We start from the raw sequence: 54,046 nt of genomic DNA on the forward strand, positions 1-54,046 counted from the left end.
GTTCGGCCAGCAGCAGGTGGCCGGTCCGGTTCCAGCCGAGTACGTCGCCGCGGCGGCCGAGGATGATCGCGGGGACGCTGTCGCTCAGTGCGTGCAGCAGGGTCGCGACCCGCGGGTCCAGCGTTTCCGGCGCGGGGCGCACCAGGCGGGAGACGCCGGGGCGTTGCGCGAGGTTGTGCAGGTGGCTCGATTCGGCTTCGTCGAGGCCGAGCACCCGTGCCAGCGCGTCGAGGACTTGCGGCGACGCGGTGCCGGACTGGTCCTGCTCCAAACGCGTGTAGTAGCCGACGCTGACGCCCGCGAGTTGGGCGAGTTCCTCCCGACGCAGTCCGGGCACCCGGCGGAGCGTGCCGTACGTCCGCAGCCCGGCGGCTTCCGGCGGCACCCGGTCGCGGCGGGTTTTGAGGAAGACGCCGAGGGTTTCGGTCTGCATGACCTCGATGGTAGGCAGCCGCGCGCGGCGCTGCCTGCACCTGCGAGGGGTACTCATCGCAGGTGCTGGCCGAGGCGGTCCGCCCGTTCCCAGGATCGAGGGCATGACGGAAACTCGCCGCGCTTGGCTGGGACTGCTCGTGGTGCTCGGACCGGTCCTGCTGGTCTCGATGGACGGTTCGATCCTGTTCCTGACCATGCCGACCATCACGCGCGCCCTCGCCCCCACCCCGGACCAAGCCCTGTGGATCCTCGACAGCTACGGCTTCGCGGTCGGCTCGCTGCTCATCGCGTTCGGCAGCCTCGGCGACCGGTACGGGCGGCTCAAACTGCTGCTGATCGGCACCGCGGTGTTCGGGGCGGGCTCGGCGGGCGCCGCGTTCGCGAGCGGGCCGGGATGGCTCATCGGCTGTCGCGTGCTGATGGGGCTCGGTGGGGCGACGCTGCTGCCATCGGGGCTCGCGGTGCTCAGCGAACTGTTTCCCGAACCGCGGCGGCGGGCCCGCGCGATCGGGATTTTCGCGGCGACGTTCGCCGCTGGCTTCGCGATCGGGCCGATCCTCGGCGGGTTGTTGCTGAGCCGGTTCGGGTGGGGGTCGGTGTTTCTGGTCAACCTGCCGGTGGTCGTCGTTTTCCTCGCTGCCGCAACGGTTGTGCTCCGGGAGGTCAAGACGACCCGGCCGGGCAAGGTCGATCTGCTCAGCATCGTCTTGTCCGCGGGCGGTCTGCTGCTGACGGTCTACGCGGTCAAGAACGTCGCTGCCTACGGTCTGTCTTGGCCGGCGATCGCCGGGGTGGTCGGAGCGGCGCTGCTCACGTGGTTTGTGCGGCGGCAGCGGAAGCTGGAGTATCCGCTCCTCGACGTGACCTTGTTCCGCGAGAAGGTCTTCGCCATCGCGGTGATCACCGGCGTGCTGTCCCTGTTCGCCTGGTCGGCCGCGGCATTTCTGACCGGGATGTATCTCCAGTCGGTGCTGGGGTTGTCGGTGCTCGCCGCCGCGTTGCTCGCGCTTCCGGGTGCTGCCGCGCTTACCGCGGTCTGCGTCCTCACTCCGGCGTTCTCCCTGAAAATCGGGAACCGGGCGGCACTGGTGACATGCCATTTCGCGATGGCGCTCGGATTGGCGTTGCTGCTGGCGACCACTGCCACCGGCGGGATCGGCTGGTTCGTCGCCTCCTCAGTGGTGGCCGGGGTCGGCTATGGGATTTCGTTCTCCCTCGTCGCGGACACAGCGGTCGGTGCGGTCCCGGCTGACCGCGCGGGCTCGGCGGGAGCGATCGCGGAGACCTCCAACGAGATCGGCAACGCGCTGGGGATCGCGGTGCTCGGTTCGGTCGCGGCGTTCGTCGTCCGGTCGGAGGGCACCGCGGAGGCTCCCGTGACTGGGCTGCATGTCGCGATGGGCATCGCGGCCGTGCTCTGCGTGGGGCTGGGAGCGCTTGCGCTGCGGTGGCTTCCGAAGGATTCGTCAGCTGAGGACGTCGTAAGCGAGGGCGACCGGATCGTCGACCCTGCCTGACGGCTGGGCCTGGACGGCGGCTGCGGCGGCGGTCGCGTCGGGAAGGGCCAGGTGGGGGCCGCCGCGGAGGTGGTCCGCGGCGGCCAGCAGGTCAGCGGCGGCGACCGGGCGGTCCAGGCGGACGGCGTGGTCGGCGATGCCCACGAGGACGATCGACAGATACAGCACCTCACCGGATTCCGCGGCCAAGGCCAGTGCCTCGCGGCGGCGGTCCCGGGCTGTGGGCAGGTCGCCGGCTTGCGCGTCCAGGTAGGCGTGCGAATGCTGGATCATCGCGCGGAACAACGGATGCGGCGAGATTTCGCTCAGCAACGCTTCGGCCCGGTTCAGTTCCCTGCGGGCTTCCGCCGGATCTCCGCGCCAGCGCGCCAGATCCGCTTTCGTCTGGGCCAGAAACGCGAGCGAATCAGGGAACGGCACGGTCCGCGCGTCGCGTTCGGCGGCGGCTACCGCGGTCGCCGCGGCTGCCGCGTCGCCGAGTTGCCAGAACAGGTGCGCTTGCCGTCCTCGCGCGAAGAGAACGTCTTCGGCCGAACCGATTTCCGAGACGACCTGGATGGATTCCTCATAGCACGAAACAGCTTCCTCCAGTTCGCCTCGACGGCCGACGACCTCGGCGAGGCTGTTCAGCGCCAGCGACATGCCCCAGCGTTCCCCGCTCTGCCGGAACAGCCGGACGGCCTCGCGGGTGTCGGCTTCCTGCGCGGCCGAGTCGTGCCGGCGGTTCAGCTGCACTCGCGCGCGGTGCAGCCGGGCATGGGCGCGCAGCCAGGGGTCCTCGTCGGACAGCAGTTCGTCCAATGTGGACTCCGCGACAGTGGGGTCTCCGCTTTGCGTGAACACCGGAACAATGGAGCGCAGCAAGGAATTCTTGCTGTCGCGGCTGAGTTCGAGCGCTTTGCGGCCCAACGCGTCGGCGGTGGTTTCGGTGGACATCCCAATGGTCAGCAACAACGCAGCCATCGCGTATCCCATCGCGCGCAGCTCGCGATCCGTCTCGCCGGGCAGTGCCAGTGCCGCCTCGATCACTTCCTGTGCCTCGGTTTTGTGCCCGGTCAGCATCCAGAACCACGCGCACGACGTCGCAAGCCGCAGTGCCGTCGTAGCTTCGCCCGCGGCAATGGCGCCACGCGTGGCGGAGATCAGATTGCCGTGCTCGGCGGCAAACCGTGCCAGCCATTCGATCTGCTCGGCCCGGCGCAGGTATTTGTCGCCGGCCTCGGCGAAGGAGGCGAACCACTCGGCGTGCGCTTGGCGCAGTTCCTCGCGTTCGTCGGCCACGGTGAGCTGTTCCAGCCCGTACGCCTTGATCGTCTCGAGCATCCGGTAGCGCGGCTCGGCGTCTGTGGAGACAGTCAGTAGCGATTTGTCGACTAGTGCGCTGAGCAGCTCTGAGGTACCGCCGCAGACCGCTTCCGCGGCTTCCGCGGTCGCGCCGCCGGAGAACACCGCCAGCCGCCGCAGCAGTTGCCGCTCGTCCGGTTCCAGCAGATCCCAGCTCCAGTCGACGACCGCGCGGAGCGTGCGGTGCCGCGGCAGTGCGGTCCGGCTGCCCGCGGTGAGCAGGCGGAACCGGTCGTCGAGCCGGGCGGCCAGCTGTGCCACGGTCATCGACCGCAACCGGGCCGCGGCGAGCTCGACCGCGAGCGGCATTCCGTCGAGCGCGCGGCAGATCCGCACCACTTCGTCCACAGTGGACTCGTCAACGACGAACCCTGGCCGCGCCGCAGCGGCACGATCGGCCAGCAGCCGCACCGAAGCACACGACATCGCTTCGACGGACGTCGCGCCTTCAGCGGGCAGCGTCAGCGGTTCGACCGGCCAGAGCGCCTCGCCGGTCAGCGCCAACGGTTCCCGGCTGGTCGCGAGGATGCGCAATCGCGGGCACTCGCCGAGCAGGTGGTCGGCCAGTTCCGCGGCGGCTTCGATGACGTGCTCGCAATTGTCGAGCACCAGCACCGCGTCCCGGTCGCGCAACGCTCTCGTCGCCCGCTCGCGCGGAGTGCCGCGGGCGAGCGATCCCTTGTACATCTGCTCGCGAAGGCCCAGCGCGTCGAGCACGGCCTGCGGAACGTCCGCGCCGTCCCCGATCGGGGCGAGTTCGGCGAACCACACGCCGCCGCGTCCGGTCAGCAGCTGCCGTCCGGTTTCCATGGCCAGCCGCGTCTTTCCGGCCCCGCCGGGCCCGGTCAGCGTGGTGAGCCGGTACTCGCCGACCAGCTTGGCCACGCGCGCGACCTCGGTGTTCCGGCCGACGAAACTGGTCAACCCGGCCCGCAGGTTCGTGCGTGCGACGTCCTCGTCAGCGACTGTCTCCCGGAGGATTTTGGTGTGCGCGGCGGCCAGTTCAGCGGCCGGATCGGCACCGAGTTCGTCCGCGAGCGCCATCCGGATCCGGGCGAACACCTGTAGCGCTTCGGCTGGTCGTCCGGCAGCTTGGAGCGAGAGCATCAACGCCGCGGCCAGCCGTTCGCGCAATGGATGTTCGGCGAGCAGCCTCGACAGTTCTTCGGTCAGATCCGCACCGTGGCCCAGCCGGAGCGCGGCTTCGGCATACTCCTCGGTGGCGGACAGCCGCAGTTCGTTCAGCCGCGCGATGTGGCCTTGGAAGAACTGCGCGTCCGAGACGTCGCCGAGCACCGGGCCGCGCCACAGGTTGAGCGCCTCGCGCAGCAGCACGACGCGCTTCTCGTCAGACGCTGTCCGGGCGGCGGTGACCAGTTCCTCGAACCGGGCCGCGTCGACGGTCGCCTCGGGCAGCCGGTAGCCGGACGGGGTGGAATCGAGCCGCGTGCCGACCCGGCGCAGCCGCGAGACGAGCGCCTGCAACGCGTTGGCCGTCGCCGGCGGACGCGTCCCCCAGACGGCGTCGACCAGCTGCCCGGCCGAGACGACCCGGCCGGGCTCCAGCGCGAGGGCGCTCAGCAGCGTCCGCAATCGGGCACCGGTGATCTCGACCGCGGCACCGTCGTCGTTCCGGACCTCCAGCGGGCCCAGCAAGCCGATCCGCACCTGGTCGATGATGCCGCGCCGGCCCCCGTCCCGTCCTCCGGGATCTCCCCGATATCCGGGGGGTTCGGGCAATAAATGCAGTCGACACCAAGTTTGCAGTCTGCTTCACTTTCCGGCGTGGGACTTCGAGAGCGGAAGAAGCAGGAGACCGTGCGGCGCATCGCGGAAAGCGCGCTGCGGATGTTCGTCGACCGCGGATTCGAGGCGGTGACGATCGCCGAGGTGGCCGAGGCCGCCGACGTCGCGGTCAACACCGTCTACAACCACTTCCGCGTCAAGGAAGACCTGGTGCTGCCGCCGTCGGAGGCGTCGGCGGGACGGCTGGCCGAAATCGTGGCGGCGCGCGGGCCGGGAGTGTCCGCGGCGCGTGCGGTGCTGGACCACCTGCGCGGCGAGATCGAGCAGCGCTCGCGGACGATCGGGCTCAGCCCGGGATTCGGCCGGGTGCTGCCGATGATGCTGGCCGCGCCCACGCTCGCCGCCCGGTTGCGGGAGCTCGGCGAGCAGATGGTCGCCGAACTTGCCGACCTGCTGGTCGATGAAACCGGTGCGGTGCAGGGGGATCCGGTGCCTGGCCTGGTCGCCGCGCAGATCGGGTGGGTGCACAGCCTGCTGTACGGCGAGATCGGCAAACGCACCGTCGCCGGCGAGCGGCCGGACGACATCGCGGAGGCGGCGCTCACGCTCCTCGACGCGGTGGAAGGCCTGCTCAGCGAGCAAGTACTGACTTATGTGACCCGGAAGGACACCTGACATGGACGCGTTCCGCGTAATCATCCGCGGCAAATTCGACGCTCTCGACGAGGCCGCCCGTGCTTCGCTCGAGGACAAAACCGACGTCGCCTTCACCGAGGAAGGCACCTTCACGCACGACGTCAACGCGACGGCGTTCACCTTCCGCTGCCAGGTCCCGGCCGGTCCGGACGACGACGAACGCGCCGCCAAAGACGGCGCGACCGCCGCGTTGGCCGCGCACGGCCTGCCGTACCGGGACCTGAACTACGCGGTCACCGACCTGCGGACGATCAAGATCCGGCGCAAGAACCGCCAGTGACCTCCGCCAGCGCGGTCGCCGCGCGCCAGCAGTCGTGGAAAGTGGAGTACATCGGCACCGGCGCGAGGCGGATGACGTCCGGACGGCGTGCGTCCGCGACAACACCGTGCTGGGTCCGCAGCGCGGCGCTGACGTCGTCGGCGTCCAACCCGTGCAGGCGGACGGAAAGCTGCGCACCCCGACGGTCCGGATCGCGGGGCGTGAGCACCTCCAGCGGACGTGCCGCGCAGACCTCGTCGAGCAGCGTTTCGAGGTAGCCGGTCAGCCGGATGCTCTTGGCGCGCAACGCAGCCATGCCCACCGCGTCGAACATCTCCAGCGAGGCGCGCACCGGGGCCATCGCGAGGATCGGCGGGTTCGACAGCTGCCACGAGTCGGCGGTGTCGACCGGCGTGACGGTCGGCTGCATCCGGAACCGCACGTCCGGGTCGGTGCTCCACCAGCCGGCCAGCTTCGGCAGCGAACGGTCCGCGAGATGCCGCTCGTGCACGAACGCGCCAGCGATCGCACCTGGTCCGCTGTTGAGGTATTTGTAGGTGCACCAAGCGGCCCAGTCGACGTCCCAGTCGTGCAGCCGCAGCGGCACATTGCCCGCCGCGTGCGCGAGATCCCATCCGACGATCGCTCCGGCGGCGTGCCCGGCGCGCGTGATCGCCGGGATGTCGAGCAGTTCCCCGCTGTAGTAATTGACCCCGCCGAGCAGGACGAGCGCGACCCGATGTCCGTGCTCGGCGAGCCAGCCGGCGACGTCCTCGCTGCGCAACGTCGATTCCCCGGGGCGCGGCGAAAGCCGGATGACGGCTTCGTCCGGGTCGTAGCCGTGGAACGCGACCTGGCTGCGCACCGCGTAGCTGTCGGAGGGAAAGGCGGTGTCCTCGATGACGATCGCGTGCCGCTCCGGAGTCGGCCGGTAGAAGCTGACCATCATCAGGTGCAGATTGACCGTCAGCGAGTTCATCATCACGACCTCGGCCGGACGCGCGCCGACGAGCCGCGCGGCCGGATCGCGCAGCTGCTGGTGGTAGGAGACCCACGGACGCGCTGCCTCGACGTGGCCCTCGACGCCCAGCCGGGCCCAGTCGGCGAGTTCCGCGTCCAGTGCGGCGCGGGTCGCGGTCGGTTGCAGGCCGAGGGAATTCCCGGCGAAGTAGGCCGTCTCGGGGTAGCCGCCGCCGGTCGCGGGCGGAACGTGGAACTGCACCCGCGACGTCGGCAACGGGTCCTGGGCGTCGAGGTCGCGGGCGGCCGCTTCGGCGAGGGCCACGGTCATGGGAACTCCACAAAGTCGGCGAAGGAACGCTTCTCATCGTTCTTGCCGGATGCCATGCCCGTCCAATGCCTGATTCGCTCGTTCCCATGCCTGCCGGGCTATCCCGAGGTATTCCCGAACGGCTATGCCCGGGCGGGCATTCGGTATTTCCGAAGCGCCGCGGATTGGGTCACGCTGTGCCGACCGACAACGGCCAGCAGGAGGCAGTGATCACGATGCCGACCGAAGCAGAAGCGAACCTCAAGCGAAGCATCTCCCTCTTCCAAGCCGTCGGAGTCTCGTTCCACCAGGTAGTGGGCGGCGGGGTCGTCGCGTTGATGGGCACCGCCATCGCGCTGACCGGGGCCGGCGCGCCGATCGCCTTCGCCATCGCGGCGCTCGCGGTGATCGTCTATTCGCTGCCGATCGCGTCGCTCGGCAGCGCGATGCCGGTCACCGGCGGCCGCTACACCTACGCCGCGCGGCTGGTCTCGCCTGGCGCCGGATTCGCGTCGATGTGGCTGTCCGCCGTGTCGGTCATCCAGCTCAGCCTGATGGCGCTGGCCGGGGCGAACTACGTCAGCGCGCTCGTGCCGGGCGTTCCGGTGCGGCCGCTGGCGATCGCGCTGATCACGGTGTTCTTCCTGACGAACCTGGCGGGGGCGACGTTCTCCAGCCGGGTCGGCATCGTGCTCGCGGTCGTGATGCTCGCCGCCTTCCTGCTGTACGGGATCGCGGGTGCCGGGCAGGTGCGGTGGAGCGAGTTCGCGAATCTGACTCTGCACGGCATCAGCGGCCTGCTCAACGCGGCGGCCATGCTCACCTTCGCCACCACGGGTGCGTTCCTGATCGCCGACATCGGCGGAGAGATGAAGCGGCCGGGACGCGACATCCCGCTGTCCGTCGTCGGCGGCACTCTCGTCGCGGCGGTGATCTACGTGGTCGTGGCGATCCCGTCGGTAGGCGTGCTCGGCGCGGCGGCGTCCGCGGGCAAGCCGATGTCGGACGTCGCCCGCCACATCCTTTCCCCGGGCGGTTTCGCGTTCTTCATCCTCGGCGGCGCGATGGCGTCGGTGATCGGGCACATCAATTCGCTGCTGCTGGCCGCGACGAAACCCGTGCTGGCCGCGACCGGCGACGGCTGGCTGCCCGCCGGGCTCGGCGCGGTGAACCGCCGGTTCGGCACCCCGCACTGGCTGCTGGCGATCCTCTACCTGATCGGCGTGGTCCCGGTGCTCGCCGGCTTCAGCGTCGCGAACATCGCGGCCATGACGTCGATCGTCACCGGGCCGTTGCTCACCCTGCTGATCATCGCGTCGTGGCGGGTGCGCCGGCAGCGTCCGGAACTGCACGCGGCGGCCCCGTTCCGGATGCGCCGGACTTCGCACGCCGTGCTGTCCGTGCTCGGCGTCGCGATCCTCGGGGTGCAGACTTGGTTGCTGCTCAAGCAGATCACCCTGCCGGCGCTGCTCGCGCTGGCAGCCTGGAGCGTGCTGGGGCTCGTCGTGTGGCTGGCGCGCCGGTCGCGAACTGTTTCCTTCAACCTCGAAAGCGAGTACGCATGACCACGCAGCTCATCCTCTTGGGCACGGCGGGCGGTCCCGCTCCGAAACGCACCCGGAGCGCTCCCGCGCAGGCGATCGTCGTCAACGGAGCCACTTATGTGATCGACTGTGGTAACGGCGTGGCCCGGCAGCTGGTGCACGCGGGCATCCCGCTCGACTCGCTGCGCGCGGTCGGCATCACGCACCACCACTCCGACCACAACGCCGATTACGGCAACCTCTACCTGCTGGCCTGGGCCGCCAACCTGGAACGGCGGGTCCCGGCGTTCGGCCCGCCGCCGCTCGCGGAGATGACCCGGCATTTCCTGGCGCTGAACCGCTTCGACATCGACACGAGGGTCGGCGACGAGGGTCTGCGTCCGCTGGATGAACTGCTCGACCCGCACGAGGTCACCGGGGACGGCGTGGTCTTCGAGGACGAGAACGTACGGATCACCGCGGCTCGCGTGGATCACCCGCCGATCGTGGACGCGTTCGCCTACCGCGTGGACACGGCGGACCGGTCGATCGTGATTTCCGGCGACACCGCACCGTGCGAGAACCTGGTGCGGCTCGCTGCTGGTGCGGATGTGCTGGTGCATGAGGTCATGTACGTGCCCGCGGTCGATGCCATGGTGAGCCGCTACAACGGCACGACGCTGCGGGATCACCTGCTGGCGAGCCACACGAGTGTCGAGCGGGTCGGTGCGTTGGCCAAGGAAGCGGGCGTCGGGACGCTCGTGTTGTCGCATTTCGTCCCGACCGACGCCGACATCGCCGACGAGGTGTGGCGCGAGCACGCCGCTGCCGGGTTCGACGGCGAGGTCGTCGTCGGGAAAGACCTGCTGCGCCTCTGACCGGATCGGGCCGAAGTCGCGTCGTTCCCCGGGTTCAGCACGCTTCGTACCTACAGTGGCCAGGTGACTACGCCTGCCGAGGACCAGCGCGACCACGTGATGGCGCGCGCGTCCGCGCTCCGCCGCGAGCTTCGTGCGGGTCTGGCGCAGCTGCCGGACCAGGCGGAAGACGAACGCACGCAGACGCTCGACGCCTTGGTCGAGCGGGCGGAGGCGCTGCTGAGCACCGAGAAGGAGGTCGACGCGGCCGTCGAGCAGGTGCGGCTCGCCCGGTTGGAGGCGAAGCGCGGGAAGGTGCAGCGGACGACGTTGTACCTGGCGGTCGCGCCCGTCGCGGTCGGGATGGTGAGCGGGGCGATGATGCTGTTCGGCGCGCTCAACGCGGTCTGGCTGCTGCTCGCGTTGCCGCTGCTGGGCGCCGGATTGCGGATCGCGTTCGGGCCGCTCGGGCCGACGCCGCTGATGGTCAACCGGCGGCAGCGTGCCGCGTACAGCGGGGCGCTGGCCGCGATCTTCACCGCGGCCGCGCTCATCGGGACCGGGCCGACCGCCCAGCCGATCGTGGTCGTCCTGGCCGCGATCACCACAGTGGCGACCGTGGCGTTTCTGGTGCAGGAGGCGCGGTGACCTACTCCGAGTACTACCGCGACACCGAGTACTACCCCGCCGAGGAGGGGCCAGAGGCCGATCCGGAACTGGTCGCCCTCACCGACACCGTCGGCGGGATGCAGGAGACCGTCGACGATCTGGAAAACCGCACCGTCCGCGAGCTTTCCGAACTGCGCGAGACGGTCGAGTCGTTCACCGAAACCCATTCCCGGCACGAAACCCGGCTGGACCACACGGCCCGGCAGCTCGAACGGCTCCGGCAGCGGTTGCTGGTGCTCGAACGCGCGGTCCGGGTGTCGGAGAAGGTGCCGGTGGTCGACCTGGACGACGTCGGCCCGCGGCTGCGGCAGCTCGCCGCGGAGGCGGAGCGGCGGCACAGTCTGGCCGCGCAGCTGCTCACGCCGAGCCAGCGCCGGCCGTACGAAGAGGACGTCGCGCGGCTGCCGCAGGCACGGGAAGTGCTGGCGCAGAGCGAAGAAGCGCTGATCGCCGTGCTGGAGGTGCTGGCGAAAGCCGAGCGTGGCACGCCGGAACGGGACGACGCGGAGTCGCGACTGTCCGAAGTGGTCGCTCGACGGCGCGGCGTGCTGGATCGCCAGCTGCCCGCCGCGCAGCAGGATGCCGAAGCGGCGCAACAGGTTCTGGCCGCGGACGAGGTGACGCGGACCCGCGTGCTGCCGCAGATCGAGAAGTGCGAACGGGATTGGGAAGAGCTGCATTCCCGGCTGCGCGAGCGGATCACCGACGCGATCGGGTCGAGCGCGTTGCTGCCGGTGTGGTTCACGCACGCGTTCGGAGTCGCGCCGCCGTCCGGTGCGGCGGGGGACAAGTGGATCCGCGCGGCGACGTCCGCGCTGGCCTACCGGGTGACGCACGGCGTGGTCGATCCCGCGCTGCCGCTGGGCGAGCCGCCGCCGTCGGACACCGACTGGACGGAACCGAAGTGGTCCTGGCGCGCCCGGCTGGAGAACGACATCGAGGAACTCGACTTGGGCTCGTGAGTGGCGATGCCGGTTCTAACCGGCATCGCCACTCACGAGGTCTCCTCCGGCGGCTCGTCCGAGGCGGGCACGAGCTCCTTCTGCATCCAGGTGACATCGCGCCAGGCACCGTGTTTCCAGCCGATCCGCCGCCAGGTCCCGACGAGTTCGAAGCCCATCGCCTTGTGCAGCCCGACGCTGGGTTCGTTCGGCTGGGTCATGCCAGCCACCGCCATCCGGAAGCCGCGTTCGGCGAGCCGGGCGAAAAGGGCTTCGTACAAGGCTTTCCCGCCACCCGCGCGCCGACGATCCTGCGCCAGGTAGACGCTGACCTCGCACGACCAACGGTAGGCGGCGCGCTCCTTGTACGGGCTGCCGTACGCGTACCCGACCACCTCGCCGTCGATTTCCAGCACCAGCCACGCGTACGACTTCGTCGCCTTCGCGATCCGGGCGGCCATCTCCGTCGGTGTCGGAGGTTCGGTCTCGAAGCTGATCGTGGTGTCCCGGACGTACGGCGCGTAGATCGCCGCGCACGCCTCGGCGTCCCGTTCCTCGGCAGGTCGGATCAACATGTCCCCGATAGTAGACACGATCCGCTGCTATAGTCGACCACTGTGACCGATCCCCTCTCCGCCTCGCTCGCCGCGGCGGTGCGCGAAGCCCGGCAGGACCGCGCGCTGTCCGCGGGCGTGCTCGCCGAACGTTCCGGAGTTTCCCGTGCCATGATCGGGAAAATCGAACGCGGCGAAGCGCAGCCGACGGCCGTGCTGCTGAGCCGGCTCGCCACCGCGCTCGGGCTCACGCTGTCCGAGCTCATCGCCCGTGCGGAGGGCGACGACGACCGCCGCCTCGCGCGTCGTGAGGATCAGCCGACCTGGCAGGATCCGGTCACCGGCTATGTGCGCCGCGCGGTCTCGCCGCCTGGACACGGGGCTACCGAGCTGGTGGAAGTCGAACTGCCGCCCGGCGCGAAAGCCGGATTTCCGGCCAGCTCCTACGCCTTCGCCGATCACCAGATCTGGGTCCTGTCCGGCCGGCTGCGGTTCCATGAAGGCGAAATCGTGCACGAACTCGCCGCGGGCGACTGTCTCCAGCTCGGCCGACCGGTCGACTGCGCGTACGAGAACGCCAGCGCTGAGCAGTGCCGCTACCTGGTGGTGCTCACCAAAGTGTGACCCAGTTCACGTCTGATTTGTCTGATTACCGGGGTCTCCCGCCCGGACATGATGCGACCGCACAGCATCCGGGAGGAGAAGCAAGTGGGTTCGTGGCGCCAATTGGGAGCGCATTTCCGCACCGCGGTCGTGCTGGCCGGCGGCGTACTGGTCGGTGCGGTCAACATCTATGTGGCAGCAAGCCTTTTGCCGACCGCGGTCGCCGACATCGGCGGGGAGCGGCTTTACGCGTGGAACATGACGGCGTTCCTGGTCGCGCAGGTCGTCGCGACCATGTTCGTCAGCCGGGCGCTCGCGCGACTCGGCAACGCGACGGCGTACTACCTCGGGTTCGGCGTTTTCGCGGCGGGCTCGGTGGTCTGCGCGGTGAGCCCGGCGATGCCGGTGCTGCTGGCCGGACGCGGACTGCAGGGCTTGGGTGCCGGATTGTTGACCGGACTTGGGTTCGCGGTGATTCACTCGGCGTTGCCGAGGCATTTGTGGGCGCGGGGGAGTGCGTTGATCTCGGCGATGTTCGGCGTCGGCAACCTCGTCGGCCCGGCGCTCGGCGGGTTGTTCGCGCAATTCGGTTCGTGGCGAGCGGCGTTCGTCGTGCTGGCTGGCGCGGCGGTCGTGATCGCGGCCTTGGTGCCGCGGGCGCTCCCACGCAGCGAACGGAGCGGCGAGTCGACCCCGGTGCCGACCTTCGCACTGGTAGCTGTCGTGGGCGCGGTCGGAGCGGTGAGCATCGCCGGAATCTTGACCAACGTCGTCGCGATGGCCGTGTTCATCGTGCTGGGATTCGGTTTCGTGGCGGCGTTTCTGCTCGTCGAGAAGCGCGCCGTAGTACGGGTGCTGCCCGCGGAGACCTATTCCGGCTCGCCGCTGCGATGGATCTACCTGACCATCATGTGCCTCGCCGCCGGAGTTTCGGTCGAGTCGTTCCTGCCGCTGTTCGGCCAGCTTCTCGGCGGATTGCTGCCTGCCGCAGCGGGTTTCTTCTCCGCCGCGTTGTCGTTCGGCTGGTCCGCCGGGCAGATCGTCAGCTCCTCGGCCCGTCGCGTCCGGCTGCTCTGCCTGGCCGGACCGACGCTGCTGGCGGCCGCGTTCGTCGTACTCGCCTTGCTGCAGCGGGAAAACGCGTCAGTGCTGGCTTGGCTGGTCGTCCTCCTCGCCGGTGGCACCGGGATCGGCATCGCCATGCCGCACCTGTCGGTCGCCGCGATGGCCGGCGGTCAGCAAGCGGCCGCGGCGATCGCGACCGTGCTCACGATGGCGACCGCGTTCGGTGCGTCGATCGCGGGTCTGCTGGTGAACTTGGGCGCGCCGTCGATGGCGACGTCCGCGCGCTACCTGCTGATCGGCTTCGCTGTCGTGGCCGCGGCCGGGATTTTCACGACAGCTGCGGCAGGCGTTGGTGCACGTCAAGCAGCTGCGCGAACGGATCTCCCGCCTTCGCCACGCGATCGAGCACCGTCCGGATCGTCCATCGATCCGGAGTGAGGTCGGGGTCGTCGAGTTCGTCCCACTCCAGCGGGACGGACACCGGCGCCCCCGGCTTCGGCCGCACGCTGTAGGGCGCGACGAGGGTTTTGTTCAGCACGTTCTGCGTGTAGTCGAGCCGCGCCAGCCCGCCGCGGCGGTCCTTGTGCCACGCCCAGCTCACCAGGTCCGGCACGATCTTGCCGATCGACTTCGACACGGTTTCCGCCCACGACCGGGTCTCGGCGTACGTATACCGCGGCTCGATCGGCACCCAAATCTGGATCCCGCGCTGCCCGGTCGTCTTCGGCCGTCCGATCAGCCCGAAGTGATCGAGCGCGGTGCGGTGCAGCCGGGCGAGCGCGAGCACGTCGTCGAACGAGGTTTCCGAACCGGGGTCGATGTCGAACAGCAGCCAGGTCGGATGCTCGACGTCGGACGTGCGCGATGTCCAAGCATGCAGTTCCAGCGCGGCGAAATTGGCCAGCCAGGCCAGATCCGCGACGCCGGAGGGGACGAGGTACTGCTGCACGTCGCCGGGGTCGGCTGCCTCGTAATGCCAGCGGTGCAGCCACTCCGGCGCGTGGTCGGGGACTTCCTTGTGCCAGAACCCGGGTTTGCCGACGCCGCCGGGGAACCGGTTGGTGTTGAGCGCGCGGCCGGCGAGATAGGGGAGCATCGTCGGCGCGATCCGGGTGTAGTACTCGATCAGTTCCCGTTTGGTGATCGGCGCTTCGCCGTCGCGGCCGGGGATCAACGTCTTGTCGAGATTGGTGACCTTCAACTGCCGCCCGGCGACCGTCCACGTGCCCTGCTTGCCCAGCTCGCTCAACGCTTCGAGTTCATCCTCGGATGCTGGCTCGAACACCGCGTGCAACGGCACTTCCGCCTCGGTCGCGGGCAGATCGCTCCGCCACAACGCGGGCGGAGCGGCCGCGATCTCGTCATTGGTGAGCCCGCTCTTCACCGACTTCGGATGGTCCTCGGCGTCCCAGCCCGCGGTAGCGTGGTCATCCTGCTTGTGCAGCAGGAACCACTGTTTCCCGTCGTCGTCCTTCTTCGGACGGATCAGCACGAAGCGCCCGGCCAGTTTCTCGCCGTAGAGGTCGAAGTGCAGGTTCCCGTCCGCGAGCGCCTGCTCGGGATCGTCGGTGTCGACCGGCTCCCAGCGTCCGCGATCCCACACGATCACGTCGCCGCCGCCGTACTCGCCGCGCGGGATGACGCCCTCGAAATCGGCGTACTCCAGCGGATGGTCCTCGACGTGCACGGCCATCCGCCGCGCCTTCGGATCGAGCGTCGGCCCCTTCGGCACCGCCCAGCTGACCAGCACGCCACCGAGCTCGAGCCGGAAATCGTAATGCTTCCGCCGCGCCCGATGCCGCTGCACGACGAACCGGTAGCCTGGTTCCCTGGGAGCATTCGCACCAGCCGGCTCGTCGGTCTTCGCGAAGTTGCGCATGGCGCGGTACTTCGCCAGCCGCTCGGCGGCACCGTCCATTCGCTGCCCCTCCCGTCAGCAGGTCGGCGGAGGCTCCTCGGTGCAGGAGCTGCTGTCGACCGTTCCGGAAGCCGCTTGCAACAGCAAGTTGTAGAGCTGCTCGCGCTGGTCCGGATCGAGCGCCGCGAAGACCTCGTCCTCGACCGCCGCGAGCGCCGCCTCGGCCCGGGCCAGCTCCTTCGCGCCCCGGTCGGTCAGCACCACGACGTGCCGCCTGCGGTCCTCCGGCGAACGACGCCGCTCGATCAGCTGGTCGGCCTCGAGGTCGTTGAGCAGGCCGACGACGTTGGTGCTGTCCATCTCGAGGATCTGCGCGAGGGACTGCTGGGTGCTGGAACCGCGGGTCTGCAGGACGGTCAGGGCGATCAAATGCCGAGGCCGCAGCCCGAACGGAGCGAGCACGCTCTCCGCGCGCAGCCGGATCCGGCGCGCGAAGTGCTCGAGCAACGCACCAGACCTGCGCGGAGCCTGGGCGACGAGCGGCAGCGGAGCCATGTGTCCAGTCTACGAGACAGTCGGGGTAGCTGCCGTGCTATAAATGGTTTGTCTTACACAAACTATCTACGGACGGTCATCGACATGGCACACCTGCTGCACCTCGACTCCAGCATCAACGGCGACCGCTCGGTGAGCCGCAAACTCAGCGCACGCGCGGCTCAGGCCTGGCAAGCCGCCCATCCAGACGGAACGGTGACCTACCGAGATCTGGGCGCGAACCCAGTCCCGCACCTGGACCCGCTGGCCTGGGAAGCCCGCATCACCCCCGCGTCGGAGCACACCGCAGCCCACCGCGAAGCCGCCCGAATCGGCGAAGAACTGGCCGCGGAAGTACTGGCCGCAGACACCGTGCTGCTGGGCCTCCCGCTCTACAACTACGGCGTCCCCAGCTCGGTGAAAGCGTGGGTAGACCGCATGATCGCCGCCGCCGGCGAGGACCCGTCAGTCCTGGGCGGCCGAGAACTCCTGGTCCTGGCCAGCCGTGGCGGAGGCTACGGCGAAGGCACCCCAAGGCACGGCTGGGACCACGCAGAAGGCTGGCTACCGCACGGCCTTTCCCTGACCGGCCTGGAACCGCGCTTCATCACAGCAGAATTCACCATGGCAGACGTCAACCCCGCTTTGGCGGAATTCCGCCCGCACGCAGAAGAAAGCCTCTCCGCAGCAGAACGAGAGATCGACGCCCTCTGGACCCCCGCCACCGCAACCCGCTGACAAGCCACGCCCTCGACGCAGCACACCAGTCGTGAGGGGAACCCTCACAGCCCCAGATTCCCCCAGGGTCCCCCTCACGACCGACCCAACCCACGCGCCCTAAACCGCACCGGTGCACCCAACAATCGAGGCACCCAGCCCTCCCCCGCACCCCGATACGAAGCTCTCCTGCGGTCTGGGGTGGCTTGTCAAGGCATCTATCCCGCCGTGACAAGCCACCCCAGACCGTCAGCACAATCAAGCTTCGGGGTGCCCCACCGCACCCTCAAAAAAGCAATGTCGCCGCCAGGCGACGAGCCGAACGTCAAACAACATCCCCCCGCCGAACCCGATAAACCTGCAACCTCAACTCGTAATACTTAGTAGTCTCCCCAACCCAAGACATCCCGATCCGCTCCGCGGTAGCAATAGCCCGGGAATTACTAGGCCGCGCCACCGCGAACAACTCATCAGTCCCGTCCTGGGAAAACGCCCACTCCACCAACGCCCGCCCGGCCTCGGTCGCGTACCCGTGTCCCCACTCCTCGGGCCGCAACTGCCAGCTCAGCTCCAAATCCTCCCGATAGGGCGGCAGCAACCGGATCCCCAACCCTCCGATCACCCGGCCGTCAGACCGCAGCTCCACCGCCCACCGCCCCCGCGGCGGGGTCAGATTCGGCTGCGCCTCCTGCCAGGCCTGCAACACCGACCGCATCGCAGCGGCGTCCGCGACCCGGTCCATCGCGGGAGTGAGCCAATGCGTCACGTCGGAGGAGCCGTAGATCTGATACGCGGCTTCGGCGTCGTCAGCCGTCCAGTCCCGGATCACGAGACGGTCGGTGGTAATCGGCAGGGTCATGCAAGAACGGTACGCCCGTTCCACCCGATCGGGGCAAGTGATCCAGGACGCACCGCAGAAGTCTTGCCCGCCAAGGACTCCGCCCGCGACAACGCGCGGGTTAGACTGCGCGGGTGGAGATCTGGGTGAACCCGCGTTGTTCCAAGTGCCGCTCGGCGGTGTCGCTGCTCGACGAGGCCGGCGCGGAGTACACCGTGCGCCGCTACCTGGAGGATCCGCCGACCGAGGCGGAGCTCGTCGCGGTGCTCGACCGGCTCGGCCTCGACCCGTGGGACATCACCCGCACCGGCGAGAAAATCGCCGGTGAACTCGAGCTGAAATCCTGGTCCCGGACCCCGGAAGACCGTCCACGGTGGATCGCCGCGCTCGCCGAGCACCCGGAGCTGATCCAGCGTCCGATCATCACCGCCGACGACGGCACCACGGTCGTCGCGCGCGACGAGGACACCGTCCGGTCGGTGCTCAGCTGACCGCGACCGCGATCAGTGCGGCCGCCAGCAGCACCACATACGCGACGGCGTGCACCTTGTCCGGCAACCGGTCGGCGACCCGCCGGACGAGTGCGATCGTCGGCAGTGAACCGGCCAGCAGCGCCGCGCCCGCGATCGGGTCGAGATACCCCGACGGCCCGCCGCCCGCTGTCGCGTAGACCGCCGTCGCCACCACCGCGACGGGCACGCTGAGCGGGTTCGCCATCGCCGCCGCGTCCGCCATCGGCAGTCCTTTGCGGCGCAGCAACGGCACCGTCATGACGCTGCCGCCCACCCCGAGAAAACTCGCCACCGCACCGATTCCGACGCCGCCCGCGGTGGTCGTGAACGTGCTCAGCGGTTTGGCTTCGCCTTGCGGCTTCAGGAATCCGCCGCGCACCAGGCTGTCCACAATGGTCACTGCCAGGTAGACGATGAACAGGACGCGCAACAGTCCGTCCCCCGCGTAGGTCGCGGCCACCGAACCGATGACGGCACCGATCGCGACGAACGCGGCGAGCGGCCAGATGTAGTCGCGACGGAGGCGTCCGGCCTTGGCTTGCACGACGGTCGCGCTGACCGCGTTCACCACCATTACCGCGGTGGACGTCGCGACCGCGACATGCATCGCGTCGCCGCGGCTCGTGACCGCCGCGACCACCGGCACGGTGACGAATCCGCCGCCGAAGCCGAACAGCACGGTCGTGACGCCGCTGAGGCAGCCGAAGAGCAGAAGAATCAGGATCGAGGTCAACACTGGCTTCAAGGTAGGTCGTGCCGGGTGCGGCGCGCATCCGAAGATTCGCCAGCTTCTTTCGAGGATCGGACACCTACTCTGGAGGCATGCGCAACGTTCCGTTGTCCGAGGTCGACGCCCTGCCGCGGGCCGTGCTCGCGATCAGCACGGACTACCCGCCGGACCACTTCCTGCCGCCGCATCGCCATCGCCGCGCGCAGTTCCTTTACGGGGCCACCGGCGCGATGCGGGTCGGAACGGCAGACGGGACCTGGACCGTCCCGACGCGGCGCGCGGTGCTGATCCCGCCGGAAACCGATCACAGCGTCGTGATGATGAACGTGACCACGCGCAGTCTGTATCTGGAACCGCCCGCCGTGCCGTGGTTCCCGCGCCGCTGCCAGACCGTCGACGTCTCGCCGCTGCTGCGGGAATTGCTCCGGGAAGCCGTGGACGTCGCCCCGGAATACCCTCGCCGCGGGCGCGATGCCACGCTGATTTCCCTTCTGTTGCACGAAATCTCTCGCTGCGTACCGCTGCCGCTCGAACTTCCGTGGCCGCGGCACGAGGGTTTGCGTGCTCTGTGTCAGTCCTTTTCGGACGCTCCCGATGTGCACGATCCGCCGTCTCGCTGGGCGGCGGAGCTGCACGTCAGCGAACGGACGCTGCACCGGCTGTTCCGCGCCGAAACGGGCCTGAGCTTCGCCCGCTGGCGGGAGCGGGCGTGTGTGCTGCACGCACTCCCGCTGCTGGCCGCGGACCTTCCGGTGGCCGACGTCGCGGTCACCCTCGGATACGAAAGCCCCGCCGCCTTCACGACGATGTTCAGCCGCCTGCTCGGCGCCCCGCCGACGGCTTACCGCGAGCCGTGACCCAGATCTCATTGAGTACAACTTGATTGCGCACAACTTAGTTGTACTGTGGGTCCCGTTCGGAACTTTCTCTGAGGAGGACCTCATGACTGCCACTGTCGTTCTGGTGCACGGCGCGTTCGCGGATTCGTCCAGCTGGAACGGGGAGATCGAGCGGTTGCAAGCAGCCGGGCACCGGGTGATCGCGGCGGCGAACCCGCTGCGCGGAGTCGCCGAAGACGCCGCCGCCGTGCGGTCTTTGCTCGACAGCATCGAGGGCCCGATCGTCCTGGTCGGCCACTCCTACGGCGGCTCGGTGATCTCGGCCGCCGCGGCGGGCCACCCCGGGGTGCGGGCGCTGGTCTACATCGCCGGCTTCCTCCCCGCCGAGGGCGAAAGCGCAGGCGAACTGGCCGGCAAGTTCCCCGGCGGGACCCTGGGTGAGACGTTGGAGCAGGTCGCCCTGGCGAACGGCGTCGACCTTTACGTCCGGCAAGACCTGTTCCACCAGCAGTTCGCGGCGGACGTCCCGGCCGCGCAGGCCAGCCTGATGGCAGCGGGCCAACGCCCGATCGCGGCAGCGGCCCTGGACGAAGCGTCGCCCGCACCGGCGTGGAAGGACTTGCCGGTGTACAGCCTGATCCCGACCGCGGACAAGAACATCCCCGCCGAGGCGCAGCGCTTCATGGCGGAACGCGCGGAGGCGGAGGTAGTCGAGGTGGAGGGCGCTTCGCACGCGGTGCTGGTTTCGCAGCCGGAAGCGGTGGCGGACCTGATCCTGCGCGCTGCCCGGTGACTTCGCCGAGGTGAGACCGGTCCCGCGCTGCGCGCTTGGGTGTGCAGCGTGGGTCCGGCTCGGCGGTCCCGGCTCTCCGGGCTCGGTTTCGGTGGTTGGCCTGGTCAACAGGCCGGTTGTGCGGTGTTCGGGGAACCGATCGGTCCCGTTGTGCGGACTCGTCATAGCCGAGCCGGAATTTCACCGTTCGCCGCGTCGGTGCGGCAGTTACCATCGGCGGCCATGAGCACCTCAGGGGGTCCACAGGAGCAGCCGGGAACGCCGCAGGAACCGGGCGCGGTCCCGCCGGGATGGCAGGCGCCTCCGCCGGGCGCCGGTTATCCGCAGCAACCCGGAACTCAGCCGGGTTATCCGCAGCAGGCCGGGCAGTCTCCGCATTACGGACAGCAGTTCCCGGGCCAGCCAGGCTCGTACCCGAGCCAGGCCGGACAGCCGCAGCCGGGGCAGTACCCCGGACAGTCCGGGCAGGCGCAGTACCCGGCGCAACCGCAACCCGGTCAGTTCCAGCCGGGCCAGCCGTACCCCGGTCAGGCGGCTTACCCCGGCCAGCCGGGTTATCCAGCACAACAGCCGGGCTACCCGCCCCAGCAGCCGGGAGCCGGTTACGCCGCACCCGGCCAGGGCTTCCTGCCCCAGAACCAGCCGCTCACCACCCCGGGGCTCGGCGCGATCCCGGTGGTTCTCGGCGCGATCCTCGAGGTCGTCGCCCTGTTCGTCCCCTGGGTCACGTTCACCCTGGGCTCCCAAACCGCCTCGGTCACCTTCATCGACGCGTTCAGCAAGATGACGTCCGGCATGGACAGCTTCGCCGCGATGTACGTGCGGTTCCTCGCCTTCCTCCTGATCGCCGCGACGTTGCTGTCCACTCTCCCGTGGACGCTCGGCGCGCTGCGCACGAAGAGGTCGGCGTACTGGCTCAGCGGGATTCGCCGCCGGGAGCTCACTCCGCCGAACTTCTGGTGGTACCGCACCGTCTTCGCGGGCCGGGCGACCGTCATGCTGGCCTTCCACATCGCGGGGATCGTCGCGATGTTCTCCGAGGACCTGTCGAAAATCGGCCTCGGCGCGTATCTGCTCATCCTCGGCGGGGTGCTCGTGATCGCCGGCGCGGCGATCGGGCCGAAGCTCACGGCTGCCCGCTGACGGCGCGGATGACCGGGTTCTGACAAATGTCATCGCGCACCGGTGCGCGGTGACACTACGGCTCGCTTGCCCGTCCGCCCACCATGGGACGGGCAAGCGGCGCCGGCTCCTCCGGGCCGCTCAACGGTCCGGAAAGGACAGTCATGAACTCCCGTCCCGCAACGGTTTCCGAACATCCCCGGATCAGGGCGGTCCGCGTCCTCACCGGGGCTTACCTGGCGCTGAGCGTGCTCACCCTCGGCGCGATCTTCCTCTTCCGCGACGACCCGTCGATGGTCACCGACGTCGTCTGGGTCCGGGCCACGATCGTGGCGGCCAGCGCGCTGCTCACGTTCCTGTTCGCGAGAAGCGCGGCTCGCGGGTCGAAACGAGGGCTGCTGCGGCTCCGGATCGTGTCGGCGGTGATGACGGTCGCGATCGTCGTCATCGTGTCGATTCCGGGCTTTCTGCCGCTGTGGGTTCGGCTTGAGCAGGGCGTCTGCGGGGCACTGTTGCTGGCGGTGGTCGTCCTGGTCAACGGACGGCACGTGCGTTCGCTGTTCTCCGAGTAGCGTGCCGGACGTGGACCGCGGCCCCGATTCCGACGCGCAACGCTGGGTACTGGGCTGGCGCCGGCTCGTGCTGGACGCCGGCCTCCTGGTGTATCCGCTGATCGTCCTCGCCCAAACCGGCGGCCAGCCCGCGGCGGTGGTGGCGCTGCTGGCGTTCTGCGCCTGTTACATCGGGGCGGCCATCGCCGCCTACCAGTTCCGAAGCCGGTTTTTCTGGATCCTGACCGGGGCGTTGACGCTGCTGTTCGCCGTCGTGCTGCCGATCGCTCGGGCGAACGCGTTTTACCTGCTCGCCGTGGTGGTTTCGCTCGCGGTTCCGAGGTTGCCGCGCTGGGGTGCGGTCATCGTGCCGATCGCCGCGGCGGCGACTGTGGTGGTGCCGTGGGCGGTTTGGCAGGCCGACCCGGGGTGGGCGCAGGCGGCGGCGTTGGTGTTCACCGTGCTGGTGGTGGTCGCGTTCGCGGAGGCGCTGCGGGCGAACCGGGCGTTAGTGCAGGCGCGGGCGGAGGTGCAGCGACTGGCCGCCGATGCCGAGCGCTCGCGGATTTCGCGGGATTTGCATGATCTCCTGGGGCATTCGCTCACCGCGATCACGGTGAAGAGCAATCTTGCCCGGCGGCTCGCGGTGAAGGGGGATGAGCGGGCGGTCGAGGAGATCGGTGAGGTTGAGCAGTTGTCCCGGCAGGCGTTGGCGGATGTGCGGGCCGCGGTTTCTGGGTATCGGGAGGTGACGCTGGCCGGGGAGCTCGCTCGGGGGCGCGAATTGTTGCGGGCGGCGGGGATTAGTGCGGATTTTCCTTCTGCGGTCGATGGGCCTCATCAGGAATTGTTCGGCTGGGTGGTGCGGGAGGGGTTGACTAATGTGGTTCGGCATTCTCGGGCTGCCGCTTGTGCGGTGATTGTTTCGGGTTCTTCCGTGGAAATTCGTGACGACGGTGTTGGTTCTGCTGCGGATGCCGGGAATGGGTTATCCGGGTTGCGGGATCGGGTGGTCGCTGCTGGCGGGCGGATGGAGGCGGGGCCGGTGCGGCCTCGGGGGTGGCGGTTGCGGGTGACGGTGGCGTGACTATTCGGTTGTTGCTCGCGGATGATCAGGCGTTGGTGCGGCAGGCGTTGGGGACCTTGCTTGATCTTGAGGACGATTTTGTGGTGGTTGCGCAGGTCGGGCGGGGGGATGAGGTGGTGGGGGCGGCGCTTGAGCATCGGCCGGATGTTGCGTTGCTGGATATCGAGATGCCTGGGTTGGACGGGTTGGCCGCGGCTGCGGTTTTGGCTGAGCAGGTGCCTTCGTGCCGGGTGGTGGTTTTGACTACGTTCGGGCGGGCCGGGTATTTGCGGCGGGCTATGGAGGCTGGGGCGGTTGGGTTTGTGGTCAAGGACGCGCCTGCTGAGGCGTTGGGGGACGCTATTCGGCGGGTGATGATGGGGGAGAGGGTGGTGGATCCGGCGTTGGCGGTGGCTACTTTGGCTGCTGGGGAATCGCCGTTGACTGCTCGGGAAAGGGATGTGCTGATCGCGGCTCGAGGTGGGGGGTCGGTGGCGGAGATCGCGGGGAGTTTGTATTTGTCTGAGGGGACTGTGCGGAATTATTTGTCTGGGGCTATTGCCAAGACCGGGGCCCGGAATCGGATGGGGGCGGTTCGGGTTGCTGAGGAGCGGGGGTGGTTGTGAGTTCTCGTCGCCTGGCGGCGACATCGCGTCCTGGTTGCGTGGGGCACCCCGAAGGTTGATTGTGCTGACGGTCTGGGGGTGCTTGTCAAGGCGGGAAAGATGCCTTGACAAGCACCCCCAGACCGCAGATGGGCTTCGTATCGGGGTGCGGGGGAGGGGCTGGGTGCCTCGATGGGTGGGTGCATCGGCTGCGGTTTAGGGCGCGTGGGTTGGGTGCCTGGATTTGTTGGGTGAGCGGGCTGCGGCTGGTGCGTGTGGTTTGGGTGGCTGGTCGCGGGTGGGGCCTGCGGTCGCGGGGATAGCGCCCCAATGTGGCATTGGGTGCATGTGACGCACCGAATGTGGCGTTGGGTGCATCCAGCGCACCCAATGTGGCGTTGGGTGCGTGGGGTGCACCGAACGCGGCGTTGCAGCGGTGGGGAGGTCGTGAGGGGAACCCTCACGGAATCACGGTCTGTGAGGGGTCCCCTCACGCACTTCGTGACGCCGCGACGAAGGCCGTGAAGGGCTCCTTGAAGGGAACCTGGGGCCGTGAAGGGGTCCTTCACGCGCGCGAGGAACAGTCGTGAGGGGAACCCTCACGGAATCAGGGTCTGTGAGGGGTCCCCTCACGCACTTCGTGACGCCGCGACGAAGGCCGTGAAGGGCTCCTTGAGGGAATCTGCGTCCGTGAAGGGGTCCCTCACGCGCGCCAGAAAACAGTCGTGAGGGGAACCTGAAGGAATCAGGGCCCCCACGTAACGCACCAACACGGGCGCGCAAGAAGGTCCGAAGTGGACGGACTAGTCGTTCTTCTCCGCGTTCAGCCTCGCGGCTTCGCGGCGGACTTCGGCTTGGGTGTCGCGTTCGCGTTGCAGCCAGGTGGGGTTTTCGGCTTTCAGGGCCTCGATCTGGTCCGTCGTCAGGGCTTCGGTGACGCCGCCCCTGGCCAGGCCGCCGATGGAGACTCCCAGTTTCGCGGCTACCACCGGGCGCGGGTGCGGGCCGTTGCGGCGCAGGTCGCGGAGCCATTCCGGCGGGTCGTTCTGAAGTGCATTCAGTTCGTCGCGCGAGACGGCGCCCGCGCGGAACTCTGCGGGGGTCGCTTCGAGGTAGACGCCCAGCTTCTTCGCTGCCGTCGCCGGCTTCATGGTCTGGGGGGTCTTCTGCGCCGTCATGCCCACCAGCGTAACCGGCGACCCCGCGCCGGTAGCCTTGCCACGTGACAGGAGCCGACCAGGCCTCGGCGTTCCGGCTCGCCTACGTTCCGGGTGCGACCCCCGCGAAGTGGGTCCGGATCTGGGGCGAACGCAATCCCGAAGTGCCGCTCGACCTGGTCGCGGTCGCTGCTGCCGAGGCCGCGGGCGTCGTGCGCGACGGTGGGGTGGACGCGGCGCTGCTGCGGCTGTCCGCCGACCGTGACGGGCTGCATGCGATCCCGCTCTACACCGAGACCACGGTGGTCGTCGTTCCCAAGGATCACCTGGTCGCGGCGGCCGACGAGGTGTCCATTGCGGACCTCGCGGACGAGCTCGTGCTGCATCCGCTCGACGACTCGCTCGAGTGGGACCAGCTGCCTGGCAAGCCCGCCCTGGAGCGGCCCGAGACGACGGGCGACGCGATCGAGCTGGTGGCGGCGGGCGTCGGCGTGCTGATGGTGCCGCAGTCGCTTGCCCGGTTGCACCATCGGCGTGATCTCACGTACCGGCCGGTCGAGGACGCGCCGCAGTCGCGCGTCGCGTTGTCCTGGCCGGATGGCGAGACCAGCGACCTCGTGGAGCAGTTCATCGGCATCGTTCGCGGGCGCACGGTGAACAGCACTCGCGGGCAGCAGGAAACGCAAGCCAAGACCGGCAAGGCGGCGCCGGCCAAGAAGAAGCAGCGCGAACCGGACCGTCGCCGGAGCGTGCCCAAGTCCGGCGGGCGCGGCAAGCCTCGCCGTCGTCGTTGACGTTCAGGGAGCAACCGTGGATCTGGGGTTGAAGGGCAAGTGCGCGGTCGTCACGGGGGCCAACCGCGGGATCGGGCTGGCGGTTGCCGAGGTGCTCGCGGCGGAGGGCGCTGACCTCGCGCTCGTCGCCCGGGACACCGAAGCCCTTGCCACTGCGAAGGAAAGCCTCGGCAGGCACGGCACGAAGGTGGTCGCGGTTCCGACGGACACCACCGACGACGCTGCCGTCGCGGCGATGGCGGAGCGGGTCAAGGCGGAGTTCGGGGCGGCGGACGTCCTGGTCAACTGCGCGGCGCCGGCGTCCAGCGGGGCCCGCACGCCGCTTGAAGACTTGCGGGACGAAGACCTGCGCCTCGAGATCGAGACCAAGGTGCTCGGTTACCTGCGGTGCGCCCGTGCGCTCGCGCCGGGGATGCGGGAGCGCGGCTGGGGCCGGATCGTGAACGTCAGCGGGCTCAACGCGCGGCTGGCCGGTTCGACGTTCGGGTCGATCCGCAACGTCGCGGTCGCGGCGATGACCAAGAATCTCGCCGACGAACTGGGGCCGCAGGGAATCGCCGTGACGGTCGTGCATCCGGGCTACACGGTGACTGAACGGACGCCGGAGAAGCTCGCCGAGATCGCCGCTGCGCGGGGGATTTCCGTGGCGGAGCTGGAAAAAGGCCTCACGGCCGGGGTGAGCATTGGTCGGCTGGTGACGGCGGCCGAGGTGGCGGACGTGGTGGCGTTCCTGGCGTCCCCGCGCAGCGTGGCGATCAACGGAGACGCCATCGCGGTCGGCGGCGGCGTCCCCGGGCAGATTTACTACTGAACGGCCTGGAGTTCGCGCGCTGGACTGAGGTAGCCGAGACGGCCCTTGGTCGCGGCGAGCACGATCAGCGCGGCGGCGGCGAACGCGGCGAACAGCAGGTGCTCGGCGATTTTCGGATCCGCGTTGGGGAACAGTTCGGACCAGGCGACGGACAGGTAGTTGTTGATCCCAGCGTGCAGCAGCAGCGCGATCGGCAGGCTTTCGCCGCTGCGGTTGAACACCCAGGTCATCACGAAGCTGATCGCGATCGCGGTGCCGACGAACTCCAGCACGGACCAGACCGTCACGTTCGGCCAGTGGCCCCATTCGGTGAAGAACAACGGCAGATGCCAGACGCCCCACAGCGGCCCGAGGATCAGCGTGCCGCGCAGCGGGCCGTACTTCGGCTGCAAATGCGGGAGGGCGAAATCGCGCCAGCCGGGTTCTTCGGCGAGGCCGGTGGTGAGCACCTGGAGCACGAAACCCAAGACCCACACCAGGATCAGCGACGCGGCAGGGGCCCGGAACGCGCCGGCGAACGGCAGGCTGGCGAGCGTCAGCACGACGGGAACAGCGAAGAGCGCGAGTGCGTACCATCGCCAGTTCACCCGCCATCGCAGCAATCGACCCGCCCACGCGCGCAGCCCGGGACGGCCTTCGGCGAGCGCGGTGACGATGAACGCGGAGAAGATCGGGCCGAGGTACGCGCCGGGGAGCATGCCCAGGATTTGCGTCGTGCCGAGTAACGGCGGGAATCCGAAGTGGACGATGCCTAGTCCATTGTCCGAGAGTACATAAGGGAGCCACGCGAGCCAGCTCAGTGCGATGGCGAGCGTGAAGAAAGCCGTGATCGGGCGTCGGGCGACGAGGGCGGTCATTATAGTCCTTTGTGGACGAGTCAGCGATGGGTGCGGTAGTTCGCGACGAGCGCGATGCCCGAGGCGAGGGTGACGACGCCGAAAACGGTGCTCAGCACCAGGTTGACGCCGAGGGCCGAGGTGATCGCGTTGGCTGCGGCGCTGAGCACCAGCACGCCCCACAACAGCGCTCGAGGAGGTGATTTCGTCATGCCGGGAACGCTACGAACCGGGGCCCGCCAGAACGATCCCGTGCGCGGGAGGATCTAGGTACAGCAGGCTGTACTCCTTCGCTCCGAGGCGGTGCCGGGGCGGATTTCTGGGCTAGGGTTCGGCGGGGTGGGAGGTGCGATGGCAACCGCAGGCGAACCGACGCCGCGTCCGTGGACCGCGCGCGTCCGGGCTGCTCTCGACGCGCTGGAACACCTCGTCGGCGGGATCGGCACCTCGGTGCTGGCGCTGTTGGTGCTGCTCGGCGTGGCCGTGGTCGCGGTGCTGAGCCTCGTGGGCGTCGGTCTGCTGCTGGCCCGGCCGATGCTGCGCGTCGTGCACGCGGTCGCCGACCGGGAACGGATCCGGCTCACCGCGATGAAACCGGACGTCATCAGCCCCGGCCAGGGCCCCGAACGGCTCGGTGCGGCGCTGCGCGAGCGGACGGTGCAACGCGAACTGCTGTGGGTCGCGATCCACGGTGCGGCGGGCTTTCTGCTCGGCTTCATCGCGCTGACGATCGTGCTCAACACCGCGCGCGACGGGCTTTTCCCGCTCTACTGGTACCTGCTCCCGCCGGACGAGGCGACGGCGTCACTCGGCTGGCCGGTGCACAGCCTGGCGGAAGCGCTCCCGGTGTCCCTGCTCGGCGTCGCGTGGGCGTTCCTCTCGGTCGCGCTGCTGCCCGCGATGGCTCGGCTGCAGGCGTTGCCCGGCCGACGCCTGCTGCCCGCGGGCTCGGACGCTGACGTCACGCTCCGGATCGCCCACCTCACCGCCACCCGCGCCGCCGCACTCGACGCGCATTCCGCCGAACTGCGCCGCATCGAGCGCGCGCTGCACGACGGCACGCAAAACCGCCTGGTCGCGGTCAATGTCCTGGTAGGCGCGGCCCGCCGGGCAGCCGCCCGGGGTTCGGCCGACGTCGACGAAATCCTCGGCCGCGCGCAGGACGCCACCGAGACCGCGCTCGCCGAACTGCGTGCGGTGGTGCGCAGTATCCTGCCGCCCGTGCTGGCCGACCGAAGCCTCGCCGACGCGCTGACCGCGCTCGCCGCAGACTGTCCGGTGCCGTGCACCATCGACGCCGATCTGCCTGGGCGGTATGCCGTTTCGGTGGAGGCGTCGGTGTATTTCGTGGTTGCTGAGGCGCTTACGAACGTCGCGAAGCACAGCGGTGCCAGCAGGGTCGAGGTGGTTTTGCGGCGGGAGAACGACGTGCTGCACCTGCGTATCACCGACGATGGCCGTGGTGGTGCGGCGGAGTCCGGTGGTTCGGGCCTCGGTGGGATGCGGCGCCGAGTCGAGGCGCTTGATGGAACTTTTGCGCTGGCGAGCTCCGTCGGCGGACCGACGACTGTGACGGCGAGTTTGCCATGCGGATTGTGATCGCCGAGGACGACCCGTTGCTGCGCGAAGGGCTCGCGCTGCTGCTGCGGGCCGAGGGCCTCGAGGTCGTCGCGACCACCGACAACCCGACCGATTTCCTTGCTGCCGTGGACAAACACGAGCCGGACACTGCGGTCGTGGACGTCCGGATGCCGCCGACGCACACCGACGAGGGGATCGTCGCGGCGGTCGAGGCTCGGCGGCGGCGGCCGGGGCTGGCGGTGCTGGTGCTGTCGGCGTATGTCGAGCAGGCCTTCGCGACCGACCTGCTCGGCAGCGGCAGCGCGCGGCTCGGGTATCTGCTCAAGGAACGCGTCGGGCGGGTCACCGAGTTCATGGAAGCGCTGAACCGGGTGGCCGGCGGCGGGACGGCGATCGATCCGGAAGTGGTCGCGCAATTGCTGACCCGGACGCGTGCGGATTCCGGGCTGGAACGGCTCAGCCCGCGCGAACGGGATGTGCTGGCGCTGATGGCGGAGGGATTAGGGAATGGCGCTATCGCCGAACGGCTCGTGGTGACGGACGGCGCGGTCCACAAACATATTCGCAGCATTTTCGCGAAACTGGATTTGGCACCGGACGACAGCGCGGATCGGCGGGTTACCGCGGTCCTGCGTTATTTGGAAGAAGCGCGCCGTTGATCCTTCGCGTGCTTCTGGGCGAAGCGGTGAAGACCTGACGGAACGCGGCCCGGGAGGGGCTGACGGGCGTCCGGCGAGGGCGAAATGGGCAGCATTCACCGGCATTCGGGCGCGCGCAGTTCACCCGGACGAGTGCAGTATCGGACGCACCCCGAACGGGCCTAAGCCCACCCGGGCGCGTGAAAACCGCACCGGAGCTGTCCGGTGCGATCTCCGGCTGGGACGAGCCCGCCGGTGTCTATTTGCCCGAGCCGGGCTTCTCGTCCGCCGCGCCCTGGGCAACGTCCTCTTCGGACCAGTCGAGCCCGGCCTCGGCGACCACGCCGTCGAAGATCGGGGTGGCCACGGCCTGTTCCGCGCTCATGACGCGCTCACCACGTCGATGATCGCGTCGGCCGCGATCCACTGCGGATCCGCGTCTCTCGCCTGGCCGTCGACCTGGACCGGGACCCAGGTGACCGCGGTCGCGTCGTCGGTGACCGGGGCTCCGGTGACCACCCCGCGCCGGCACAGCTGGCGCCTGCCGGTGCGCTGGCCGACCAGGTAGGTGACCCGGTGGCCGGTGGACAGTTCGGACCGGTGCTGTTCGCCGTCCATGTGTTCCTCCCTGCACGCCACCCTTGTGGGCGACGCTCGCTTCATCGACGCGACTCGCTCCCCTCGGGTCGATGACGCACTCCCGGTCCGTGATCTGGGCCACAGCGACGCAACGGCCGCGGTGAACGCGACACCCGCATCGAGGCAACCCGACCACAGACAGTCATCCCTCTATACCCAAAGTAACAGGTACAGTGGCGTATCCGGTATGTGACCCGGCGATACACTCGCGCGGATGACGTCCTCAGGTACTCCGCCCGACGGGCGGGCCACCCGGTGGGCAGGGCAGCGCGAACGCCGGCGCCGGGAGTTCGTGGAAGCCGGTATGCGCGCGATCGCCCGGTTCGGGCCGGAGGTGTCCACCGAGCAGATCGCCGACGAGGCCGGCGTCGCTCGCACGCGCATTTACAAGCATTTCGCCGACACCGCGGACCTGCAGCGCGCTATCGCGTTGCGCGCGGCGGAAATGATCGGCGCGCAATTCTCTCCGCTGTGGGGAGTTTCCGGCACTCCGCGCGAAATGGTGCACGCGACGATCGGCGCGCATATCGAATGGCTTTCCGAACACCGCGCGCTGTATCAATATCTGATGCGGCAGTCGGTGACCGGGCCGCGCGACGTCGTGGCGGACGTGAAGACCGCGATCGCCCGGCAGCTGACTGTGTTGTTCGAGTACTACCTCGGCCTGTTCGGCGCGGACCAGCGAGTCGGCGAAACCATCGCGTACGGGCTGGTCGGCTTGGTCGAGTCCAGCACCGCGCACTGGCTCGACGCCCCGCGCGGCATCGACCGCGAGGATCTGCGCCAGTTGCTCGCCCGCTGGGTCTGGTCGATCCTCGACGACACCTTGCGCACGGTCGGCGTCGCGCTCAACCCGGACTCGCCGCTGTCCGATCTGGACTACCGCATCCTCGACTGACCGCGCGAAAGAGCCCCTCGCGGGAATCCCCGCAAGGGGCCCTTCTCGGACCAGCGCGTCAGGCCTTCCGGCCGACCCCGCCCGCGATGCACTCCTGGACCTGGTTCAGCGGCTGGTACCGCGGGCCGTCCGGCCACCAGTCCTCGCACAGCACGAGGCCCGGGTCGACCAGTTCGGTGCCGCCGAACATCCGGCCGATCTCGTCCCAGGTGCGGAAAAGGCCGCTGCCCATCGGGCTGTGCGTGAACTTGTCCTCCATCCGCCGGGCGATCTCGCTGTGCTCGGGCGTCTGCGGGTCGAGGAAGTGCGCGACCACCACGAACGACCCGGACGGCAGCGCGTCGACGTAGGTCCGCATCATCTCCTCGTAGTCGTCGCCGAGGTAGTGGTGCAGGGTTCCGTTGTGCAGCAACGCGATCGGCTTCGTCCAGTCGAGGAACTCGCGCGCGGTCTCGTTCTGCAGGATCTGGTCGGGCTTGAAGATGTCCGCTTCGATGAACCGGGTGTTCTCGTTCTCCTCCAGCAGCGCGCGCCCGTGCGCGAGGACCACCGGGTCGTTGTCCACGTACAGCACGCGGGCTTCCGGGATGATCCGCTGCACGACCTGGTGCGTGTTCTCCGCCGTGGGCAGGCCGGACCCGCAGTCGAGGTACTGGGTGACCCGGCCCTGGGTGGCGAGGAAGCGGCAGGCGCGGATGAGGAAGTTGCGGTTGGCCCAGGCGAGGTCGTTGACCTCCGGGGCCACGGTCCGCACCTGGTCGAGCACCCTGCGGTCGATCTCGTAGTTGTTCGTGCCGTTCAGCGCGGCGTCGTACACCCGGGCAATGCTCGCTCGCGTGATATCGACCCCTACCGGGTGCGAACTGGGCGATTCGACGGCCTCGGTCATTTCTGGCGTCACCTCGGATGTGTCGGACGTCTCTTTGGTCTACTCACCGTAGACCTTCCGGGCTGTCAAGCGACCGCCAGGAGGAGGACAACCGGAGTGGGTGACAGATTCTTGATTCATTCCAGAAAATCGGGCAGACTCCGGGGCATGCCGACGACCACGGACTTCGAGCAGCTGCTGCGCGGAGTGCAGTTGCGGATCACGCGCCCCCGGGTGGCCGTGCTCTCCGCTGTGCACGCCAACGCGCACGCGGACACCGAATCCGTCATCGGCATGGTGCGCGCGGATCTCGGCGAGGTGTCCCACCAGGCCGTTTACGACGTGCTGCGCGCGCTGACCGACGCGGGGCTGCTGCGGCGCATCCAGCCGCCCGGTTCGGTCGCGCGGTACGAGGCCCGGGTAGGGGACAACCACCACCACGTCGTGTGCCGCTCGTGCGGTGCCATCGAGGACGTCGACTGCGCGGTCGGGGAAGCGCCTTGCCTCACCGCTTCCGACGCGCACGGTTACGTCATCGACGAGGCCGAGGTCGTCTACTGGGGCCGATGCCCCGCCTGTTCGACGGCAGCAAACTGATTCTGATTTCCGGAAGGATTCCCGTGTCTGACACCCCGAACGCCGAAGTCGGCGAGATGAATGAGGAGACCGCTGGCGGGTGCCCGGTCCACACGGGCCGCTTCGCGCACCCGACCGAGGGCGGCAGCAGCCGTGACTGGTGGCCGAACCAGCTCAACCTGAAGATCCTCCGGAAGCATCCCGCCGTGGCGGACCCGATGGACGACGGCTTCGACTACGCGAAGGAATTCCAGAGCCTCGACCTCGACGAGCTCGCCCGCGACGTCGACGCGGTGCTCACCGACTCCCAGGAATGGTGGCCCGCCGACTTCGGCAACTACGGTCCGCTGTTCATCCGGATGGCCTGGCACAGCGCCGGCACCTACCGGATCGACGACGGCCGCGGCGGAGCCGGCGCCGGGCAGCAGCGGTTCGCGCCGCTGAACAGCTGGCCGGACAACGGGAACCTCGACAAGGCGCGCCGCCTGCTGTGGCCGGTCAAGAAGAAGTACGGCAAGAAGATCTCGTGGGCCGACCTGATGATCTTCACCGGCAACCGCGCGCTCGAGACGATGGGCTTCAAGACCTTCGGCTTCGCCGGCGGCCGCGCCGACGTGTGGGAGCCGGACGAGGACGTGTACTGGGGCCCGGAGCGCACCTGGCTCGGCGACGAGCGGTACAAGGGCGACCGCGAGCTGGAGAACCCGCTGGCCGCGGTCCAGATGGGGCTCATCTACGTGAACCCGGAAGGCCCGAACGGCAACCCGGACCCGATCGCCGCGGCGCGCGACATCCGCGAAACGTTCGGCCGGATGGCGATGAACGACGAGGAGACCGTCGCGCTGATCGCGGGCGGGCACACCTTCGGCAAGACGCACGGCGCGGCCGACGCGGACGTGCACGTGGGCGCCGAGCCGGAAGGCGCCTCGATCGAGCAGATGGGCCTCGGCTGGAAGAACAGCTTCGGCAGCGGCAAGGGCCGGGACGCGATCACGAGCGGGCTGGAGGTCACCTGGACCCCCACTCCGACGAAGTGGAGCAACTGGTTCTTCCACAACCTCTTCACGTACGAGTGGGAGCTGACCAAGAGCCCGGCGGGCGCGCACCAGTGGAAGCCGAAGAACAACGCCGCCGCGAACACCGTGCCGGACCCGGAGACCGGTGACCTCAACCGGGCGCCGAGCATGCTGACCACCGACCTGGCGCTGCGCTTCGACCCGATCTACGAGCCGATCTCGCGCCGGTTCTACGAGAACCCGGACCAGTTCGCGGACGCCTTTGCCCGCGCCTGGTTCAAGCTCACCCACCGCGACATGGGCCCGGTCCAGCGCTACCTCGGCCCGCTGGTGCCGCAGGAAGTGCTGATCTGGCAGGACCCGGTCCCGGCTGTCGACCACGAGCTGGTCGACGACGCGGACGTCGCCGACCTCAAGGCGAAGGTCCTCGAGTCCGGCCTTTCGGTCGCGCAGCTGGTGTCCACCGCGTGGGCGTCGGCCTCGACCTACCGGCACAGCGACAAGCGCGGCGGCGCGAACGGTGCCCGCATCCGCCTCGAGCCGCAGCGCGGCTGGGAGGTCAACGAGCCGGACGAGCTGGCTCAGGTGCTGCGCACGCTCGAGGGCGTCCAGGAAGCGTTCAACAGCGCGCAGACCGGCGGCAAGAAGATCTCGCTCGCCGACCTGATCGTGCTGGCCGGCGCGGCGGGCGTGGAGAAGGCGGCGAAGGACGGCGGCGTCGAGCTCACCGTTCCGTTCACGCCGGGCCGCACCGACGCGACGCAGGAGCAGACCGACGCGGACTCGTTCGCGCCGCTCGAGCCGAAGGCCGACGGGTTCCGCAACTACCGCGGCAAGGCCAACGCGCTGCCGTCGGAGTACCTGCTGGTGGACAAGGCGAACCTGCTCAACCTGAGCGCGCCGGAGATGACCGTGCTGGTCGGCGGCCTGCGCGTGCTGGGCGCGAACTACCAGAACTCGGCGGCGGGCGTGCTGACCGACCGGCCGGGCACGCTGACGAACGACTTCTTCGTCAACCTGCTCGACATGGGCACCGAGTGGAAGCCCGCCGACGGCGAGGGCCCGAACGCGGAGTCCTTCGAGGGCCGCGATCTCGCCACCGGCGAGGTCAAGTGGACCGGCACCCGCAACGACCTGGTGTTCGGCTCGAACTCCGAACTGCGCGCCGTCGCCGAGGTCTACGGCAGCGACGACGCCAAGGAGAAGTTCGTCCGCGACTTCGTCGCCGCGTGGCACAAGGTCATGAACAACGACCGGTACGACCTGGTCTGAGTTTCCTGATCAGCTGATCGGAAAAGGGCTCCTTGCGGGAATTCCCGCAAGGAGCCCTTTTTTCGCATCACCCGGGTCGCGCGCTACGGGTCAGCTCTGGACGAGCTTGCCCATCGCGTTGACCTCGTCGACGTCGCCGGTGTTGAAGAACGACCACGGCACGGTCACGAAACCGCTGTCGCCCCAGCCGGAGCCCCAGCTGTTCTCGATCTTCACGCCCTGGTCGTTGTAGGCCACGATGGTCACCTCGTGCCCGCCGACGACCGGGTCGCTGTTCGAGTCGCCGGGCAGGTACGAGTAGTCGCTCGCGGTCGAGGAGTTCAGGTCCATGAAGCTCTGGTGCACGGTGAACCCGATCGCGACCGGCTCGCCCTGGGAAATGGCGTTCTCGATGTCGGACCGCGCCGCGTCGCCGCTCGTGGACAATTGCGTGTAGCCGGACAGCTTGTAGTGCGCGGCATTCGCTTTTTCGTTCTGGTCGGGCTGAGTCGTGTAGTCGAAATCGCCCTGCCAGTAGTCGGATTTGGTGTCGATGCCCTGCTGCTGTTCCATCGGCAGCGCGACGCTCGCCCAGGTGCCCTGGTCGTTGCCCTTGGCGATCTGGGAGTAAATGAACATCGGGGCCATCGGGCCGCCGCTGATGCCCTGCTCGTTCATCAGCACGCCGTAGCCGGTGTAGCCGGTGGCCCAGGTGACGCACGAGCCGACCTGGCCCTGGTCGCCGGGTGCGTTGGCGTACTGCGTGAGGTCGCCGCTGGAGGGCAGTTCGGCGGTGGTGCGCTGGTGCACGGGGAGCGCGGAGTTCGCGTGGGCGTGCATCCTGGACTGCGCGGCCTTGAGCCCGGCGACGTTCAGCCCGAGGCCGTGCTTCTGGTGACGGGGGTGGTGCTGGGCGGCCGCGGAGGCCGGGGTCGCGCCCATCGCCGCGGCCATGCCGGCGGCGGCGAGCAGGGAAACGAGCGCGGACGTTTTTCTGATCTGCATTCTCATACTCCTTGTGGGCATGCAGAAAAAGAAATCGGAAAGGGTGGGGAGGTGGATCCGACCACAGCAAAGGTAGATCGGCGGAAATTTTCCGGGAACCTACGAAAGGAGGGAACGTATCAACTGCGGTATTTGCGGGGGATCGATCAAGCGGACATTACGCCCGTTACCGCCGCTATTCCGGCGTACTGGTCCATTATGGACTCGTGGGAAATCCTTGCCCCGGCAGTGGTTTGAACCATTCGGCGAGAAGCACGCTGCGAAGTACGTGAGGGGAACCCTGAGGGAATCTGATTCCCTCAGGGTTCCCCTCATGTACCGTCGCGCAACCAAACCTCAGTCCGGCAGCGGGGTCGTGCGCGCGCCGTTGAGGAGGGCGTCGATCGCCCATCGGGAACGCGTGTCCGCGTTGCCGGAGAACAGATTCCCGCTCGCCGCGGCGATGTTCGGATGCGTTTCCGGCGAGAGTCCGCGGACGGTTTCGGCGAGCATGTCGTGCTGCCGTTCCGCGTCCGGGCGGTCCTTGCGGGTGCTGTGCTCGACCGCGCTGGCGGTGGCGACGAGCAGCAGGAGGTCGACCGTCCACGCGGCGGGGCCGGACGGCACCCCGGCTTCGGCGAGCAGGCCGAGCACGGTGTCGACGACGGCGAGGTAGTTCGGTCCGTTCAACGGCGTCACGAGTGCGACGCGGGCGAGCCCGGGGTGCGCGTACAGGACGTCGCGGTAGGTGGACATGACTGTCCACAAGCGACTCCGCCAGTCTCCTTCGGCGGCGCCGGCGGTGGTGGGGACTTCGCCGAGGAGTTCGTCGAGCACCGCGGCGTGGAGTTCGTCGGTGTCGCGGACGTAGACGTAGAGCGAGGCCGGGCCGGTGTCCAGGTCCTTCGCGAGCCGCCGCATGGTGACGCGTTCGGCGCCTTCGCGGCGCACGACGTCGAGAGCGGCGGCGACGATGCCTTCGCGGCTCAGCGCGGGCTTGGCGGGACGTTCCCGGCGGTTGTAGCCACTCGCGGTCATCCGCCCATGGTAGGCGCACGCCGCCCGAACGGTCTGGACCTTGGCCGGGTCTACTCGGCGAGCACGCGGTCCAGGGTGGGCTGGACGTCGGTCCGCAGGATCGCGCCGAGGTAGACGGCCGCGACCCGCTGCTGCTTGTCCACGACCAGCGAGATCGGCACCGCGCTCAGCGGGAGGCCGCGCAGCCGCAGGGCGACCCGGCCGGACGGGTCGAAGATCGACTCGTAGCTGAGCCCGAGGTCCTTGACGAAGTCGGCGGCGTACTTCGGGTTGTCGCGGACGTTGATGCCGAGCACCCGGATCCCGCGGTCGTGTCCGGAGTCGGCGATCGTCTGCAGAGTGCGCGCTTCGGCGCGGCACGGCCCGCACCAGGCGCCCCAGAGGTTGACCAGGACGACTTTGCCGGAGTAATCGGCCAGCGACAGGTCCTTGCCGGGTTCGCGCAGGCTCTGGCCCTTGAGGTCCGCTACCTTTTTGCGCTGCTCCACGGGATAGTGGATGGTCGTCTGCCCGCCCGGCGAGACGAATTCGAACGTGTCCGACCGGCTGACCGCGTCCTTCCCGGTCGCGCACGCGGTGAGGGGCAGCAGTGCCAGCAGAAACAGGCAACGGGCGAGGCGCACGCGGCATGGTATCGCTGATACCGCGGGCGGCCTCCGCCCCGGTTTCCTAGGCTGGACCTCGTGTGGGAGAGAGCGCGGGACCGGTTGCGGAGCAGGCTGGCCGACGGCTTGGCCCGGTCCGGGCTCACGCTGCCCTGGTGGGTGCCGATGGGGACGACCGCCTTCACGGTGATCGGCCTGATCGTCGCGGTCGGGCAGCGGGCCGGGTCCGCGCTTCCGGTCGCGATCGGCGGGTTTCTGCTGGCCACGGCGTCGACGCTGCTGTGGGTGTGCGCCGGGCGGCTCGCGCCGTCGTGGGTGAAGGCGCTCGGGATGCTCGCCGGGATCGGGCTGCTGCTGACGCATCCGGTGGTGCCGGACTTCGCGCCGATGCCGTTGATCGTGCTCACCGGCGAACTGGGGTCCATCGCTTCGGCGCGGGTCGCGTTCGCGGCGACCGGCGGGGCGATCGCGGTGCTCGGGGCGGCCGCGCTGACCGTCGGGCTGGTCGGGTTTCCGGTGTACATGCTCGCGGTGGTGGTCGGGATGGCTGCCGGATTCATGTTGCGCTGGTACGTGCGTGCGCTGGACGCCGAGCGCGGCAAGCAGGAAGCCGTGCGCGAACAGGCGATGCTCGGCGAGCGGCAGCGGATCGCGCGCGAGGTGCACGACGTCGTCGCGCATTCGCTGAGCATCACGTTGCTGCACGTCACGGGCGCGCGCCACGGGTTGCGCACGGATCGCGACATCGACGAAGCCGTCGCGGCGCTCACCGAGGCGGAGCGGATCGGACGGGCGGCGATGGCCGATATCCGGCGCACGGTTGGATTGCTCGCGCAGGAGTCGGCGGGGACGCGGCCGTTGCCCGGTGCGGGCGACATCGCGGATCTGGTGGCCGAAACGTGCGCGGCCGGACTGGTCGCGGACTACGAACTGAGGGGCGACGTGACCGCTGTCGACAGCACGGTGGGACTGGGGCTCTACCGGATCGTCCAGGAGTCGCTGGCGAACGTCGTCAAACACGCACCGGGGGAGAAAGCGTTGGTACGACTGGAGATTGCCGCGGCGGACGCGCGGCTGACGGTCCGCAATGGACACAACGGCGCGGCGCGCAACGAGGGTGGTTCGGGGTTGGCGGGCATGACGGCGCGAGCGGATCAGCTCGGTGCGCGGCTCGCAGCCGGACCCGAGGGCGGCGAGTGGGTAGTCGACGTGGCGGTGCCGTTGGCGCGCGGGGCCGCGTCGTGACCGCTGCCGCCGGGGAAATGCGGGTCTTGCTCGTCGACGATCAGGAGCTGGTGCGATCCGGGTTGCGGTTGATCCTGCGTCGCCGCGACGGGTTCGTGGTGGTTGGCGAGTGCTCGGACGGCGACGAGGTCCCGGCCGCGCTCGAAGCGGCCGGCGGGGTCGACGTCGTGGTGATGGACCTGCGGATGAAGCGCGTCGACGGCATCGAGGCGACGCGACAGTTGCGTGCGTCCGGCCCGCGCCCGCCGGTGCTCGCGTTGACCACGTTCGATGACGATGAGCTGCTCGCCGGGGTGCTGCGCGCGGGCGCGGTCGGATACGTGCTGAAGGATTCCTCCGCGGAGGACCTGATCCGCGCGGTGCGAGCGGTCGCGATGGGCGAGGCGTGGCTCGATCCGGCAGTCACCGGACGCGTGCTCACGACCTACCGCGAGGCGGCGGTGGATCGCCCGGCGATGCCGTCCGGGTTGTTGACGCCGCGCGAACTGGATGTCCTGACCGCGGTGGCGCGGGGTTTGACGGACGCGGAAATCGCCGGAACGCTGGGGATTTCCGCGAGCACGGTCGAAGCGCATTTCGAGCGGCTGTGCGCGAAACTCCGCCTCCGCGACCGGGCGGCGGCCATCGTCTACGCCTTCGACCACGGCCTGGTCACCCCCGGCGCCGCCCCCGCCCCGGTCGATCCGGATTCGTTGCGGTTCAGCGTGCTCGGCCCGTTGCAGGCTTGGCGGGGGCCGAACCTGCTGGACCTGGGCCCGGTGCGGCAGCAAGCCCTGCTCGCGGCGCTGGTCCTGCGCCCGGGCGAGACGGTCAGCCCTGGGGAGTTGCTCGACGGCGTCTGGGGTTTGGAGCCGCCCGGCACCGGTGGCCGAGTGGTTCCGGTTTACGTGCACCGCCTGCGGAAATGCCTGCGCGGGGCTGGCGAGCGGACGGAAGACTCGGTCATCGGCAGCGATCGCGGCGGATACCGCTTCGCCGGGGAGCGAGCGCAGCTGGACGTCGCCGAGCTGACCGACCGGATCGCGGAAGCCGCGACCGCCACTCGCGGCGGCGACCCGGCAGCTGCGGTCGACGCGTACGACGGTGCGCTGGCTCTGTTCCACGGCGAGCCCTTGGCGGGATTGCCCGGCCCGTTCGTCGAGGGGGAACGGGTGCGCCTGACCGAGCGGCGGCTGACGTTGGTGCAGGAGAAAGCCGTGCTGCAGCTGAAGCTCGGGCGAACCGACGACGTGGTGCACGAGCTGTCGGCGTTGCTGGCGGTGCATCCGCACCGGGAACCGCTTGCGGTGTTGCTGATGCGGGCGCTCCACGGCGGCGGCCGCCGGGCGGATGCGCTGGCGGTGCACCGGCGGATGCGGGAACGGCTGCGGGCGGACCTGGATGTCGAACCGGGGGCGGAGCTGGACCGGGAGTTGCGGGTGGTGCTCAGCTCGGATCGAGGTCCCTCGTGAGTGCGCACGGGACCCTGCACCATGTCGAGTTGTGGGTGCCGGACCTGGCCCGCGCGGTCGCGTCGCTGGGATGGCTGCTGGAAGAGCTGGGATATCAGCGGTTCCAGGACTGGGATGCCGGACGCAGCTGGCGGCTCGGGCCGACGTACCTCGTGGTCGAGCAATCCCCGGCGCTGACCGCGGACCGGCACGACCGTTGCCGGCCGGGACTGAACCACCTGGCTTTTCACGTCAAGGACGCGGCGACGGTCGAGCGGTTGGCCGCCGACGCCGCCCGGCACGGGTGGCAGCTGATGTTTCCGGAGAAACATCCCTATGCGGGCGGCGCGGAGCACTACGCCGCGTACCTGCAGAACGACGACGGCTTCGAGGTCGAGCTCGTCAGCTCTGCTGCGCGGTGCTGACCGGAGTGCGCGGGCGGCTTTGGCTCGGGTACTGCGAATCCGCCGAGTCCGAGTCCGAGTCCGAAGAATCCGCGTACTGCGAAGAAGCCGGATAACGCGACGAAGCCTGCGAAGAAGAATCCGAAGAGCTGGAATCCTCCCCGGAGCTGCTCTTCGATGCCTCGCTGAGCTTCGTCATCAGCTGCGTCGCTGCTTCCAGCCCCTGCGTCACCGAAGTGATCAGCTGCAGCAGATTGTCCGAGTCCGACAGCAAAACCCCGAGCTTCTGCGCGATCTGCCCGCCGTACTGCGTCGCGATCGCCACCGCCTGCGGGATCGCCGCCGCGATGCTCGCGCCGAAGGTCGCCTGCGCGGCGGCGAACGCCTGCGTCATCAGCTGGATGATCTGCCCGACAGCCTCCGAAATGAGCCCGCCGACCTCCTGCTGCGCCTTCGCGACGACCTTCCCGGCTCCGGTGGCCGCCTTGGCCATCGCGATGCCGGCCTGGCCGACAGCCTCGACGCAATCCGCGTGCTGGGAGCTGTTGTCGCGGTAGCTCGAAGCAGAAGAACCGCTCCACTCCGACGTTTCCGGGCCCGTCGACTGCCGGTAGTCGTCCGCGACGGACGACACCTGCTGGCCGCCGCCCTCCATGCCCTGCGAGTGCGACGACACCGAATCCGGGTTGCCCTGCAACTGTTTCAGCGGTTCTTCCAGGAACCGCACCAGTTCGGTGATCATCCCGAACCCGGCGGAGGTCAACGCGGCGAGCGGGTCCTGCGACGCGCCGAGCAGGTCGAGCGCGGTGGTCGCGCCGCCGAGTCCGGCGGACACCCAGTCGTGGTTCTCGACCGCCTTCGTGGTGGTCTTCAGGTCTGCCAGCAGCTGGCCGGAGTCGGTCACGGCAGGTCCTTCCCGGGCAGCGACGCCGCGTTGCCCTGGTCGCGGCGCTCGTAGCTTTCCGCGGCCTGCGCGAGGTTCGCGCTCACTTTGTCCACAGTGGACGACGCGTGCGAGACGGCGTCGTTGGTCTTGCCGACCGCTGCTTGCAGGCCGACGGTGAGGAACTGCACGAAGACGCCGAGCGCCTGGTCGGCGAGTCCGGACGGGGCGCTGCGGGCGACATTGCCGAGCCGGTCGGCCAGATCTCCGACGGTGGCCGCGTGCCGGCGCAGTTGCACGGGGTCGACCTCGAAGCCGGCGGTCACGAGATGATCCCCGGGTTCGCGAAGTAGTCGTCCTCGCGCGGCGCGGCGGGAGCGGCCTCGACCGGCAGGTTGTCGCGGACGAGCTGGAGTGCCGGGCCGTCGCCGACGTAGTCGGTCATGATGTCCACGACCTGCGCGCCGGCCTGGCGGTGCGCGTCGTGCACGGTGGCGAGGATGAGCCGGGCGAGCGCGTCGGCTTCCAGCGCGCGGGCGGCGGGGCTCAGCCGCAGGTCGGTCAGTGCGCCGCTCGGGCCCACCTCGACCTCGACCTCGCCGCGCGGGGACGCGGCCCGGCCGCCGACGCGGCTGAGGCTCGCGCTCGCGGCCTCGGCGTTCGCCTGCATCCGGGACAGGTTTTTCTGGTAGTCGGCGAGCCAGGCCGCCGAGTCTTGGATCGGCACGGAAGGTCCTCCGGTCGTTTTCGGTGCGGTCATCACGGCCGCCGGGCGGCGGTGGCCATCTCGCCGAGGGCGAAGCGCAGGTCGGCCGGGCGCAGCGAGTTCACGCTGAGCCAGCCGCCCCGCGCCGGGTTGATCCGGACGCGGCCGCGCGGTCCGTCCATCCAGGACAGTTCGCGGCCTGCCCTGGTGCGCCCGTCGCGGGTCGCGCCGAGCTGGCCGCGGCCGGTCAGCGGGACGACCAGGCCGACGAGGCTGTCCAGGGCCGCCGGGTCTCCGCCGCTGTCGTGGACGAGGTCGCGCAGCCGGTGTGCGCGCGAGGCGTCGTCCTCGTCGTCGGTGAGCGCCATCGCCTCCTTGACCGCGTGCGCGGGCAACGTGACCGGCATCGTGCGAGCGGCCTCGACCTGCGGAATCTCCGCGAGCATGGCGTCCACCAGCGCGGTCTCGTCCACCCGGCGCACCGACAGCGTGTCGGCCTCGAGCCGTTGCCGGCAGATCAGCGCGGAGGACCGGTAGACGAGTGCGGTGACGGCGGTCGCCCCCTCGGCGTCCGCCACCACCAAATCGACGATGCCGCGGCGTTCGCGCAGTGCGGTCACGGCTTCCGCGGCGAGGCCGTCCGGTCCGGATTCGTCCGCGAGACCGCGCGCCTGCAGCGCCTGTCCGGCGGTGGCGAACAGGATCTCGCGTTCGCCCTCGATCCGGCCGTAAGACGGCACCTGCAACGGAAACGGCCAGCTCGCCCCGGCGTGCACGGCCAGCAGGTCGGCCTCGACGAGTCCGATGTGGACGGTCTCGTCGCCGATGCGCGGCAGCACGGCGGTCATTCGGCTAGCCGTTCGAGCCGCTGGAACGCTTCCTGCACCCCGGATTCGTGCTCTTGATAGCGCCGGATACCCGCCTGCAGCGCCTCGTGGAACCCGGTCAGCTCGGTGTCCGCCGCGCCCAGTTCGCCGGTGAGCCCGGCGTGCCCGGCGGCCTCGCGCAGCCGCTGCGCCAGGTGCAGGGCGGGCGGCGCGGTGCCGAGCTGCGGGAGCCGGTCGGCGAGCCGTCCCGCCGAACCGACGAGTTCCCCGGTCTGCTCGCCGAGCCTGCCCAGCGCGGCGACCTGCCGGTCCAGCGCGTTCGGGGCGACCTCGTGGCCGGTCATCGGAAACTCCTGTCTTTCCGGTGCGTCACAGCCCGATCACCGGGCTGATGGTCTTGTCTTCGGGGTGCAGGAGCGGCTGGTCGAGGACCGGCATCTTGTTCTTGTGCTCCTCTTCCTCCTCCTGCGCGGCTCCCGCGCCGCGGCCGGGCATCATCCCGTTGCCGCTGGCCGCGCGGGCGGCGGCCATCTCCGCCATCGCCGCGTTGCGGGCGAGCAGCGCGCCCTCCATGCCGAGCGCGGAGCGGATCCCGGCGGCCATGCCCGATTCGACCGGGGCCGCGGTGGTCAGCGCGCCCCACGGCATGCCGCTGCCCGCGCCGGTCCCGGCCCCGCCGAGCGGACCGACGTAGCTCGACGCACTGGTCGACTCGTCCGCGCCGTAGGAATCCGCGGTCGTCGCCCCGGCGGGCGGCGGATTGATCGCGTGCGAGCTCTTGTGCAGGCTGGCTTCGTAGCGCTGCATCACGTGCACCGCTTCGGCTTTCTGTTCGGCGGCCGCGACATTCGCGGCGAACATGCTGGCCCCGCCGCCCGCGACCGCGCCGATCGCCGCGCCCATCAACGCACCCGGACCGGCCCCGATCCCGCCCGCTCCGGCGCCGAGGATCCCGCCGATGACCGCGCCCGCACCCGCTCCAGCCGCCGCGGCGGCGACCACGCCCCCAGTCGGGTCGCCCGGAGGCTTCGGCATCGTGTTGCGTGCGACGGCGAGCGAATCGCCCGCGTTCTGGGCCGCGCCGCCGACGGTCCCGGCGCGGTCGCCGATCCCGGACGCGCGCTCGCCGAGCGAACCCAGCCGTCCGGAAGCGCGTTCGGCGGCCTGTCCGCTCCAGTTCTCGTGCAGCGTTCCCTGCTGCGATTTGAGCGAATCGGCGTGCGACCGCATTTCCGAACCGTGCCGCTGCCATTCGGCCGCGACCGTGCTGACGTCGCCGACGTCGGCCTTGTCCCACAGCATCTGGTACAGCTGCTGGTGCGTGTAGGCGTTCCAGTTGGTGCTGCCGGGCGGGATCGGGGCCCCGAAGTAGCCCTCCCACACGTTGCGCAGCGCGGACACGACCGGTTTGGCCAGGTCGCCGACCGGTCCTGCCTTGTCGAGTCCCGCGAGCGCCGAGTCCGCCAGGTTCTCCACCCCTGCCGACGCGGCGTCGACCACTGATCCGGATTCGCCGGTCATACCCCCACCTTCGCCTCTGCCCGGCAGGCTGTCGCCAGGCACTCGCGCACGGTAAGGGACGGCGATGAAATCACGATGAAAGCTGTGATCACCGGGGCGGGACGAGGTCTCCGCTCTCGATCCTGGCGGCGGTGCGGGCGAGCCACGCGGCGTCGTGCCGGAGCCGCGAAACCAGGAAATGCGCCTCGATCATCTGCATTTCCGGCAAATCGGCGTTGTCGAGCGTCGCGGACAGCTCGTGCTGCTGGTCGCGGACCCGTTCCGCCCGGTCGCGCAGCAGGGTCACCGCGCGGGCGGGCGGCAGCGCGCCGAGGTAGGCCAGCGCGATCAGGAACCGGGAATCGAGGTTCGGGTCGGCGTCGCGCAATTGCCGTTCGATCCGCTCGCGGAAGTCGGCGAGGCCCGCCTCGGTCAGCCGCACCGGCTGCGGATCGCCGTCGCCGTCCGGTTCGACGAGCCCGTTCCGGGTCAGCGTGCCGACCAGCGTGTACACGGTCGACGTCTTCGGGTTCAGGAACGGATAGCGGGTGCGCAGCTCGCGCAGGAGCGCGTACTGGTGGCGCGGGGTTTCCACGAGCAAGCCCAGCATCGGCAGCACGAGCGGGTTGTCGAGAGCGTTCGTCGGCACCGGACCAGGGTAGCGCACGGTAGTCGTATACGAGTACATTGCTCGTATACGACTACTGGAGGAGATGCTCGTGATCGTTTTTGGCGTGTGGCCCGGCGTGGTCAGCACGGATCTGGTGCGGCTGGAAACCTTCATCGACGCGCCGCCGGAGGACGTCGAACGGACCGCGGAAGCGTTGCGGGACCTCGCGAAGGGCACGGAGCGGTTCTACGTGCGGTGCTACCGCAGTTACCGGGGCCCGCACGCGCCGACGCCGCCGAACCCGGTGCCGTATCTCGGCGACGGGCGAGTGGTCGACTACGTGCTCGGCTACAGCAGCCCGGAGGCCGATCCGGACGGGTTCGCCGACGCGGTGCGCGCCGCGGTTCGCGAGGTCGCCGAGTTGGGCGGCGGGAAACTGCAGGTCTGCGAGGAGGTCAACGTGGCCGCGCCGCTGGACGGCGGCAGTCCTGGTTGCTACGAAGCGCTCGGCGCCGGGCTCGCGGCGGCGCTGGACGAGCGGACGCGGCTCGGGGTCGACGTGGCGATCGGGTTCAACGCCGCGGTCGCGCTGCCCGGCGATCCGTTCTGGGCCGCGGTGCAGTCGGCAGTGGCTCCGGAGGTGCTGGCTCGGGTTGATTTCCTTGGCCTGGACTTCTTCCCGGACGTTTTCCGTCCCGTGCCAGCCGACGCGTTGGCCGGTGCGGTGACCCACGTCGTGCGGTCGTTTCGCGAATCCGCATCGGCGATCGGGATCCCGGCGAGCGTGCCGATTCATATCACCGAAACCGGATGGCCGACCGGGCCGGAGAATTCGGAGGAACAACAGGTTCGGGTGATGGAATCCGTGGCGCGCACGGTGCTCGGGTTGGCTGCCGAGATCGGGGTGGATACCTACGAGATTTTCGGGCTGCGGGACGGATTGTCGAGCGGCCCGCGGGAAAACCGGTTCGGGCTGCTGCGCGACGACTATTCCGCGAAACCGGTGTACGAGACGGTGAAGCGGCTGATTGCCGAGCATTCTTCCTGACTCGAGGATTTGCGAAAGATGGACATTCCGCCGCGCGCAGGACCCGGTTAGTGCCATCTGGCCCCTGGTCACGGGGAAGGCGAGGCCCGATTCTGGATCGGTCAGAGATCACCAGTGCCTTCAGGGAGATACCGTGCGCAGAAAGAAGTTGGTGGCAGGCGCGTTGGGTGCCTGCGCACTGGTCATGGGCGTGGCGCCAGCGGCCAGCGGCTACGTCGGCGAGCAGTTGCCGGACACCGCCCGGCAGCCGGCCGGTGCGGCTTATCGCGACGGCGATTCCGCCTCCGCCACGCTGAAGGACGCCGACGGCAACGAGGTCGGTTCCGCGTGGTTCACCGCCGACAACCGTTCGCACGCCGTCTGGGTCGAGGTGTACCTCACCGGTCATTTCACGCCCGGTTTCCACGGTATGCACGTGCACGAAAAGGGAAACTGCACTGTCGGCGACCCGAAGAACCCGTTCACCGCCGCCGGCGGCCACCTGATGCCGATGGATCACCACACCGGACTGCCGATCGGGCAGCTGCCGTCGGTCCAGGTGCGGTCGAACGGCCGCGGGTACCTCAAGTTCGTGCTGGACACCTTTACTTTGGACCAGCTGTTCGGTCCAAACGGGACCTCGATCATCGTCCACTCGAAGTCCGACAATTTCGCGAACATTCCCGCCGACCGCTACAGCGTCCGGGGCGACCCGAACGCACCCGTGCCGGACGAGAAAACCAAGGCGACCGGCGATGCGGGCACTCGGTTCGCCTGCGGGGTGATCACCCGGGACCAGAACTGACTCCGTCCTTTGTGGACTCAAGTTCAGCGTGCTCCGTGAAGGGCTCCTTGCGGGAATCTGATTCCGGCAAGGAGCCCTTCACGGACCGGCAGCCGGGGTCGCGGAGGCGGCGGCTACTACGATCGGGGTATGTCTAGTCAGCCGGTCACGCTCTCGCGGCCCGTGCGGTTCTTCAGTTTCGCGTCCGCGGCGAGTCTGCGCTGGACCGGCTTCGGCGGGGTGCTGCTGCTGGCCGTCGCGGTGTACGCCGGGGCCGCCGGGATGTCCGGGGTCCTGCCGTTCGCGGGCGGGATCGCCGGTGTCGGGCTGGTGGTGCTCGCGTGGGCGCTGCTGGGCGGGCGCGTCCTTGCCTCGGACCTTCCCGACGCGGGCTGGCTGAAGCGGACGCTCGCGTTGTGGTGCGGGCCGTTGCTCGTCGTGCCGCCGCTGTTCAGCGGGGACGTCTTCAGCTATCTCGCGCAGGGTGCGGTGGCCGCGCACGGGTTCGACCTCAACGCCGTCGGGCCGCAGCAAGCACTGGGCTCGGCGTCGGACATCGTCGGGCGGGTCAGCGTTTACTGGCGCGAGACGCCGTCGCCGTACGGGCCGTTGTTCGGCGCGGTCGAGCGGGTCGTCGCGCAGGTGTCCGGCGGGAATCCGATCGTCGGGGTCGCGCTGCACCGGCTGATCGAGGTGGCCGGGCTGGTCCTGATCGCGTGGGCGGTGCCGCGGCTGGCGGCCGCGGCGGGGGCGTCGCCGCGGGTCGCGTTGTGGCTGGGCGTGCTGAACCCGCTGGTTCTGTGGCACGTGGTCGCCGGGACGCACAACGACTCGCTGATGCTCGGCCTGATGGTCGCGGGCGTGGCGATCGCGCTGAACGCGCAGGGCGACCGGATTCGCTGGTGGCCGCTCGCGGGCGGGGTGCTGCTCATCGCGCTCGGCGCGGAGGTGAAGGTGCCCGCGCTGGTCGCGCTGGCCGCGGTCGGCACGGCGATTGCCCGGCGGCGCGGGCGGATCGGCGAGTTCCTGCTCGCCGGCGCGGCGATGGTCGTCGTCTTCGCGGCGGTGTCCGCGGCGGTTTCGCTGGCGTCGGGGATCGGGTTCAGCTGGGTGTCCGCGCTGACGACGTCGGGGGAGGTCAACAGCTGGATGGCGCCGACGAACTGGTTCGGCTTCCTCGTCGGCGGCATCGGTTCGCTGTTCGGCGCGCACATCACGCAGACGATGATCGGGGTCGGCAAGATCATCGGGTACGTGCTCACCGCGGCCGCGATCGTCGTGGTGCTGCAGCGGCAGTGGACCGGCCGGATCGACGCGGTCCGCTCGCTGGGGCTGATGCTGAGCGCGGTCGTGGTCTTCGGGCCGGTGGTCCAGCCGTGGTATCTGCTGTGGGCGGTGATTCCGCTGGCCGCGTCGCTGCCTGCCGGACGCGTGCGGTCGGTGGTGATCACGCTCGTCGCGGTGTTTTCGGTCGTGCTTCCGCCGGTGGGCGGCAACTTCAGCGGACGCGTCGGGTTGCTGGTGCTCGCGTACGTGATCGGGCTCGCGGTGGTGGTCGCGGCGTTCTTCGCGCTGCGGAAAGCCTCCACAGTGGACTAACGCTGGCGCGGCCGGATAGGTTGCGCTCATGGACATCGAGGTGCTCGTGTTCGACGTGCTCGGCACGCTCGTCGACGAACCGGCCGGAATCCGCGCAGGGATCCGGAAATTCGCGCCGTCGCTCGCCGCCGCGGAAGTCGAAGAGCTGCTTGCGGTGTGGCAGAAGCACGTCGAGCAGGAGCAGGGCCGCATTGTCGCCGGGGAACGGCCGTACGTCGCGAGCGATGTCATCGACCGGGAAGCCGCGCAGGCCGTCGCCGATGCGGTCGGTACCGGCGAGGTCGCCGAGTTGGCGCTCGCGGCCCGCCGACTGCCGCCGTGGCCGGACACGGTGGACGGCCTCGCCCGCCTTGCGGAACGATTCCCGCTGGTCGGCCTGTCCAACGCGAGCCGGACCGTCTTGCTCGACCTGTGCGCGAACGCCGGATTGCGGTGGCACACCGTGCTGTCCGCCGAGAACGCCCGCACCTACAAGCCCGCTCCGGACGTCTACCGCCTGGCCATCGACGTCGCCGGTCGCGCACCCGAGCGGCTGCTGATGGTCGCGGCGCACGCCTGGGATCTGCGCGGGGCGCAGGAAGCCGGGTTCCGCACCGCGTACGTCGGCCGTCCGGTCGGTGACCCGCCGGGTCCCGCCGATCGGTTCGACTTCCACGCCGACGGACTCGCCGACCTCGCCGAGCAGCTCGAACACGGTCGCGACTGAGCCTCGGACCAGGCATGATCTCGGCGTGACCGATCTCAGCGACTTCGAACAACGGCTCGTCGAAGCGGCCCGCGAAGGCGAACTGCTCGGCGCCGCCCAGATCGACGTCGCGGACCTCGCCGAAACCGAAAGCCCGGACCATGTCGTACGCGCGCAGGTCCTTCGCGACCTGCTGCTTGGCAGGCACGGCGACCTCGACCCGCGCGGCATCATGCTGGCCAGGGCCCGGATCACCGGTCTCCTCAACCTCGACGGCGTCTCCGCAGCCGCCGGGCTGATGCTGCTGACCTGTGTTTTCGACCAGCCGGTGCTCGCACGCCAGGCAAGGCTGCCGCACCTGTACCTGATCGGCGGGCGGATGCCGGGCCTGCACGCGTCCCGGGTACGGATCGAGGGAGACCTGCACCTGTCCGACGGCGTGCGGATCGCCGGGGACAGCCCGGAAGGGGCCATCCGGTTGATCGGCGCGCACCTCGGCGGGAGCCTGCTGTGCCGGGACGCGGAAATCACGAACCCGGCCGGGCTCGCGCTGGAGGCGAGTTCGGCGGAGCTGGGCAGCGGGCTGTACCTGCACCGGGGAACGCGGATCACCGGCTCCTCGGCCGACGGCGCGATCCACCTCAACGGCGCGTGCATCGGCGGTCCGCTGGAGTGTCAGAGCACCAAGGTTTCCAACGACCTCGGACCGGCGATCGAGGCGGACACCCTGACGGTCGGCCGCAGCATGCTGATCCGCGATTCGGAGCTGAGCGGCAAGGGCGAGATCGGCGCGGTGCGGTTGCAGGGCGCGCAGATCGGCGGGCAGCTCGAGTTTTCCGCGACCACGCGCGTCACGTCGCCGGAAGGACGGCTGCTCGGGCTTTCCGACGCGAAGGCGACCACGGTGTTCATGCCGGACAAACTCGTGTGCCCCGACGGCAACACGAGCGCCGAGTGCGACCACCCCGAACTGGCGTGGCTGGACGGGTTCACCTACGCCGCGATCGATCCGTCGTTCGGCTGGCAGCGATGGCTGCACCTGCTTCGCTGCCACACCGAGTACTACGACGCCACCGGTTACCAGAAGCTGGCGGCTGTCGAGCGGACCGCGGGCCATGACGGCAACGCGCGCACCATCCTGATCGCGCAGCAGGACGACCTGCGCCGCCGTTCGCCGGAAGCGCTCGGCGGACGGATGTCGCGGCTGTTCCACTGGATCTGGGGCACGCTGGCCGGATACGGCTACCGCGCTCGGCGTACCGCGGCGGCGTTGCTGCTCGCGCTCGTCGCTGCCGGAGCGCTCGGATTGTGGGCCGGCGCAACGGAAACCCAGCCCGGACAGCACGCGGCACAACGAGTCGCGACCGGTGCGGCGTGCTCCCCGGTCGAGCTGATCGGTCTGGGGCTCGACCGAGGTTTGCCGATCGCGCCGACCGGGTTGCGGAGCCGCTGCGACCTCGACACGGCGAGTGTCGCCGGGCAGGTGTTCACCGCGGCGATCTGGGGGGTGCAGATCGCGGTGTGGGGACTCGCGACGCTGGCGCTGGCCGGATACACGAACCTGGTGCGCAAAACCGCCTGACCTGCCGCGCTGCTCACAGCAGATCTGCCGTCGGCAGAGAAGGCGGACGCGACGGGTTCCGCGGCGGCAAGGTCGGGGCATGACCAACGAATCGACTCCGCCGATGTTCGACCAGCGGCTCCGGGAACGGTTCCTGAGCCAGCGGGTCCTCGTACTGGACGGCGTGCTCGACGACGACAACGGGACGGTCCTCGCGACCCAGATGCTGTCGCTGGCCGGCGAGGACCCGGTCAAGGACATCGCGCTGTGGATCCACTCGCCCGGCGGTTCGGTCCCGTCGATGCTCGCGATCCGTGACGTGATGCGGCTGGTGCCGTGCGACGTTTCGACGCTCGCCCTCGGATTGGCGTGCAGCGCCGGGCAGTTCCTGCTGTCCGCGGGCACTCCCGGGAAGCGATTCGCCCTGCCGCACGCGCGCATCCTGATGCACCAGGGCTCGGCGGGAATCGGCGGCTCGGCCGTGGAGGTCGAGGTACAGGCCGACGACCTGCGCTACACCCGGGACACCGTGCTGGGCCTCACCGCGCAGGACACCGGTCAGCCGTTCGACCGCATTTTCGCCGATTCCCTGCACGACCGGTGGTACACCGCCGCGGAGGCGCAGGACTACGGCTTCATCGACCAGATCGTCGACCGCCTGGAGCAGGTCGTGCCGGTGCGCACGCACGCGATGGGCCTGGGGGTACGCGCATGAGCACCTACACCATCCCGAACGTCGTGACCCGCAGTCCGGGCGGCGAGCGGATCATGGACGTCTACTCGCACCTGCTGTCCGAACGGATCGTGTACCTGGGCACGGCGATCGACTCGGGCGTCGCGAACGCGCTGATCGCGCAGCTGCTGTTCCTGGAGTCGGACAACCCGGAGCAGGAGATCAACCTGTACATCAACTCCGAGGGCGGCGACCCGGCCGCGATGCTGGCGCTGTACGACACGATGCGCTTCATCAAGGCCCCGGTGGCGACGACCTGCGTCGGCCAAGCGGTGGCGACGGGAGCGGTGCTGCTGGCCGCCGGAGCCGCCGGCCGCCGATCGGTGCTGCCGCACGCGCGGGTGGTGCTGCATCAGCCCGCCGCACAGGGCCGCGGGACGATCCCGGACCTGATCCTGCAAGCCGACGAGGTGATCCGGGTCCGGACCCAGCTGGAGGAGATCACGTCCCGGCACACCGGCCACGACGTCGCGGAACTCCGGCACGACACCGACCGCGACCGGGTGTTCGACGCGGCCGGGGCGGTGGAGTACGGGCTCGCGGACCAGGTGATCGAAGCGCGCCCGTGAGGCGAGGACGCAGGCCGGTTCTGGGGCTCCGGCCTGCGGCTTCGCGCCCTGGCTCGGTGGGCTGCGGGTGGTTCCGCGGGCTGCCGTCAGCGCTGGTGCGAGCTGCGGCTCGACCGCATCGATCTGCCGGTTGTGCGCGGTGATTTCACAGCCTGGCGCCGGTGGTTCGAGAAATTCCGCCGCCCGGTTCAGGCCGCCATCAGCACCGGACCGGCCGGACGTCGCGCCGGGCGCGGTCCGACCACGCTGATCCGCCGCATGTCCCCGGCGATCCCGCTCAGCAGACCGGCCAGGTTGACCCCGAGCGCCCCGGTCACCGCGGCGATCATCTCGCTCGACGGTTCCTTCCGCCCGCGTTCGATCTCGGACAGGTACTGCGGCGAGATCCCGGCCCGCTCGGCGACGTCGACGAGCCGCTCGCCCTGGTTCTCCCGGGCGGCGCGGAGACTGCGGCCGAGCACCTCGCGCCACAGGGGTTCCGCCTCGTCGTCCCGGGCGGGGGCGCGGCGCTGGTGGAAAGGAAGGATGTCCGCCATAGGCCCAGCCTGGCATCCGCCGGGGCCTCGGCGACAGCGGTTCCGCTCAGGGCAGAACGTCACCCCGCGACTTGGTTGCCGAGCATGATCACACCGAGCACCAGCGCGATCGCCGACACGCCGATGCCCACCCCCGACACCGGCTTCCCCGTACGCCGTCCGACGACGCCCACGAGTCCGAAGGCCAGTCCGGCCAGCCCGAACGGAAGCGCGAGGTACGCTCGGATGCCGGTCAGGTCGATCGGCAGCAGCGGAACCACGCAGCCCAGCACGCCCAGTACCAGCGACAACACCCCCAGCCAGACACCGTTCGCCGGAGCGGGCGGCGGATAGGGGACGTAGCCCGGGTACTGCTGGGCATTCGGCTGAACCGGCCACGGCTGCCCGGGTCCGGCCGGCGGCATTCCCTGCGGACGGGGTTCGTCAGTCACCGGAAAGCTCCTCACCGTGCGAAAGAAACGTTGCCACACCTTAGAGCGCGGACGCGCTCGGTAGGGTGCCGGAGGAAGCACCCGGCGACCGACGAGGTGAGGCATGGACCGGCGCGAACTGATCGACCAGGCTCTCCGCGGCGTCGAGGCCTGGGAGCGCAAATGGGGTCCGTTCACCCCGTCCCCGGCCAGCGAGCCGGACGTCGATCTCCCCGCGCTGCTCGAGACCTACGCCGCCCGGATGGACGCGTCGTTCCCCTTCTTCCACCCCCGCTACGCGGGCCAGATGCTCAAACCGCCGCATCCGGTCGCGGTCGCCGCCTATCTCGCCGCGATGGTGGTCAACCCGAACAACCACGCGCTCGACGCCTCGCAGGCCACCTCGCCGATGGAGGTCGAGGTGATCGCGGACCTGGCGCGGATGTTCGGGTTCGCGCAGCCGTCGCTCGGCCACCTCACCTCCAGCGGGACGATCGCGAACCTCGAAGCCCTCTGGGTCGCCCGCGAACTGGCCCCAGGCAAAGCGGTCGTCCATTCGCAGGACGCGCACTACACGCACGGACGCATGTGCCAGGTGCTCGGTGTGGAATCCCGCGCGGTGCGGGCACTTCCCGACGGACGCGTCGATCTGTCCGCGGTCGAAGCCGAGGTCCGCGGCGGCGGGGTAGGCACGGTGGTGCTGACTCCAGGAACGACCGGGCTCGGGGCGGTCGACGACATCCAGCAGGCCCTGGCGCTGAAGGAACGGTACGGGGTCCGCCTGCATGTCGACGGCGCGTACGGCGGGTTCTACACCTTGCTGGGCGAGTACGAGGCCTACCGCGCGATCGGCTCGTGCGACTCTGTCGTCGTCGACCCGCACAAACACGGACTCCAGCCGTACGGCTGCGGCGCGGTGTTGTTCGCGGACCCGTCGGTCGGCCGGTTCTACAAACACGATTCTCCCTATACCTACTTCACTTCCGACGAGTTGCACCTCGGCGAGATCTCCCTGGAATGCTCCCGCGCTGGTGCCGCCGCCGGGGCGCTTTGGCTTACCCTGCAAGCGTTCCCGCTGGAACGCGACCGAGGACTGGGTCGATTGCTGGCGGCGTGCCGTCGAGCGGCGAACGATTTCGCGGGACTGCTCAAGGAATCCGACCGTTTCGCCCTGCACCTCGAGCCCACTTTGGACATTGTC

General features: G+C 69.5%; 61 protein-coding genes (2 of these 61 only partly in view). 35 read left to right on the plus strand and 26 right to left on the minus strand.

The features are described 5' to 3' along the window. Nucleotides 1-433 carry the 5' portion of a helix-turn-helix transcriptional regulator gene (locus tag EIZ45_RS13185; protein ID WP_134663335.1) on the minus strand. 407 nt of this gene lie to the left of the window's left edge, so only the first 433 of its 840 coding nucleotides appear in the window; the start codon lies at nt 431-433; the stop codon falls past the left edge of the window. A 103-nt stretch (nt 434-536) separates the two neighbouring features. On the opposite strand from EIZ45_RS13185, the gene EIZ45_RS13190 reads away from it, so the two are divergent. Further along, nucleotides 537-1,952: an MFS transporter gene (locus EIZ45_RS13190; protein WP_134663334.1), complete on the plus strand. Its 1,416-nt coding sequence runs from the start codon at nt 537-539 to the stop codon at nt 1,950-1,952. On the opposite strand, the gene EIZ45_RS13195 is transcribed toward EIZ45_RS13190, so the two are convergent. Further along, complete coding sequence (locus EIZ45_RS13195) at nt 1,902-4,964, minus strand: BTAD domain-containing putative transcriptional regulator (RefSeq protein ID WP_134663333.1); 3,063 nt, start codon at nt 4,962-4,964, stop codon at nt 1,902-1,904. The genes EIZ45_RS13190 and EIZ45_RS13195 overlap by 51 nt on opposite strands. 117 nt (nt 4,965-5,081) lie before the next feature. Between EIZ45_RS13195 and EIZ45_RS13200 the strand changes: the two genes are divergently transcribed. Both EIZ45_RS13200 and EIZ45_RS13205 read left to right on the plus strand, forming a co-directional pair. Next, on the plus strand, nt 5,082-5,717 hold the full coding sequence (locus tag EIZ45_RS13200; RefSeq protein WP_134663332.1) for a TetR/AcrR family transcriptional regulator: 636 nt from the start codon (nt 5,082-5,084) through the stop codon (nt 5,715-5,717). A gap of 1 nt (nt 5,718) precedes the next feature. Continuing rightward, the gene (locus EIZ45_RS13205; RefSeq protein WP_037818390.1) at nt 5,719-6,018 is read left to right on the plus strand and encodes a DUF6204 family protein; all 300 of its coding nucleotides are present in this window, start codon (nt 5,719-5,721) and stop codon (nt 6,016-6,018) included. On the opposite strand, the gene kynU is transcribed toward EIZ45_RS13205, so the two are convergent. Continuing rightward, a complete protein-coding gene (gene kynU, locus EIZ45_RS13210) occupies nt 5,990-7,288 on the minus strand; it encodes a kynureninase (RefSeq protein ID WP_134663331.1) in 1,299 nt (432 codons plus the stop codon). The two genes, EIZ45_RS13205 and kynU, sit on opposite strands and share 29 nt — an antisense overlap. 176 nt (nt 7,289-7,464) lie before the next feature. On the opposite strand from kynU, the gene EIZ45_RS13215 reads away from it, so the two are divergent. The 4 genes from EIZ45_RS13215 (at nt 7,465) to EIZ45_RS13230 (ending at nt 11,278) form a co-directional block, all read left to right on the plus strand. Beyond that, nucleotides 7,465-8,832, plus strand: coding sequence for an APC family permease (locus EIZ45_RS13215; RefSeq protein ID WP_167756430.1), 1,368 nt, complete (start codon nt 7,465-7,467; stop codon nt 8,830-8,832). After that, the gene (locus EIZ45_RS13220) at nt 8,829-9,668 is read left to right on the plus strand and encodes an MBL fold metallo-hydrolase (RefSeq protein WP_081685151.1); all 840 of its coding nucleotides are present in this window, start codon (nt 8,829-8,831) and stop codon (nt 9,666-9,668) included. Before EIZ45_RS13215 ends, EIZ45_RS13220 begins: the two co-directional genes overlap by 4 nt. 63 nt (nt 9,669-9,731) lie before the next feature. Further along, nucleotides 9,732-10,295 carry a hypothetical protein gene (locus tag EIZ45_RS13225; RefSeq protein WP_134663329.1) on the plus strand — a complete coding sequence of 188 codons (564 nt, stop codon included), beginning with the start codon at nt 9,732-9,734 and terminating at the stop codon, nt 10,293-10,295. Further along, nucleotides 10,292-11,278, plus strand: a complete 987-nt coding sequence (locus EIZ45_RS13230; RefSeq protein ID WP_134663328.1) for a hypothetical protein — start codon at nt 10,292-10,294, stop codon at nt 11,276-11,278. Before EIZ45_RS13225 ends, EIZ45_RS13230 begins: the two co-directional genes overlap by 4 nt. Before the next feature lie 32 nt (nt 11,279-11,310). On the opposite strand, the gene EIZ45_RS13235 is transcribed toward EIZ45_RS13230, so the two are convergent. Beyond that, on the minus strand, nt 11,311-11,832 hold the full coding sequence (locus EIZ45_RS13235) for an arsinothricin resistance N-acetyltransferase ArsN1 family B (protein WP_043839475.1): 522 nt from the start codon (nt 11,830-11,832) through the stop codon (nt 11,311-11,313). 42 nt (nt 11,833-11,874) lie between these two features. On the opposite strand from EIZ45_RS13235, the gene EIZ45_RS13240 reads away from it, so the two are divergent. Continuing rightward, nucleotides 11,875-12,435 (plus strand): XRE family transcriptional regulator, encoded by a 561-nt coding sequence (locus tag EIZ45_RS13240; RefSeq protein ID WP_043839474.1) that lies wholly within the window; start codon nt 11,875-11,877, stop codon nt 12,433-12,435. 24 nt (nt 12,436-12,459) lie between these two features. Then, a complete protein-coding gene (locus EIZ45_RS13245; protein WP_255443161.1) occupies nt 12,460-13,917 on the plus strand; it encodes an MFS transporter in 1,458 nt (485 codons plus the stop codon). Here the strand turns inward: EIZ45_RS13245 and EIZ45_RS13250 are convergent. Together EIZ45_RS13250 and EIZ45_RS13255 are read right to left on the minus strand one after the other, a co-directional pair. Next, complete coding sequence (locus EIZ45_RS13250; protein ID WP_134663327.1) at nt 13,808-15,397, minus strand: DNA polymerase domain-containing protein; 1,590 nt, start codon at nt 15,395-15,397, stop codon at nt 13,808-13,810. The two genes, EIZ45_RS13245 and EIZ45_RS13250, sit on opposite strands and share 110 nt — an antisense overlap. Before the next feature lie 15 nt (nt 15,398-15,412). Then, entirely contained in the window at nt 15,413-15,892 is a 480-nt protein-coding gene (locus tag EIZ45_RS13255; RefSeq protein ID WP_037818398.1) for a MarR family winged helix-turn-helix transcriptional regulator, read from the minus strand. 84 nt (nt 15,893-15,976) lie between these two features. Between EIZ45_RS13255 and EIZ45_RS13260 the strand changes: the two genes are divergently transcribed. After that, a complete protein-coding gene (locus tag EIZ45_RS13260; protein ID WP_134663326.1) occupies nt 15,977-16,609 on the plus strand; it encodes an FMN-dependent NADH-azoreductase in 633 nt (210 codons plus the stop codon). A 304-nt stretch (nt 16,610-16,913) separates the two neighbouring features. Here EIZ45_RS13260 and EIZ45_RS13265 read toward each other — a convergent pair whose 3' ends face one another. Then, nucleotides 16,914-17,447, minus strand: coding sequence for a GNAT family N-acetyltransferase (locus EIZ45_RS13265; RefSeq protein WP_134663325.1), 534 nt, complete (start codon nt 17,445-17,447; stop codon nt 16,914-16,916). Nucleotides 17,448-17,560: 113 nt separating this feature from the next. Between EIZ45_RS13265 and EIZ45_RS13270 the strand changes: the two genes are divergently transcribed. Next, complete coding sequence (locus tag EIZ45_RS13270) at nt 17,561-17,917, plus strand: ArsC/Spx/MgsR family protein (protein WP_037818400.1); 357 nt, start codon at nt 17,561-17,563, stop codon at nt 17,915-17,917. Here the strand turns inward: EIZ45_RS13270 and EIZ45_RS13275 are convergent. Continuing rightward, complete coding sequence (locus tag EIZ45_RS13275; protein WP_134663324.1) at nt 17,910-18,674, minus strand: sulfite exporter TauE/SafE family protein; 765 nt, start codon at nt 18,672-18,674, stop codon at nt 17,910-17,912. The two genes, EIZ45_RS13270 and EIZ45_RS13275, sit on opposite strands and share 8 nt — an antisense overlap. 86 nt (nt 18,675-18,760) lie before the next feature. Here EIZ45_RS13275 and EIZ45_RS13280 point away from each other — a divergent pair, with 86 nt between their 5' ends. From EIZ45_RS13280 to EIZ45_RS13305, 6 genes are all read left to right on the plus strand, one after another. Further along, complete coding sequence (locus EIZ45_RS13280) at nt 18,761-19,525, plus strand: helix-turn-helix transcriptional regulator (RefSeq protein ID WP_134663323.1); 765 nt, start codon at nt 18,761-18,763, stop codon at nt 19,523-19,525. Nucleotides 19,526-19,610: 85 nt separating this feature from the next. Beyond that, nucleotides 19,611-20,300, plus strand: a complete 690-nt coding sequence (locus tag EIZ45_RS13285; RefSeq protein ID WP_134663322.1) for an alpha/beta fold hydrolase — start codon at nt 19,611-19,613, stop codon at nt 20,298-20,300. A gap of 222 nt (nt 20,301-20,522) precedes the next feature. Then, nucleotides 20,523-21,443, plus strand: coding sequence for a hypothetical protein (locus tag EIZ45_RS13290; protein WP_134663321.1), 921 nt, complete (start codon nt 20,523-20,525; stop codon nt 21,441-21,443). A 143-nt stretch (nt 21,444-21,586) separates the two neighbouring features. Next, the gene (locus tag EIZ45_RS13295; RefSeq protein WP_134663320.1) at nt 21,587-21,994 is read left to right on the plus strand and encodes a hypothetical protein; all 408 of its coding nucleotides are present in this window, start codon (nt 21,587-21,589) and stop codon (nt 21,992-21,994) included. 136 nt (nt 21,995-22,130) lie between these two features. After that, a complete protein-coding gene (locus EIZ45_RS13300) occupies nt 22,131-23,060 on the plus strand; it encodes a sensor histidine kinase (protein ID WP_240690647.1) in 930 nt (309 codons plus the stop codon). Next, nucleotides 23,057-23,665, plus strand: a complete 609-nt coding sequence (locus EIZ45_RS13305) for a response regulator transcription factor (protein ID WP_037818406.1) — start codon at nt 23,057-23,059, stop codon at nt 23,663-23,665. Before EIZ45_RS13300 ends, EIZ45_RS13305 begins: the two co-directional genes overlap by 4 nt. Before the next feature lie 782 nt (nt 23,666-24,447). On the opposite strand, the gene EIZ45_RS13310 is transcribed toward EIZ45_RS13305, so the two are convergent. Further along, the gene (locus EIZ45_RS13310) at nt 24,448-24,822 is read right to left on the minus strand and encodes a DUF5997 family protein (RefSeq protein ID WP_134663318.1); all 375 of its coding nucleotides are present in this window, start codon (nt 24,820-24,822) and stop codon (nt 24,448-24,450) included. A gap of 44 nt (nt 24,823-24,866) precedes the next feature. Between EIZ45_RS13310 and EIZ45_RS13315 the strand changes: the two genes are divergently transcribed. Both EIZ45_RS13315 and EIZ45_RS13320 read left to right on the plus strand, forming a co-directional pair. Continuing rightward, nucleotides 24,867-25,595 (plus strand): LysR family substrate-binding domain-containing protein, encoded by a 729-nt coding sequence (locus EIZ45_RS13315; protein ID WP_134663317.1) that lies wholly within the window; start codon nt 24,867-24,869, stop codon nt 25,593-25,595. A 16-nt stretch (nt 25,596-25,611) separates the two neighbouring features. Further along, a complete protein-coding gene (locus tag EIZ45_RS13320) occupies nt 25,612-26,406 on the plus strand; it encodes an SDR family NAD(P)-dependent oxidoreductase (protein WP_134663316.1) in 795 nt (264 codons plus the stop codon). Here EIZ45_RS13320 and EIZ45_RS13325 read toward each other — a convergent pair. After that, entirely contained in the window at nt 26,400-27,263 is an 864-nt protein-coding gene (locus tag EIZ45_RS13325; protein WP_134663315.1) for a CPBP family intramembrane glutamic endopeptidase, read from the minus strand. The two genes, EIZ45_RS13320 and EIZ45_RS13325, sit on opposite strands and share 7 nt — an antisense overlap. 20 nt (nt 27,264-27,283) lie before the next feature. After that, a complete protein-coding gene (locus tag EIZ45_RS46110) occupies nt 27,284-27,454 on the minus strand; it encodes a hypothetical protein (protein ID WP_158691536.1) in 171 nt (56 codons plus the stop codon). 139 nt (nt 27,455-27,593) lie between these two features. On the opposite strand from EIZ45_RS46110, the gene EIZ45_RS13330 reads away from it, so the two are divergent. Both EIZ45_RS13330 and EIZ45_RS13335 read left to right on the plus strand, forming a co-directional pair. Beyond that, nucleotides 27,594-28,841 carry a sensor domain-containing protein gene (locus EIZ45_RS13330; protein ID WP_134663314.1) on the plus strand — a complete coding sequence of 416 codons (1,248 nt, stop codon included), beginning with the start codon at nt 27,594-27,596 and terminating at the stop codon, nt 28,839-28,841. After that, a complete protein-coding gene (locus EIZ45_RS13335) occupies nt 28,829-29,482 on the plus strand; it encodes a response regulator transcription factor (RefSeq protein ID WP_134663313.1) in 654 nt (217 codons plus the stop codon). Before EIZ45_RS13330 ends, EIZ45_RS13335 begins: the two co-directional genes overlap by 13 nt. Before the next feature lie 238 nt (nt 29,483-29,720). Here EIZ45_RS13335 and EIZ45_RS47350 read toward each other — a convergent pair whose 3' ends face one another. Together EIZ45_RS47350 and EIZ45_RS13340 are read right to left on the minus strand one after the other, a co-directional pair. Continuing rightward, entirely contained in the window at nt 29,721-29,846 is a 126-nt protein-coding gene (locus EIZ45_RS47350) for a hypothetical protein (RefSeq protein WP_255443149.1), read from the minus strand. Further along, nucleotides 29,843-30,079 carry a hypothetical protein gene (locus tag EIZ45_RS13340; RefSeq protein WP_037820561.1) on the minus strand — a complete coding sequence of 79 codons (237 nt, stop codon included), beginning with the start codon at nt 30,077-30,079 and terminating at the stop codon, nt 29,843-29,845. The genes EIZ45_RS47350 and EIZ45_RS13340 overlap by 4 nt, the downstream gene beginning before the upstream one ends. 235 nt (nt 30,080-30,314) lie before the next feature. Between EIZ45_RS13340 and EIZ45_RS13345 the strand changes: the two genes are divergently transcribed. Continuing rightward, nucleotides 30,315-30,998 (plus strand): TetR/AcrR family transcriptional regulator, encoded by a 684-nt coding sequence (locus tag EIZ45_RS13345; protein ID WP_037820558.1) that lies wholly within the window; start codon nt 30,315-30,317, stop codon nt 30,996-30,998. 58 nt (nt 30,999-31,056) lie between these two features. Here the strand turns inward: EIZ45_RS13345 and EIZ45_RS13350 are convergent, their stop codons facing one another. Continuing rightward, the gene (locus EIZ45_RS13350) at nt 31,057-31,887 is read right to left on the minus strand and encodes an SAM-dependent methyltransferase (RefSeq protein ID WP_037820552.1); all 831 of its coding nucleotides are present in this window, start codon (nt 31,885-31,887) and stop codon (nt 31,057-31,059) included. A 147-nt stretch (nt 31,888-32,034) separates the two neighbouring features. On the opposite strand from EIZ45_RS13350, the gene EIZ45_RS13355 reads away from it, so the two are divergent. Continuing rightward, nucleotides 32,035-32,463 (plus strand): Fur family transcriptional regulator, encoded by a 429-nt coding sequence (locus tag EIZ45_RS13355; RefSeq protein WP_037820549.1) that lies wholly within the window; start codon nt 32,035-32,037, stop codon nt 32,461-32,463. A gap of 23 nt (nt 32,464-32,486) precedes the next feature. After that, on the plus strand, nt 32,487-34,730 hold the full coding sequence (katG, locus tag EIZ45_RS13360; protein ID WP_134663312.1) for a catalase/peroxidase HPI: 2,244 nt from the start codon (nt 32,487-32,489) through the stop codon (nt 34,728-34,730). A gap of 90 nt (nt 34,731-34,820) precedes the next feature. Here katG and EIZ45_RS13365 read toward each other — a convergent pair whose 3' ends face one another. From EIZ45_RS13365 to EIZ45_RS13375, 3 genes are all read right to left on the minus strand, one after another. After that, nucleotides 34,821-35,714: a C1 family peptidase gene (locus EIZ45_RS13365; protein WP_134663311.1), complete on the minus strand. Its 894-nt coding sequence runs from the start codon at nt 35,712-35,714 to the stop codon at nt 34,821-34,823. A 336-nt stretch (nt 35,715-36,050) separates the two neighbouring features. Continuing rightward, nucleotides 36,051-36,731 carry a TetR/AcrR family transcriptional regulator gene (locus EIZ45_RS13370; protein WP_043839441.1) on the minus strand — a complete coding sequence of 227 codons (681 nt, stop codon included), beginning with the start codon at nt 36,729-36,731 and terminating at the stop codon, nt 36,051-36,053. Nucleotides 36,732-36,781: 50 nt separating this feature from the next. After that, nucleotides 36,782-37,354: a TlpA disulfide reductase family protein gene (locus EIZ45_RS13375; protein ID WP_134663310.1), complete on the minus strand. Its 573-nt coding sequence runs from the start codon at nt 37,352-37,354 to the stop codon at nt 36,782-36,784. A 60-nt stretch (nt 37,355-37,414) separates the two neighbouring features. Between EIZ45_RS13375 and EIZ45_RS13380 the strand changes: the two genes are divergently transcribed. The 3 genes from EIZ45_RS13380 to EIZ45_RS13390 are packed head-to-tail and all read left to right on the plus strand — an operon-like array spanning nt 37,415 to nt 40,436. Beyond that, nucleotides 37,415-38,581: a sensor histidine kinase gene (locus tag EIZ45_RS13380; protein ID WP_134663309.1), complete on the plus strand. Its 1,167-nt coding sequence runs from the start codon at nt 37,415-37,417 to the stop codon at nt 38,579-38,581. Beyond that, nucleotides 38,578-40,032 carry a BTAD domain-containing putative transcriptional regulator gene (locus EIZ45_RS13385; RefSeq protein ID WP_134663308.1) on the plus strand — a complete coding sequence of 485 codons (1,455 nt, stop codon included), beginning with the start codon at nt 38,578-38,580 and terminating at the stop codon, nt 40,030-40,032. The genes EIZ45_RS13380 and EIZ45_RS13385 overlap by 4 nt, the downstream gene beginning before the upstream one ends. Continuing rightward, complete coding sequence (locus EIZ45_RS13390) at nt 40,029-40,436, plus strand: VOC family protein (protein ID WP_134663307.1); 408 nt, start codon at nt 40,029-40,031, stop codon at nt 40,434-40,436. Before EIZ45_RS13385 ends, EIZ45_RS13390 begins: the two co-directional genes overlap by 4 nt. Here EIZ45_RS13390 and EIZ45_RS13395 read toward each other — a convergent pair. From EIZ45_RS13395 to EIZ45_RS13425, 7 genes are all read right to left on the minus strand, one after another. Beyond that, nucleotides 40,414-41,319 carry a hypothetical protein gene (locus EIZ45_RS13395; protein WP_134663306.1) on the minus strand — a complete coding sequence of 302 codons (906 nt, stop codon included), beginning with the start codon at nt 41,317-41,319 and terminating at the stop codon, nt 40,414-40,416. The genes EIZ45_RS13390 and EIZ45_RS13395 overlap by 23 nt on opposite strands. Further along, the gene (locus EIZ45_RS13400) at nt 41,316-41,624 is read right to left on the minus strand and encodes a type VII secretion target (RefSeq protein WP_134663305.1); all 309 of its coding nucleotides are present in this window, start codon (nt 41,622-41,624) and stop codon (nt 41,316-41,318) included. Before EIZ45_RS13400 ends, EIZ45_RS13395 begins: the two co-directional genes overlap by 4 nt. Beyond that, the gene (locus tag EIZ45_RS13405) at nt 41,621-42,025 is read right to left on the minus strand and encodes a YbaB/EbfC family nucleoid-associated protein (RefSeq protein WP_043839644.1); all 405 of its coding nucleotides are present in this window, start codon (nt 42,023-42,025) and stop codon (nt 41,621-41,623) included. The genes EIZ45_RS13400 and EIZ45_RS13405 overlap by 4 nt, the downstream gene beginning before the upstream one ends. Nucleotides 42,026-42,057: 32 nt before the next feature. Beyond that, on the minus strand, nt 42,058-42,852 hold the full coding sequence (locus EIZ45_RS13410; protein WP_134663304.1) for an ESX secretion-associated protein EspG: 795 nt from the start codon (nt 42,850-42,852) through the stop codon (nt 42,058-42,060). Continuing rightward, on the minus strand, nt 42,849-43,175 hold the full coding sequence (locus tag EIZ45_RS13415; protein ID WP_043839427.1) for a hypothetical protein: 327 nt from the start codon (nt 43,173-43,175) through the stop codon (nt 42,849-42,851). Before EIZ45_RS13415 ends, EIZ45_RS13410 begins: the two co-directional genes overlap by 4 nt. 25 nt (nt 43,176-43,200) lie before the next feature. Next, nucleotides 43,201-44,352, minus strand: a complete 1,152-nt coding sequence (locus EIZ45_RS13420) for a WXG100 family type VII secretion target (protein WP_043839425.1) — start codon at nt 44,350-44,352, stop codon at nt 43,201-43,203. A gap of 88 nt (nt 44,353-44,440) precedes the next feature. After that, entirely contained in the window at nt 44,441-44,980 is a 540-nt protein-coding gene (locus tag EIZ45_RS13425; RefSeq protein ID WP_037820531.1) for a PadR family transcriptional regulator, read from the minus strand. A 64-nt stretch (nt 44,981-45,044) separates the two neighbouring features. Here EIZ45_RS13425 and EIZ45_RS13430 point away from each other — a divergent pair, with 64 nt between their 5' ends. From EIZ45_RS13430 to EIZ45_RS13460, 7 genes are all read left to right on the plus strand, one after another. After that, entirely contained in the window at nt 45,045-45,989 is a 945-nt protein-coding gene (locus EIZ45_RS13430) for a hypothetical protein (RefSeq protein WP_240691466.1), read from the plus strand. A 133-nt stretch (nt 45,990-46,122) separates the two neighbouring features. Beyond that, on the plus strand, nt 46,123-46,773 hold the full coding sequence (locus EIZ45_RS13435; RefSeq protein WP_134663302.1) for a superoxide dismutase family protein: 651 nt from the start codon (nt 46,123-46,125) through the stop codon (nt 46,771-46,773). A gap of 129 nt (nt 46,774-46,902) precedes the next feature. Beyond that, nucleotides 46,903-48,351 (plus strand): polyprenol phosphomannose-dependent alpha 1,6 mannosyltransferase MptB, encoded by a 1,449-nt coding sequence (mptB, locus tag EIZ45_RS13440; protein WP_134663301.1) that lies wholly within the window; start codon nt 46,903-46,905, stop codon nt 48,349-48,351. Nucleotides 48,352-48,379: 28 nt separating this feature from the next. Beyond that, nucleotides 48,380-49,057, plus strand: a complete 678-nt coding sequence (locus tag EIZ45_RS13445) for a haloacid dehalogenase type II (protein ID WP_043839423.1) — start codon at nt 48,380-48,382, stop codon at nt 49,055-49,057. Between the two features lie 25 nt (nt 49,058-49,082). Next, a complete protein-coding gene (locus tag EIZ45_RS13450) occupies nt 49,083-50,618 on the plus strand; it encodes a hypothetical protein (protein WP_134663300.1) in 1,536 nt (511 codons plus the stop codon). A gap of 79 nt (nt 50,619-50,697) precedes the next feature. Continuing rightward, nucleotides 50,698-51,312, plus strand: a complete 615-nt coding sequence (locus EIZ45_RS13455) for a ClpP family protease (protein WP_037820577.1) — start codon at nt 50,698-50,700, stop codon at nt 51,310-51,312. Then, nucleotides 51,309-51,899 carry a ClpP family protease gene (locus EIZ45_RS13460; RefSeq protein ID WP_009073577.1) on the plus strand — a complete coding sequence of 197 codons (591 nt, stop codon included), beginning with the start codon at nt 51,309-51,311 and terminating at the stop codon, nt 51,897-51,899. The genes EIZ45_RS13455 and EIZ45_RS13460 overlap by 4 nt, the downstream gene beginning before the upstream one ends. A 188-nt stretch (nt 51,900-52,087) precedes the next feature. On the opposite strand, the gene EIZ45_RS13465 is transcribed toward EIZ45_RS13460, so the two are convergent. Both EIZ45_RS13465 and EIZ45_RS13470 read right to left on the minus strand, forming a co-directional pair. Continuing rightward, complete coding sequence (locus EIZ45_RS13465; protein WP_043839420.1) at nt 52,088-52,435, minus strand: helix-turn-helix domain-containing protein; 348 nt, start codon at nt 52,433-52,435, stop codon at nt 52,088-52,090. 59 nt (nt 52,436-52,494) lie between these two features. Next, on the minus strand, nt 52,495-52,866 hold the full coding sequence (locus EIZ45_RS13470; RefSeq protein WP_134663299.1) for a hypothetical protein: 372 nt from the start codon (nt 52,864-52,866) through the stop codon (nt 52,495-52,497). A gap of 103 nt (nt 52,867-52,969) precedes the next feature. On the opposite strand from EIZ45_RS13470, the gene EIZ45_RS13475 reads away from it, so the two are divergent. Next, nucleotides 52,970-54,046, plus strand: partial view of an aminotransferase class V-fold PLP-dependent enzyme gene (locus EIZ45_RS13475; protein ID WP_134663298.1) — the 5' portion only. It continues 258 nt past the right edge of the window; 1,077 of the gene's 1,335 nt are visible here — the first part of the coding sequence; its start codon is at nt 52,970-52,972; the stop codon falls past the right edge of the window.

Source organism: Amycolatopsis sp. CFH S0740, from assembly GCF_004522315.1.
Lineage (GTDB): Bacteria > Actinomycetota > Actinomycetes > Mycobacteriales > Pseudonocardiaceae > Amycolatopsis > Amycolatopsis nivea.

What these genes read in the sequence shown, in the direction of transcription:
- EIZ45_RS13235 (WP_043839475.1), bottom strand. Translation starts at nt 11,832, where the DNA reads ATGTTGATCCGACCTGCCGAGGAACGGGACGCCGAGGCGTGCGCGGCG.
- EIZ45_RS13255 (WP_037818398.1), bottom strand. Translation starts at nt 15,892, where the DNA reads ATGGCTCCGCTGCCGCTCGTCGCCCAGGCTCCGCGCAGGTCTGGTGCG.
- EIZ45_RS13410 (WP_134663304.1), bottom strand. Translation starts at nt 42,852, where the DNA reads ATGACCGCCGTGCTGCCGCGCATCGGCGACGAGACCGTCCACATCGGA.
- EIZ45_RS13355 (WP_037820549.1), top strand. Translation starts at nt 32,035, where the DNA reads ATGCCGACGACCACGGACTTCGAGCAGCTGCTGCGCGGAGTGCAGTTG.
- EIZ45_RS13420 (WP_043839425.1), bottom strand. Translation starts at nt 44,352, where the DNA reads ATGACCGGCGAATCCGGATCAGTGGTCGACGCCGCGTCGGCAGGGGTG.
- EIZ45_RS13370 (WP_043839441.1), bottom strand. Translation starts at nt 36,731, where the DNA reads ATGACCGCGAGTGGCTACAACCGCCGGGAACGTCCCGCCAAGCCCGCG.
- EIZ45_RS46110 (WP_158691536.1), bottom strand. Translation starts at nt 27,454, where the DNA reads ATGACGAAATCACCTCCTCGAGCGCTGTTGTGGGGCGTGCTGGTGCTC.
- EIZ45_RS13345 (WP_037820558.1), top strand. Translation starts at nt 30,315, where the DNA reads ATGACGTCCTCAGGTACTCCGCCCGACGGGCGGGCCACCCGGTGGGCA.
- EIZ45_RS13220 (WP_081685151.1), top strand. Translation starts at nt 8,829, where the DNA reads ATGACCACGCAGCTCATCCTCTTGGGCACGGCGGGCGGTCCCGCTCCG.
- EIZ45_RS13190 (WP_134663334.1), top strand. Translation starts at nt 537, where the DNA reads ATGACGGAAACTCGCCGCGCTTGGCTGGGACTGCTCGTGGTGCTCGGA.
- kynU (WP_134663331.1), bottom strand. Translation starts at nt 7,288, where the DNA reads ATGACCGTGGCCCTCGCCGAAGCGGCCGCCCGCGACCTCGACGCCCAG.
- EIZ45_RS13465 (WP_043839420.1), bottom strand. Translation starts at nt 52,435, where the DNA reads ATGGCGGACATCCTTCCTTTCCACCAGCGCCGCGCCCCCGCCCGGGAC.
- EIZ45_RS13330 (WP_134663314.1), top strand. Translation starts at nt 27,594, where the DNA reads ATGGCAACCGCAGGCGAACCGACGCCGCGTCCGTGGACCGCGCGCGTC.
- EIZ45_RS13415 (WP_043839427.1), bottom strand. Translation starts at nt 43,175, where the DNA reads ATGACCGGCCACGAGGTCGCCCCGAACGCGCTGGACCGGCAGGTCGCC.
- EIZ45_RS13430 (WP_240691466.1), top strand. Translation starts at nt 45,045, where the DNA reads ATGCTCGTGATCGTTTTTGGCGTGTGGCCCGGCGTGGTCAGCACGGAT.
- EIZ45_RS13265 (WP_134663325.1), bottom strand. Translation starts at nt 17,447, where the DNA reads ATGACCCTGCCGATTACCACCGACCGTCTCGTGATCCGGGACTGGACG.
- EIZ45_RS13350 (WP_037820552.1), bottom strand. Translation starts at nt 31,887, where the DNA reads ATGACCGAGGCCGTCGAATCGCCCAGTTCGCACCCGGTAGGGGTCGAT.
- EIZ45_RS13280 (WP_134663323.1), top strand. Translation starts at nt 18,761, where the DNA reads ATGCGCAACGTTCCGTTGTCCGAGGTCGACGCCCTGCCGCGGGCCGTG.
- EIZ45_RS13205 (WP_037818390.1), top strand. Translation starts at nt 5,719, where the DNA reads ATGGACGCGTTCCGCGTAATCATCCGCGGCAAATTCGACGCTCTCGAC.
- EIZ45_RS13365 (WP_134663311.1), bottom strand. Translation starts at nt 35,714, where the DNA reads ATGCAGATCAGAAAAACGTCCGCGCTCGTTTCCCTGCTCGCCGCCGCC.
- EIZ45_RS13285 (WP_134663322.1), top strand. Translation starts at nt 19,611, where the DNA reads ATGACTGCCACTGTCGTTCTGGTGCACGGCGCGTTCGCGGATTCGTCC.
- EIZ45_RS13295 (WP_134663320.1), top strand. Translation starts at nt 21,587, where the DNA reads ATGAACTCCCGTCCCGCAACGGTTTCCGAACATCCCCGGATCAGGGCG.
- EIZ45_RS13340 (WP_037820561.1), bottom strand. Translation starts at nt 30,079, where the DNA reads ATGGACGGCGAACAGCACCGGTCCGAACTGTCCACCGGCCACCGGGTC.
- EIZ45_RS47350 (WP_255443149.1), bottom strand. Translation starts at nt 29,846, where the DNA reads ATGAGCGCGGAACAGGCCGTGGCCACCCCGATCTTCGACGGCGTGGTC.
- EIZ45_RS13250 (WP_134663327.1), bottom strand. Translation starts at nt 15,397, where the DNA reads ATGGACGGTGCCGCCGAGCGGCTGGCGAAGTACCGCGCCATGCGCAAC.
- EIZ45_RS13335 (WP_134663313.1), top strand. Translation starts at nt 28,829, where the DNA reads ATGCGGATTGTGATCGCCGAGGACGACCCGTTGCTGCGCGAAGGGCTC.
- EIZ45_RS13460 (WP_009073577.1), top strand. Translation starts at nt 51,309, where the DNA reads ATGAGCACCTACACCATCCCGAACGTCGTGACCCGCAGTCCGGGCGGC.
- EIZ45_RS13260 (WP_134663326.1), top strand. Translation starts at nt 15,977, where the DNA reads ATGGCACACCTGCTGCACCTCGACTCCAGCATCAACGGCGACCGCTCG.
- EIZ45_RS13445 (WP_043839423.1), top strand. Translation starts at nt 48,380, where the DNA reads ATGGACATCGAGGTGCTCGTGTTCGACGTGCTCGGCACGCTCGTCGAC.
- EIZ45_RS13310 (WP_134663318.1), bottom strand. Translation starts at nt 24,822, where the DNA reads ATGACGGCGCAGAAGACCCCCCAGACCATGAAGCCGGCGACGGCAGCG.
- EIZ45_RS13325 (WP_134663315.1), bottom strand. Translation starts at nt 27,263, where the DNA reads ATGACCGCCCTCGTCGCCCGACGCCCGATCACGGCTTTCTTCACGCTC.
- EIZ45_RS13290 (WP_134663321.1), top strand. Translation starts at nt 20,523, where the DNA reads ATGAGCACCTCAGGGGGTCCACAGGAGCAGCCGGGAACGCCGCAGGAA.
- EIZ45_RS13455 (WP_037820577.1), top strand. Translation starts at nt 50,698, where the DNA reads ATGACCAACGAATCGACTCCGCCGATGTTCGACCAGCGGCTCCGGGAA.
- mptB (WP_134663301.1), top strand. Translation starts at nt 46,903, where the DNA reads ATGTCTAGTCAGCCGGTCACGCTCTCGCGGCCCGTGCGGTTCTTCAGT.